This is a genomic window from Bowmanella dokdonensis, assembly GCF_017254865.1.
In the GTDB taxonomy this organism is placed as follows: domain Bacteria; phylum Pseudomonadota; class Gammaproteobacteria; order Enterobacterales; family Alteromonadaceae; genus Bowmanella; species Bowmanella dokdonensis.
In genome coordinates this window covers 112,663-167,739 of sequence record NZ_JAFKCV010000002.1, presented here as the reverse complement: position 1 = coordinate 167,739, position 55,077 = coordinate 112,663, and the positions used below count along the sequence as shown (strand labels likewise).

At 54.8% G+C, this 55,077-nt stretch carries 49 protein-coding genes and 1 riboswitch (1 of these 50 only partly in view); of the genes, 27 read left to right on the top strand and 22 right to left on the bottom strand.

Features of this window, described 5'->3' with window-relative positions; translation table 11 throughout:
* The first annotated feature begins 93 nt into the window (after window positions 1-93).
* Both pyrD and J0A66_RS03950 read left to right on the top strand, forming a co-directional pair.
* Entirely contained in the window at window positions 94-1,101 is a 1,008-nt protein-coding gene (gene pyrD, locus J0A66_RS03955; protein WP_206572832.1) for a quinone-dependent dihydroorotate dehydrogenase, read from the top strand.
* A gap of 129 nt (window positions 1,102-1,230) precedes the next feature.
* Window positions 1,231-1,758, top strand: a complete 528-nt coding sequence (locus J0A66_RS03950; protein ID WP_206572494.1) for a cell division protein ZapC domain-containing protein — start codon at window positions 1,231-1,233, stop codon at window positions 1,756-1,758.
* A gap of 17 nt (window positions 1,759-1,775) precedes the next feature.
* On the opposite strand, the gene modC is transcribed toward J0A66_RS03950, so the two are convergent.
* Genes modC through modA form a run of 3 tightly spaced genes read right to left on the bottom strand, consistent with a single transcriptional unit; the run spans window position 1,776 to window position 4,340 of the window.
* Window positions 1,776-2,873 carry a molybdenum ABC transporter ATP-binding protein gene (modC, locus tag J0A66_RS03945; protein ID WP_206572493.1) on the bottom strand — a complete coding sequence of 366 codons (1,098 nt, stop codon included), beginning with the start codon at window positions 2,871-2,873 and terminating at the stop codon, window positions 1,776-1,778.
* A complete protein-coding gene (gene modB, locus J0A66_RS03940) occupies window positions 2,863-3,558 on the bottom strand; it encodes a molybdate ABC transporter permease subunit (RefSeq protein ID WP_206572492.1) in 696 nt (231 codons plus the stop codon). The genes modC and modB overlap by 11 nt, the downstream gene beginning before the upstream one ends.
* A complete protein-coding gene (gene modA / locus J0A66_RS03935) occupies window positions 3,558-4,340 on the bottom strand; it encodes a molybdate ABC transporter substrate-binding protein (protein ID WP_338143867.1) in 783 nt (260 codons plus the stop codon). The genes modB and modA overlap by 1 nt, the downstream gene beginning before the upstream one ends.
* Window positions 4,341-4,512: 172 nt before the next feature.
* Between modA and rlmKL the strand changes: the two genes are divergently transcribed.
* The 5 genes from rlmKL (at window position 4,513) to rmf (ending at window position 10,928) form a co-directional block, all read left to right on the top strand.
* Window positions 4,513-6,618, top strand: a complete 2,106-nt coding sequence (gene rlmKL, locus J0A66_RS03930; protein ID WP_206572490.1) for a bifunctional 23S rRNA (guanine(2069)-N(7))-methyltransferase RlmK/23S rRNA (guanine(2445)-N(2))-methyltransferase RlmL — start codon at window positions 4,513-4,515, stop codon at window positions 6,616-6,618.
* Window positions 6,608-6,844, top strand: a complete 237-nt coding sequence (locus tag J0A66_RS03925; RefSeq protein WP_206572489.1) for a glutaredoxin family protein — start codon at window positions 6,608-6,610, stop codon at window positions 6,842-6,844. The genes rlmKL and J0A66_RS03925 overlap by 11 nt, the downstream gene beginning before the upstream one ends.
* Entirely contained in the window at window positions 6,841-8,751 is a 1,911-nt protein-coding gene (uup, locus tag J0A66_RS03920) for an ATP-binding cassette ATPase Uup (protein WP_206572488.1), read from the top strand. The genes J0A66_RS03925 and uup overlap by 4 nt, the downstream gene beginning before the upstream one ends.
* A 13-nt stretch (window positions 8,752-8,764) precedes the next feature.
* Window positions 8,765-10,447 carry a DUF3466 family protein gene (locus tag J0A66_RS03915; protein ID WP_206572487.1) on the top strand — a complete coding sequence of 561 codons (1,683 nt, stop codon included), beginning with the start codon at window positions 8,765-8,767 and terminating at the stop codon, window positions 10,445-10,447.
* Window positions 10,448-10,751: 304 nt separating this feature from the next.
* Window positions 10,752-10,928, top strand: a complete 177-nt coding sequence (gene rmf, locus J0A66_RS03910) for a ribosome modulation factor (RefSeq protein ID WP_206572486.1) — start codon at window positions 10,752-10,754, stop codon at window positions 10,926-10,928.
* Window positions 10,929-10,988: 60 nt separating this feature from the next.
* Here rmf and fabA read toward each other — a convergent pair whose 3' ends face one another.
* The 10 genes from fabA to J0A66_RS03860 form a co-directional block, all read right to left on the bottom strand.
* The gene (gene fabA / locus J0A66_RS03905) at window positions 10,989-11,507 is read right to left on the bottom strand and encodes a 3-hydroxyacyl-[acyl-carrier-protein] dehydratase FabA (RefSeq protein WP_206572485.1); all 519 of its coding nucleotides are present in this window, start codon (window positions 11,505-11,507) and stop codon (window positions 10,989-10,991) included.
* Between the two features lie 191 nt (window positions 11,508-11,698).
* The gene (moaE, locus tag J0A66_RS03900; RefSeq protein WP_206572484.1) at window positions 11,699-12,163 is read right to left on the bottom strand and encodes a molybdopterin synthase catalytic subunit MoaE; all 465 of its coding nucleotides are present in this window, start codon (window positions 12,161-12,163) and stop codon (window positions 11,699-11,701) included.
* Window positions 12,164-12,406 (bottom strand): MoaD/ThiS family protein, encoded by a 243-nt coding sequence (locus J0A66_RS03895; RefSeq protein ID WP_206572483.1) that lies wholly within the window; start codon window positions 12,404-12,406, stop codon window positions 12,164-12,166.
* Window positions 12,403-12,894 (bottom strand): cyclic pyranopterin monophosphate synthase MoaC, encoded by a 492-nt coding sequence (gene moaC, locus J0A66_RS03890; protein ID WP_206572482.1) that lies wholly within the window; start codon window positions 12,892-12,894, stop codon window positions 12,403-12,405. The genes J0A66_RS03895 and moaC overlap by 4 nt, the downstream gene beginning before the upstream one ends.
* A complete protein-coding gene (gene moaB, locus J0A66_RS03885; RefSeq protein ID WP_206572481.1) occupies window positions 12,891-13,430 on the bottom strand; it encodes a molybdenum cofactor biosynthesis protein B in 540 nt (179 codons plus the stop codon). The genes moaC and moaB overlap by 4 nt, the downstream gene beginning before the upstream one ends.
* Window positions 13,431-13,449: 19 nt before the next feature.
* Window positions 13,450-13,986, bottom strand: a complete 537-nt coding sequence (gene mobA, locus J0A66_RS03880; protein ID WP_206572480.1) for a molybdenum cofactor guanylyltransferase — start codon at window positions 13,984-13,986, stop codon at window positions 13,450-13,452.
* Window position 13,987: 1 nt separating this feature from the next.
* On the bottom strand, window positions 13,988-14,956 hold the full coding sequence (gene moaA, locus J0A66_RS03875; RefSeq protein WP_206572479.1) for a GTP 3',8-cyclase MoaA: 969 nt from the start codon (window positions 14,954-14,956) through the stop codon (window positions 13,988-13,990).
* A riboswitch (molybdenum cofactor riboswitch) is annotated at window positions 14,950-15,100 on the bottom strand. Its footprint overlaps the gene before it by 7 nt.
* Window positions 15,101-15,171: 71 nt before the next feature.
* A complete protein-coding gene (locus J0A66_RS03870; RefSeq protein WP_206572478.1) occupies window positions 15,172-16,650 on the bottom strand; it encodes a NarK family nitrate/nitrite MFS transporter in 1,479 nt (492 codons plus the stop codon).
* A 239-nt stretch (window positions 16,651-16,889) separates the two neighbouring features.
* Complete coding sequence (locus tag J0A66_RS03865) at window positions 16,890-18,068, bottom strand: alginate export family protein (RefSeq protein WP_206572477.1); 1,179 nt, start codon at window positions 18,066-18,068, stop codon at window positions 16,890-16,892.
* Window positions 18,069-18,312: 244 nt separating this feature from the next.
* Window positions 18,313-19,587, bottom strand: a complete 1,275-nt coding sequence (locus J0A66_RS03860; protein ID WP_206572476.1) for an MFS transporter — start codon at window positions 19,585-19,587, stop codon at window positions 18,313-18,315.
* Window positions 19,588-19,756: 169 nt separating this feature from the next.
* Between J0A66_RS03860 and J0A66_RS03855 the strand changes: the two genes are divergently transcribed.
* From J0A66_RS03855 to hemN, 3 genes are all read left to right on the top strand, one after another.
* The gene (locus tag J0A66_RS03855; protein ID WP_206572475.1) at window positions 19,757-21,481 is read left to right on the top strand and encodes a bifunctional protein-serine/threonine kinase/phosphatase; all 1,725 of its coding nucleotides are present in this window, start codon (window positions 19,757-19,759) and stop codon (window positions 21,479-21,481) included.
* Window positions 21,482-21,826: 345 nt separating this feature from the next.
* On the top strand, window positions 21,827-23,440 hold the full coding sequence (locus J0A66_RS03850; RefSeq protein WP_206572474.1) for an MFS transporter: 1,614 nt from the start codon (window positions 21,827-21,829) through the stop codon (window positions 23,438-23,440).
* 130 nt (window positions 23,441-23,570) lie between these two features.
* The gene (hemN, locus tag J0A66_RS03845; RefSeq protein ID WP_206572473.1) at window positions 23,571-24,932 is read left to right on the top strand and encodes an oxygen-independent coproporphyrinogen III oxidase; all 1,362 of its coding nucleotides are present in this window, start codon (window positions 23,571-23,573) and stop codon (window positions 24,930-24,932) included.
* A gap of 180 nt (window positions 24,933-25,112) precedes the next feature.
* Here hemN and moeA read toward each other — a convergent pair whose 3' ends face one another.
* Both moeA and narL read right to left on the bottom strand, forming a co-directional pair.
* Window positions 25,113-26,342 carry a molybdopterin molybdotransferase MoeA gene (moeA, locus tag J0A66_RS03840; protein ID WP_206572472.1) on the bottom strand — a complete coding sequence of 410 codons (1,230 nt, stop codon included), beginning with the start codon at window positions 26,340-26,342 and terminating at the stop codon, window positions 25,113-25,115.
* The gene (narL, locus tag J0A66_RS03835) at window positions 26,339-26,986 is read right to left on the bottom strand and encodes a two-component system response regulator NarL (RefSeq protein ID WP_338143866.1); all 648 of its coding nucleotides are present in this window, start codon (window positions 26,984-26,986) and stop codon (window positions 26,339-26,341) included. Before narL ends, moeA begins: the two co-directional genes overlap by 4 nt.
* A 239-nt stretch (window positions 26,987-27,225) precedes the next feature.
* Between narL and J0A66_RS03830 the strand changes: the two genes are divergently transcribed.
* Complete coding sequence (locus J0A66_RS03830) at window positions 27,226-27,555, top strand: DUF6506 family protein (RefSeq protein ID WP_206572470.1); 330 nt, start codon at window positions 27,226-27,228, stop codon at window positions 27,553-27,555.
* A 204-nt stretch (window positions 27,556-27,759) separates the two neighbouring features.
* Here the strand turns inward: J0A66_RS03830 and J0A66_RS03825 are convergent, their stop codons facing one another.
* Window positions 27,760-29,622 (bottom strand): ATP-binding protein, encoded by a 1,863-nt coding sequence (locus J0A66_RS03825; RefSeq protein ID WP_206572469.1) that lies wholly within the window; start codon window positions 29,620-29,622, stop codon window positions 27,760-27,762.
* 260 nt (window positions 29,623-29,882) lie between these two features.
* On the opposite strand from J0A66_RS03825, the gene J0A66_RS03820 reads away from it, so the two are divergent.
* From J0A66_RS03820 to J0A66_RS03755, 14 genes are all read left to right on the top strand, one after another.
* Window positions 29,883-33,671 carry a nitrate reductase subunit alpha gene (locus tag J0A66_RS03820; protein ID WP_206572468.1) on the top strand — a complete coding sequence of 1,263 codons (3,789 nt, stop codon included), beginning with the start codon at window positions 29,883-29,885 and terminating at the stop codon, window positions 33,669-33,671.
* A 1-nt stretch (window position 33,672) separates the two neighbouring features.
* Window positions 33,673-35,202: a nitrate reductase subunit beta gene (narH, locus tag J0A66_RS03815; RefSeq protein ID WP_206572467.1), complete on the top strand. Its 1,530-nt coding sequence runs from the start codon at window positions 33,673-33,675 to the stop codon at window positions 35,200-35,202.
* Window positions 35,203-35,205: 3 nt separating this feature from the next.
* Entirely contained in the window at window positions 35,206-35,919 is a 714-nt protein-coding gene (gene narJ, locus J0A66_RS03810) for a nitrate reductase molybdenum cofactor assembly chaperone (RefSeq protein ID WP_206572466.1), read from the top strand.
* 20 nt (window positions 35,920-35,939) lie between these two features.
* On the top strand, window positions 35,940-36,623 hold the full coding sequence (gene narI / locus J0A66_RS03805; RefSeq protein ID WP_206572465.1) for a respiratory nitrate reductase subunit gamma: 684 nt from the start codon (window positions 35,940-35,942) through the stop codon (window positions 36,621-36,623).
* Window positions 36,624-36,708: 85 nt separating this feature from the next.
* On the top strand, window positions 36,709-37,503 hold the full coding sequence (locus J0A66_RS03800; protein ID WP_206572464.1) for a peptidylprolyl isomerase: 795 nt from the start codon (window positions 36,709-36,711) through the stop codon (window positions 37,501-37,503).
* A 163-nt stretch (window positions 37,504-37,666) separates the two neighbouring features.
* On the top strand, window positions 37,667-38,005 hold the full coding sequence (locus J0A66_RS03795) for a PM0253 family protein (RefSeq protein ID WP_206572463.1): 339 nt from the start codon (window positions 37,667-37,669) through the stop codon (window positions 38,003-38,005).
* Window positions 38,006-38,352: 347 nt separating this feature from the next.
* Entirely contained in the window at window positions 38,353-40,512 is a 2,160-nt protein-coding gene (gene nosR, locus J0A66_RS03790) for a transcriptional regulator NosR (protein WP_206572462.1), read from the top strand.
* 27 nt (window positions 40,513-40,539) lie between these two features.
* The gene (gene nosZ, locus J0A66_RS03785) at window positions 40,540-42,441 is read left to right on the top strand and encodes a TAT-dependent nitrous-oxide reductase (protein ID WP_206572461.1); all 1,902 of its coding nucleotides are present in this window, start codon (window positions 40,540-40,542) and stop codon (window positions 42,439-42,441) included.
* A gap of 49 nt (window positions 42,442-42,490) precedes the next feature.
* Entirely contained in the window at window positions 42,491-43,777 is a 1,287-nt protein-coding gene (locus J0A66_RS03780; RefSeq protein WP_241264009.1) for a nitrous oxide reductase family maturation protein NosD, read from the top strand.
* Complete coding sequence (locus tag J0A66_RS03775) at window positions 43,764-44,675, top strand: ABC transporter ATP-binding protein (RefSeq protein WP_206572460.1); 912 nt, start codon at window positions 43,764-43,766, stop codon at window positions 44,673-44,675. Before J0A66_RS03780 ends, J0A66_RS03775 begins: the two co-directional genes overlap by 14 nt.
* Window positions 44,672-45,499, top strand: a complete 828-nt coding sequence (locus J0A66_RS03770) for an ABC transporter permease subunit (RefSeq protein ID WP_206572459.1) — start codon at window positions 44,672-44,674, stop codon at window positions 45,497-45,499. Before J0A66_RS03775 ends, J0A66_RS03770 begins: the two co-directional genes overlap by 4 nt.
* 18 nt (window positions 45,500-45,517) lie before the next feature.
* Window positions 45,518-46,030, top strand: a complete 513-nt coding sequence (locus J0A66_RS03765; protein ID WP_206572458.1) for a nitrous oxide reductase accessory protein NosL — start codon at window positions 45,518-45,520, stop codon at window positions 46,028-46,030.
* A 3-nt stretch (window positions 46,031-46,033) separates the two neighbouring features.
* Complete coding sequence (gene tatA / locus J0A66_RS03760) at window positions 46,034-46,198, top strand: twin-arginine translocase TatA/TatE family subunit (protein ID WP_206572457.1); 165 nt, start codon at window positions 46,034-46,036, stop codon at window positions 46,196-46,198.
* Between the two features lie 79 nt (window positions 46,199-46,277).
* Complete coding sequence (locus tag J0A66_RS03755; RefSeq protein WP_206572456.1) at window positions 46,278-46,604, top strand: c-type cytochrome; 327 nt, start codon at window positions 46,278-46,280, stop codon at window positions 46,602-46,604.
* A gap of 258 nt (window positions 46,605-46,862) precedes the next feature.
* Here the strand turns inward: J0A66_RS03755 and J0A66_RS03750 are convergent, their stop codons facing one another.
* Window positions 46,863-48,065 carry an HPP family protein gene (locus J0A66_RS03750; protein ID WP_206572455.1) on the bottom strand — a complete coding sequence of 401 codons (1,203 nt, stop codon included), beginning with the start codon at window positions 48,063-48,065 and terminating at the stop codon, window positions 46,863-46,865.
* 344 nt (window positions 48,066-48,409) lie between these two features.
* On the opposite strand from J0A66_RS03750, the gene ytfE reads away from it, so the two are divergent.
* Complete coding sequence (gene ytfE, locus J0A66_RS03745; RefSeq protein ID WP_206572454.1) at window positions 48,410-49,093, top strand: iron-sulfur cluster repair protein YtfE; 684 nt, start codon at window positions 48,410-48,412, stop codon at window positions 49,091-49,093.
* 148 nt (window positions 49,094-49,241) lie between these two features.
* Window positions 49,242-50,399, top strand: coding sequence for a cytochrome P450 (locus J0A66_RS03740; RefSeq protein WP_206572453.1), 1,158 nt, complete (start codon window positions 49,242-49,244; stop codon window positions 50,397-50,399).
* A 28-nt stretch (window positions 50,400-50,427) separates the two neighbouring features.
* On the opposite strand, the gene J0A66_RS03735 is transcribed toward J0A66_RS03740, so the two are convergent.
* From J0A66_RS03735 to J0A66_RS03715, 5 genes are all read right to left on the bottom strand, one after another.
* Window positions 50,428-51,093 carry a TSCPD domain-containing protein gene (locus tag J0A66_RS03735; protein WP_206572452.1) on the bottom strand — a complete coding sequence of 222 codons (666 nt, stop codon included), beginning with the start codon at window positions 51,091-51,093 and terminating at the stop codon, window positions 50,428-50,430.
* Window positions 51,094-51,104: 11 nt separating this feature from the next.
* The gene (locus J0A66_RS03730; RefSeq protein ID WP_206572451.1) at window positions 51,105-53,198 is read right to left on the bottom strand and encodes an adenosylcobalamin-dependent ribonucleoside-diphosphate reductase; all 2,094 of its coding nucleotides are present in this window, start codon (window positions 53,196-53,198) and stop codon (window positions 51,105-51,107) included.
* A gap of 230 nt (window positions 53,199-53,428) precedes the next feature.
* A complete protein-coding gene (locus tag J0A66_RS23540) occupies window positions 53,429-54,571 on the bottom strand; it encodes a methyl-accepting chemotaxis protein (protein ID WP_206572450.1) in 1,143 nt (380 codons plus the stop codon).
* Window positions 54,572-54,573: 2 nt separating this feature from the next.
* The gene (locus J0A66_RS03720; protein WP_206572449.1) at window positions 54,574-54,792 is read right to left on the bottom strand and encodes a hypothetical protein; all 219 of its coding nucleotides are present in this window, start codon (window positions 54,790-54,792) and stop codon (window positions 54,574-54,576) included.
* A 43-nt stretch (window positions 54,793-54,835) separates the two neighbouring features.
* A protein-coding gene (locus tag J0A66_RS03715; protein WP_206572448.1) for a nitric-oxide reductase large subunit crosses the window boundary here: on the bottom strand, window positions 54,836-55,077 show its end. It continues 2,032 nt past the right edge of the window; the window shows 242 of its 2,274 coding nt (coding positions 2,033-2,274); the start codon falls outside the window, past its right edge — the gene reads right to left on this strand; the stop codon is at window positions 54,836-54,838.

The following is a 55,077-nucleotide window of genomic DNA, read 5'->3' as shown; positions in this document are numbered from 1 at the left end:
CGGTGGCACGGATGCCATGGAGCGGCGATGTACATGAAGTACGCTATGCCGCAGTCAGTAGGAGGCGAAATTGCAGCCATTAAAGAGGGATCCATGTATTCAGTATTACGAAATCTGTTGTTCAGTCTGGACGCCGAACGTTCCCATGATCTGAGTCTGAAATTCCTGCAGGCCAGTCAGCACAACCTGCTTAAAAGACTCTATGCCCAGAGCCTGCCGGACAAGCCGGTGGAAATATTCGGGCTGAGGTTTAAGAATCCATTGGGGCTGGCGGCCGGTCTTGACAAGAATGGCGAGTGTATTGATGCCTTCGCCGCCATGGGATTCGGTTTTATTGAAGTGGGTACTGTGACCCCCAGACCCCAGCCTGGCAACGAAAAACCCAGGCTGTTTCGTCTACCTGAGTCAGCCGCCATCATCAATCGCATGGGGTTTAACAATAAAGGGGTGGACTACCTGGTGGAGCGGGTGAGAGACGCTGAGTATCAGGGCGTGCTTGGCATTAACATCGGTAAGAACAAAACAACGGCCGAAGAAAACGCACTGGACGACTACCTGATTTGCCTGGACAAGGTTTATGCGCACGCCGGTTATGTGACCATTAATATCTCTTCGCCCAATACGCCGGGCCTGCGTAATCTGCAGTACGGTGAGGCGTTGGATTCGTTGTTACGTGGACTTAAACAGGCGCAACAACGACTGAGCGATCAGCATGGCCGCTATGTGCCGATTCTGGTCAAGATCGCGCCGGATCTGAAAGACGAGGAAATTGTCGATATTGCCCGTTCCCTAACCCAAGCCGGAATGGATGGGGTGATCGCCACAAATACCACCTTGGATCGCAGCAAAGTCACAGGCCAGCCTCATGCCGAGGAAGCCGGCGGTCTGAGCGGCTCTCCCCTGACCCAGGCCAGCCTGTTGGTGACACAGAAACTCAGCAAGGCCCTGGACGGGGCCATGCCGATTGTTGGGGTGGGGGGCATCGACTCAGCCGTGACGGCTAAAGCCAGGATCGCTGCCGGATCACCGCTGATCCAGATTTACTCGTCATTGATCTACCAAGGGCCAAAACTGATCCGGGAGATCGTTGAGGCCTTATAATGATCCTGGCCGGATCCTTCGCCGGTATGCGTATAAATTATTAATAAAAAGAGTAGCTTAATATAGTGTTAATGAGTCTGGCAGAGTAGCATAAGCTTGCTTCAGCCACTGTTTATACGCGAGGATTTCATGTTGCAGCCGGATGGCTCTTGGCGCTGGTATTTCGACACTCAACAACAGTCCCTGGCTCTGGTCATGGGCGAGATGCTGTTTGTCACTCCCTATCGCAGCAAAGTGCTGGGCAGGGTACCCGAGTCCGAGGAAGCCTTCGATCTGCAGGACCTGGAAATCTACAGCCTGGTCGGTACCCAGTTGGAGAAATCGACTCTGAGGCTCAATGATGCACAGAAAACCCAACTGGCGCTGAATGTGTGTGCCGTGCAGCGTTTTCATAAACCCATTATGCCCAAGAGCTGGTTTTTCAGCCGCCATGGGGACGCTGGTTACCATCACCAGGTCGCCTGGCTGAGCTCTGCTGAACAGCAGGCCAGGGTATGGGTGGTGGAAGATGTAAGAAGCAGTTGCCTGTGTATGAATCTGGAGCCCAGGTTTGAGCTGGGTAACGGCAAACACTTAAAGCAGTTTGAATTGATTCGGGTGGTTCCCGATTGTCTGCTACCCTGTGTGGAGCAACAGGAACGCCTGAAACGAGCCTGAGCTGGCCTGCAGATTAGCTAGCGCACAAGGGCGGCCGACTTAATCTGCACCCACACCGATTTTCCCTCACACAACCCCAGGTGCACCGCCGAGCGTCGGCTGATTCTTGCCAGTAATGCCGTGTTTCCCACCGACAGACGGACCAGTATCATGGCCCCATCGGATTCTTTTTGCAGGGCCCTGACCACCCCAGGCAGGCGGTTGAGTATGCTGCTGTCCTGGTGCTCGGCCAGCGTCAGGCTGACGTCCCGGGCCAGGATTCTCACCCGCATTGGCCCTGAATGCCAGCTTTCAGATTGGCTGAGCCACAATTCCCCGCCATCAAACGCTATTTTGACTAAGTTCCACTGCTGGTCACGTTCGACGATGCTGCCTTCAAGCAGAACCCCCGGCTCTTCACCAGTGGGTAAAGGACAATCGAGGCTGGCCAGCAATGCGCCGGCTGCGCCCTGTGCCTTGAGTTGCCCGCTCTCCAGTACCAGCAGAGTGTCGGCAAGGCGGCTGACTTCCTCCAGGGCGTGACTGACGTAGAGGATGGGTAACAGAGCGTTGGCTTTGAGTTGCTCGAGATAGGGCAGAATTTCCTGCTTGCGGGCCTGATCCAGAGCGGCCAGGGGTTCGTCCATCAATAACAATGATGGTTTGATCAAAAGGGCCCGGGCAATGGCCACCCGCTGGCGCTCACCGCCGGACAGTTGGTAAGAGCGGCGCTGTAACAGCGGCTCGATGCCCATCAGGTCCAGAATGTGGTGGTATTCTTCATCCGTCACCTGCTGCCAGGCTCTTTTACGTGCATAGTCAAGATTGCCCCGTACACTGAGATGTTCAAACAAGCTGGCTTCCTGGAAGACATAGCCCAGGGGGCGCTTATGAGTGGGTAAACGGTATCCCTTTGCCTGCCAGCATTGATCACCAAGATAAATACTGCCCTGACAGCGCGTTTCCAGGCCGGCCAGGCAGCGCAACAGGCTGGTCTTGCCCGAACCGGATCGTCCAAATATGGCCGTTACCCCCTTCAGGGGAAGGCGGGTATCCAGGCAGAGGGAAAAGCCGTCTTCGGCGAAGTCGAGTCGGATATGGATACGCATCTGATCGGCGTTGGATTCAGGCACCATATTTCATTCCCGACCAGCCGGCACGTTTCTGGACCAGCGACAAGCCCAGTAACAGAGTAAAACATAGCACCAGCATCACACCGGCCAGCCAGTGAGCCTGTTCGTACTGCAGTGCTTCCACATGGTCGTAGAGCTGTACTGAGACCACGCGCGTTTCTCCGGCGATATTTCCGCCTATCATCAACACCACACCAAACTCACCGATGGTGTGGGCAAAACCCAGTACCGCAGCGCTGAAAAAACCACGTCTGGCCTGGGGCAGGGCAATGGTGAAGAATCGGTCCCAGGGACCGGCGCGCAAGGTGGCTGCCACCTCAAGGGGACGTTGTCCCATGGACTCAAAGGCATTCTGGATTGGTTGGACGACAAAGGGCAGGGAATAGACCAGCGAGGCGACAACCAGTCCTTCAAACGTAAAAGGCAACAATCCCAGACCCAAAGCCTGGGTAACCTGACCCAGCCATCCATCCGGCCCCATGGCGATCAACAGGTAAAAACCGATCACCGTTGGCGGCAGTACCAGCGGCATGGCGACCAGAGCGCTGACCGGTGCTTTCAGACGGGACTGAGTCTGTGCCAGCCACCAGGCCAGGGGGGTGACCATCAGCAGTAACAACAGGGTGACCACTGAAGCCAGATGCAGGGTCAGCCGAATAGCCTGCCAGTCCTGATCGGTTAACAGCATCAGGGTTGCACTGCCGGTTTCTCCGGAGGCAGGGTATAGCCATGCTCCCGGATAGTCCTGCGCGCCTTCTCGCCCTGCAAAAACGCCAGCAATTGGATGGCGGCGGGATTGTTTCGTCCTGTGCTGAGCAGTACGGCATCCTGCCGGATGGGTTGATGAAGTGTTGCAGGGATTTGCCAGTACTGATCGGAGGGAATATTCCGGGCAAGCAATTGCGACAGGGCCACAAAACCCAACTCAGCATTTCCCGTGGCGACAAACTGATAGGTCTGGCCAATATTTTCACCCAACACCCATTTATGGCGGGTAAGCTGCGTTAGTTTCAGTGTGTCCAGCACCTGCATTGCGGCAAGGCCGTAGGGGGCCAGCCTCGGGTTGGCCAGAGCCAGTCGGTTGAAGTCGCCCCCGGACAGTATGTCAGCTCCTTGTACGGAGATATTGTCCAGCGCAGACCAAAGGGCAAGGGTACCCATGGCATAGGTGAAGCGTTGTCCGTTTACCGTCAGTCCCGCCTTCTCCAGTGCTGCCGGCTTTTCGCTGTCGGCAGACAGCAATACTTCAAATGGGGCCCCCTGTCTTATTTGCGCATAGAACTTTCCGGAGGATCCAAATGACAGCCCGACCCGATGGCCGGATTGCTGCTGGAAATCCTCAACAATACGTTGCATGGTCTGGCTGAAATTGGCTGCCACGGCAACCTGAGTCTGGCCGGCCAGCAGAGGTCGGGCAAACAACAGCAATATCAGGGCTGCCAGGCGCGGCAGAGGCAACAAATTGGTCACGGGCAATTGTCAGAAACCTTGAATCTTTCCAGTCAGTTATCCTGCGACAAGTGCAGGGAAAGAACAAGTCTTCCTGATTGGGTAGTGCTTTCTGGGCAAAGGCATAAATTGATCCATACAAATGGCTTAGTTTCCCTTATAATTCCGGCCTTTCATTTTACTCAGGGCCTTCATGTATTCATTTGTCGTCACCACCTCCAAGGGACTGGATGATTTGCTGATGCAGGAAATCGCCAGACTCTGCCCGGATCTGCAGCTTAGAACCAAACCCGGCCAGGTGTTGTTTGACGGCGAGTTAAGCCATGCATATCGCCTGTGTCTGTGGTCCAGGCTGGCTAACCGGGTACTGGTGACCCTGGCCGAAGGGGAATGTCAGGATGCGGAGCAGCTTTATGCCCTGGCGTCTAAAGTCAACTGGTCTGCACAGTTTGCAGTGACCGACAGTTTTGTGGTGGATTTCATCGGTACCAGCAAAGCCATCAACAACAGCCAGTTTGGGGCGCTCAAGGTTAAAGATGCCATAGTCGATCAGTTCCAGGAATTGTTTGAACGCCGGCCCAATGTCAGTAAAGACAGCCCCGATATTCGTATACAGTGCCGGTTATGGCGCGACAAACTGGGCATCTACCTGGATTTGAGCGGGGGCAGTCTGCATCAGCGTCACTACCGGCTCAGGGCCGGAAGCGCACCCGTCAAGGAACATATTGCCGCGGCCATGCTCTATCGCAGTGGCTGGACAGTAAATAGGGACAAGGTGCTGGCCGACCCCATGTGCGGCGCCGGCACTATCGTTATCGAAGCAGTCATGATGGCCAGCAATCAGGCGCCAGCTTTGAACCGGTTAAACTGGGGCTTCCACGGCTGGAAAAAGCACCAACCTGAGCTCTGGCAGCGGCTTGTTGATGAAGCCCGTCAGGCGATGTGCGAACCCGTTGAGCGCTTTTATGCCAATGATATCGATCCGGTCATGGTCAGCCTTGCCAGACAAAATGCCTCAACTGCAGGTGTACAGCAGTATATTGAATTTTCCAGCGAGGATGCCTGTGCCTGGCAATGCCCCGCCGGACCGGGTTATCTGGTCACCAACCCACCCTATGGGGAGCGGCTGGGCGAACTGACGCAGCTTCTGCCGCTGTTCAGCGCCTGGGGAGAACAGCTCAAACGGCATTTCGCCGGCTGGCAGCTGTCTATCCTGACGTCCAACCGTGATCTGCTCAGGCAGATGAAACTGATGGCCGGTAAGGACTATAAGTTGATGAACGGCAAGCTCGAATGTCAGTTGGTCAACTTTTCCATGGATGAGAAAAATTGTGAAATCCGCCAGCAAACGGCAGCCGGACAGGATTTTGCCAATCGCCTGGCCAAGAATCTGGTCAAGCTCAAGAGCTGGATTAGGGATCTGGACAGTGACTGTTACCGTTTGTATGACGCCGATTTGCCCGAGTACAACCTGGCCGTGGATCGTTATGCCGACTGGGTGGTGGTGCAGGAATACGCTGCGCCTAAAAATATTCCTGAAAGTAAAACCCGCAAGCGCCTGATGGAGGCGCTGATGCATATTCCTGCCGTGCTGGGTGTCGAGCATGACAAGGTTATCCTTAAGGTACGGCAGCAGCAGAAGGGTAAAGATCAGTACGAGAAACTCTCCACACAGAGAGAATACCTGGAGGTATACGAAAACGGCGCCCGTTTCTGGGTCAACCTGAAGGACTATCTGGATACGGGGCTGTTTCTCGATCACCGTAAGACCCGCCAGATGGTCCGGCAGTGGGCGAAGGGCGCGGAGGTGCTGAATCTGTTTGCCTATACCGGCACGGTTTCGGTTCATGCCGCCCTGGGCGGTGCCAAATCGGTGACCACAGTGGATATGTCCAAGACCTATCTGGAATGGGCCAAACGCAATTTTGACCTGAATGACCTGAACAACCCCTACCAGTACCGCTTTGTGCAGGACAATTGCCTGGAGTGGCTCAAAGGACATTCGGGAAAATATGATCTGATGTTTATCGATCCGCCGTCATTTTCCAATTCCAAGCGCATGGAAGGAACCTGGGATGTCCAGCGGGATCATATTGCCCTGCTGGCCGATGCAAAAGTCTGCCTGAGAAGAGGCGGACGCATTCTGTTCTCAAACAACCTTCGCCAGTTCAAACTGGATGAAGACGGAATGGCTGCGCTGCATCTGAAGGCTGAAAATATCAGCAGCCAGACCCTGCCTGAGGATTTCAAACGCAACCCCAAAATCCATCATTGCTGGGTGATTACCCATGCAGACTAATTGGATTTTGTATGGCACCGAAGGCTGCCATCTATGCGAAGAGGCGTTTGAGCTGTTTAAGCAATCCGCGCCAGACAAGCTAGGCCGATTGGAAAAGGTGGATATCGCCTATGACAATAGCCTGTTTGAACAGTACAAGTTTTCTATTCCGGTACTCAAAGACAGTCAGGGCAGAGAACTGTACTGGCCTTTTGATGCCCAGAGCCTGAACGAGTTTTTATCTTGAGCCTGTTGCAACTGAAAAATGCCCAACTGGCATTTGGCACCCATAAACTGCTGGATAAAGCCGAACTGGTGATCCAGTCCAATGAACGTCTGTGTCTGGTTGGCCGTAACGGCTGTGGCAAATCCACTCTGCTTAAAGTGATAGCCGGTGAGTCGCAACTGGATGACGGCCAGCGCCTGTTAAGTGGCGGTATTGTCATTGCCCGCCTAGAGCAGGACCCGCCCATGCAGCATGAGCAGTCCATTTTCGATTTTGTCGCCGAAGGGCTGGCCGAGTCCGGCGAATTGCTAAAGGCCTATGCCCATCAGATAGCCGAGGTGGAAAGAGACCCCAGCGAAGCAAATCTGAAAAAGCTCGAGCGCCTGCAATCAGAGCTTGAGCACCTGGATGCCTGGCGGTTGGAACAGCGGATTGAGCAGGTACTGCAGCATCTGGAATTGCCGGCCAATGATTCACTGGCCTCCCTGTCCGGCGGCTGGCGACGCAAGGCGGCGCTGGCCAAGGCATTGGTCAGTGATCCGGATATTCTGCTGCTGGACGAACCCACCAACCACCTCGACATACAAAGTATACAGTGGCTGGAAAACGTCCTGCTGGATTTTAAGGGTACGGTGGTGTTTGTCAGCCATGATCGGGCTTTTATCCGCCATATCGCCACCCGCATTCTTGATCTGGATCGCGGCCAGTTGACCAGCTATCCCGGAAACTACGCAACGTATCTGCAAAAAAAAGCCGAAGATCTCCTGGTTGAGGAAACCCAGAATGCCCTTTTTGACAAGCGGTTATCAGAAGAGGAGACCTGGATCAGGCAAGGTATCAAGGCCAGACGCACCCGTAATGAAGGCAGGGTCAGAGCACTGAAAGCGCTGCGCCAGGAACGGGCCCAGCGTCAAAGCAGACAGGGCTCCGCCAGAGTCAGTCTGGCCGACAGCCAGTCTTCCGGTAAGATGGTGTTTGAGACCCAAGGGCTTGATTACCGTATCGGTGACCAACAGATAGTGCAGGGGCTCGATCTCAGCGTTTTTCGCGGTGACAAGCTGGCGCTTATCGGGCCCAATGGCTGTGGTAAAAGCACGCTGATCAAACTCCTGCTTGGTGATCTCACTCCTGATGCCGGAACAGTCCGCCGCGGCACCAACCTGGAACTGGCCTATTTCGATCAGCACCGTCAGGCGCTGGATCCAGACAGCACAGTGATCGATGCGGTGGCCGATGGCAAGAAAGACATTACCATCAACGGACGCACCCGCCATGCCATCAGTTACTTGCAAGACTATCTGTTTACGCCGGACAGAATTCTGGCACCGGTGCACTCCTTGTCAGGAGGTGAGCGTAACCGCCTGCTACTCGCCAAGTTGCTGGCCAAGCCAAGCAACCTGTTGATCCTCGACGAACCCACCAACGACCTGGATGTTGAAACCCTGGAATTGCTGGAAGAAACCCTTACCCAATACCCGGGAACGGTCATCCTGGTTAGCCATGACCGGGAGTTTGTCGACAACGTGGTGACTTCCAGCCTGTACTTCGAAGGCCAGGGCAAGATACGTGAATTTGTCGGCGGCTATGCCGATATCCAGGCCTGGTACGGTCAGCGTCAAAGTGAACAAGAAAAAGCCCGTGTAACGGAAACTAAATCTGCAGGGCAAAGTCAAACCGGCAAAGCTTCTTTGCGTAAGGCGAAGAAGCTATCATACAAGCTGCAACTGGAGCTTGATGAGCTACCCGCCAAGATCGAAGCACTGGAGCAGAAGATCTCGGCCCTGGAAGAAGTCGTGAACGGTCCGGACTTTTTCAAACAGGAAGCCAAACAAACCACCGCTATGCTGGAACAGCTTGCCCACACACAGGAAGAGCTGGAGCAGGCTTTTGCCAGGTGGGAAGAACTAGACAGCATGACCGAGCAGTAAAACAGGATATCCAATGATAACAACAAGGTTACTTCCACTCTCCACCCTCAGCCTCTCCCTATTTGTCTCCGGTCTGACGGCGGCCACCTATCAGGTGGTGGAACTGGGTTCCAAGGACGAGGGGGTCTATAGCTATGCCAATGCCATCAGTGAACAAGGTCAGGTGGCTGTCACGGTGCAGAGTCCCTTTAATCCAGTCATCGATTTGGAGCTACTGAATCTGGAAGAGAATGAGACCCTGCAAGGGCTATTGGATGATCCGGAAGCGGTGATGAACGGCAATATCAGCAGTACTGATCTGGCCATTATTTATAACTATCTGAAAAGCGACAGCCTGCGTAACAATCCCCTTTTCCAGAAGATTGGCAATTATGAGGGACATCTGGCCGATAGCCAGGGCAGCGATCCTGTGGTGGCTTTCGATGTAGTCGAGCCGAGTCTGGGTGAATTAACAGGGAGTACAGATCTTTACCTGTTTGACGTGAATGCTAACGGTATTTCTGTAGGCTCAGCCAGCGCACCATACCGCAAAATAGACTATGTGAACGAGGCTGAGGATAATATTACCTTTGTAGTCAGGGACTTCAGCCGGCGTGGCTTTGTCAAACTGGACAACCAGGTGGTGGAACTTGAGCCCACTGACAGTTCACTGGGTGGACGCAGTGATGCAAGGGCCATTTCAGATAATCTGCTGGTGGCGGGCTTTATGACCATCGAAGCCGGCACCACAGTGGAAGACGCGGTTGAACGTTGTGAAGATGAAGAAATCCGCGGAGATATTCCCGAAGAGGTTTGCAAAAACAACGCCGTCACTAATCTTACCGGGAACGCCAGTCTGGACTCTTTTTACAAGAGTCGCGCAGCTATTTGGGCGCTGGACAGCGAAGGTAATATACTCGAAACTCGTACTTTTGGTCTGTTGTTTGAACCGGCCAGCGACGACACCAACCTGTATGGATCTTATGCGTTGGATATTAACGACCAAGGCGTGGCAGTAGGTCAGGCCAGTCACAGATACCGGGACACGGATTCCGTCACTTCTTTTGCAGCGGTTTTTCATGGTGAGGACCAGGTCAGTGGTTTTATTGACGATCAGGAATACATTGGCAGTACTGCCCTTGGCATCAATAATCACAACCAAGTGGTAGGCCATGCCACCAAGACAATCAACGGTTATCGGCGCAGCAAATTCTATGTCTATGATTTTGATGAACAAAGCCTGACATTTCCTGCCGACTTTTTCCCCGGTTCCGCCAGCGTGGCCAGAGCCATCAATGACAACGGCCTGGTAGTGGGCGAGGGGGAAGTGGAGACTGTTATCGGTAACTCGGTCCGTCGTCGGCATGCCTTTATTTATGACCACAATGAGCAAAGCTTCCAGGACCTGAATGACCTGGTGGCCTGTAACAGCCCCTATACCCTGGTGCAGGGCAACGACATTAACAATGCGGGGGAGATTGCCGCCACGGCAGTGGTCACCCGTGCGCGACTTGACATTACCGGCGAGCCGATACTGGATGAGGCGGGTAACCAGATTATGGAAGATGCAGTAGTCGCAGTAAAACTGGTGCCTGTCCCTGGGGGCGAAATAGACAATTGCGAACTTGAAGAACCAAAAACCGAGCGGCAGGGAGCTGGTTTGGGCTGGTTTATGCTGGCTTTACTGGGATTTGCCGGTATCCGTCGCAAAAACTGATACTTTTACACCTTTGGCTGACAAGGCAGGGCGGGTAACTTCCCTGCTTTTTTTATTTTTTACTCTCTTGGCTATACCTACAGGTACAGTGAAAAGCCTGCCAATACTGGATTATTCCAATTGGCTGAAAAATATTGCATAAATATGACAAATTGATGTAAGGAAAATATAACGCCATTTCAGTTGGTTAAAAAATGTCAATTATTGACTTTCCCAAGTGTCGTTGAACCAATTCACTAAATCCTCTATCACATATAGGTGGTCGCAAGATCACGCCTTCAATCATTATGGATGAGGTATTTAGATGAAAAGACAAAAAAGAGATAAACTCTCTCGGGCCCACGCAAAGGGCTATCAAGCAGGCATCTCGGGTCGTTCCAAAGAAAATTGTCCTTATCAGTCCACCGACATTCGCTCTCAATGGCTAGGGGGATGGAGAGCCGCACAGGAAGATCGAAGTATCGGGCTGGCAAATCGCTAAATCATCAACAACAAAGCCCCAGTAAAGGGGCTTTCGACTGTCTGGGGCCGGTAAAAACGATTAGAAGTTGCTGGTGTCCTGAAACAGACCCACTTTAAGATCCTTTGCCTCGTATATGGGGCGACCATCTACCTCGACTATTCCATCAGCCATCCCCATAAACAGCTTACGCTTGATAACCCGTTTCATGGTAATCCGGTAAGTTACCTTTTGGGCCGTGGGCAGTATCTGGCCGGTAAACTTCACTTCACCCACGCCCAAAGCGCGACCTTTGCCCGGGCCACCGGACCAACCCAGGAAAAAACCGACCAACTGCCACATGGCATCCAGGCCCAGGCAGCCAGGCATAACCGGGTCGCCGGGGAAATGACAGTCGAAGAACCAGAGGTCAGGACTGATATCCAGCTCAGCCACGATCTGGCCCTTGCCGTGCTCCCCGCCGTCCTCGGTAATACTCACAATTCTGTCCATCATCAGCATATTCGGTGCGGGCAACTGGCTGTTGCCCGGTCCGAAGAGTTCGCCGCGGCTGCAGGCCAGCAGGTCTTCTTTACTAAAACTGTTTTTGTCTAAGGTCATAATCCACTTGGTTTATTAAAATCAGCGAACTAATTTAGCGAACACTCGTACGCTAAACAACTCTGAACAGTCGGTTTATCCGAGAACTGCCTGTTAATCCTTCAGATTGCAGGCCTAAGCCCAATAACAGAGCATACTCTTTTGCAACCTTCGCCGGATGATACTTTTGTGAACACAGGTACGGCAGGTGTTCAGCGGGTTGCCCACCACCTGGCTTTATCCTGATCGGTTTGTCTGGCTTCAACCCACCGGTCGCCTGAAGGGGTACCTTCCTTTTTCCAGAAAGGGGCCCGGGCTTTTAGGTTGTCCATAATAAACTCGCAGGCACAAAAGGCATCTCCCCGATGCCTGGCACTGACGCCCACAAAGACGATCTGGTCGCCCAGTGTGAGATTCCCCACTCTGTGGATCAGACGAATACGACCCAGATTCCAGCGCTGGCGGGCATCCTGAATGATGCCTCGCAGGCTCTTATCCGTCATGGCAGGATAGTGTTCGAGAAACAGGGACTCGACGGTGGCATCTTGGTTGAAATCCCGCACCAGTCCCACAAAGGTCACTACTGCCCCATCCTGTCTGTTTCCGGCACACAACTGCAGGTACTCTTCGGCCAGGGAAAAGTTCTCCACTCGAACCTGGATGTAATCCTTGTGCATTCAGCCTCCGGTAACCGGTGGGAAAAACGCCACCTCATCATTGGGCCCCAGGCCATGTCGATCGTCCGCCAGGGTCTGGTTGACCGCCACCAGCGCCTTACCCGGCGCCAGGTATTCCTGCCAAAGTGTGCCCTTTTCCTGTAAGGCCAGACGCAAGTCGGCAACATGATGATAAGGGCCGTCAATCTGCAGTTCGCTGCAGCCGAGTAACTCTCGTAGCTGGGCAAATAACAGTACTTTCATACTTTGGTTTCTCCGTCAGCTGACCAGTGGCCGCTTTTGCCACCCTCTTTTTCCAACACCTTGATGCCATCGATGACCATGTCGGGGTCAACGGCCTTACACATATCAAATAACGTCAGGGCAGCCACAGAAACCGCCGTCAGGGCTTCCATTTCCACTCCTGTCTGCGCCGACACCTTACACAGGCTGTCGATGCGGATTCGGCTGTCAGAACGCTCTGCGGTGAGTTGCACCTCAACCTTTGACAGCATCAGGGGATGACACAAAGGAATCAGCTCGCTACAGCGTTTGGCGGCCTGGATCCCGGCGATTCTTGCCACGGCGAACACATCACCCTTGGCATGCCGGCCAAGGCTTATCATCTCAAGAGTAGCGGGCTGCATCCTGACGTATCCTCTGGCCCGGGCCAGACGACCGCTGCAAGCTTTGTCTGTCACATCCACCATGTTGGCTTCGCCGCGTTTATTCAGATGGGTGAGTCCAGTCATCTGCCTGCCTCACAAACGTGTGCCTGACCGAGGTGGGGTACGAAGTTGCAAGGGCCCTGGCGTCTGTCCAACTGGGGACGAACCAGCGCATACCAGGCTAGTTTGCAGGCGTTGGGTGAACCGGGCATGGCGAATATCAGGGTCTGATTGGCCAGCCCGGCCAGGGCTCGGGATTGCAGGGCGGCACTGCCGATCTCCTGATAGGAGAGCTGACGGAACAGTTCACCAAAACCCTCAATCTGTTTGTCCAGCAAGGGTGTCAACGCCTCCGGCAGACAATCATCGGCGTTAAATCCCGTGCCGCCGCTAATCAGCACTACCTGCGTCAGGGGATCGGCTATCCAGTGGCTCAGTTGCGCTCGCAGCCGGTACCTGTCCGGCTTGCAGATGATCTTTTCCAACGGCTTGTGGCCCGCTGCCTGCAGAGCCTCGAGGAAAAAATCTCCGGCGCTGTCATTGCTGTTATCCCGGTATCCTGAAATAGTCAGTACCGCGATATTCAACGGTATGAAATTAAGTTTTTCTTTATCTTTCATCATGGTGTCCACAAAAGGCTCAACCTGTCATGGCCTGCTGCCAATCGGTTGGAGTATTGAGGTTACAGAGCTGCTCCGGCATGGGGCAGGGTAATGAGTGACTGTTAAGGTACCCCAGCATCTGATGTACTGAGCCCTGTCCTTTTTTTCCCAACAGTCGGTTCAGGTAACTTACCACCTTTTGGCTCACTGGCAGGTACAGCGGCAGATGTGACTCTTCATAGTGGCAGGGCAGGGTCAGTTTGCGTCCGGTGCGCACCAGCAGATTCAGCATGCCGGGTTGCATAAAAGGCATGTCCACGGGAAGTATCAGTAGTTCATCTGAGTATTTCAGTCTGGCCAGGGCGCTGTGGATCCCCCCAAGGGGACCGGCCTCGGGAACAAGATCCCGAATGAAACCAAACTGGTTGCGACTGACCATGACGGTGTCACAGCCGCATTGGAGCAAGAGCTGTCTGGCATGATCCAGTAAGGTACCGCCCAGATAGGGAAGCAGGGCTTTATCCTGCCCCATACGGCTGGACTTTCCTCCAGCCAGTACCAGCCCGGTTAACATTTCAACCTCCCAGCATCGCCAGTTGCTGGGTGGCACCGGTATAACCTTTATCCAGCCAGTGACTGGCCTGCTTATCCGCCAGTAATGACCGGAGTCGCGCCTGCAGGGCGTCTCCCTGTCCTTGGCTGAGAAGATGCTTCAGGGGCAGACCTTTGTCGGCAAACAGGCACAGATGCAGATTACCTTTTGCAGAGACCCGCAGCCGGTTGCAACTGGTACAAAAGTTCCGGCTGTAAGGCATAATCAGACCGATACGCCCGGCATAACCCGGATGGGAAAATTCCTGGGCCGGGCCGGCAGTTCTGTCACGAACCACCGGGATCCAGCCTTCGGCCAACAGCCTGTTCTTGATTGGCTGGCCACTCAGATGGTTGGCATTGAAAAATGCCTGGTTGTCCCCGGTCTGCATCAGCTCAATCAGGCGCAGGGTCACAGGATTGTCCTTCAGCCAGCTAAGTGCCTGGTTAAGCATGCCCTCTGAGTAAGGTTTAAGCAGCACTGAGTTGACTTTGACGCTGATCCGCCTGGATAGGGCCTTGTCGATGCCGCTTAGCACGGTACTGAGCTTGTCATGTCCTGTAATGGCTTGAAACTGTCTGGGATCCAGGCTGTCCAGGCTGACATTCAGTCTCGTCAGGCCGGCGTCTATCCAGCTGTCGATCATCTGTGGCAGCTTAAATCCGTTAGTGGTTAAGGCCACCTGGCGGATGCCGTCGGTGGCGGCGCAGCGCTCGATTATCTGGCTAAGATCTTTACGCAGTGAAGGCTCACCGCCGGTCAGGCGGATCTTGCTGGTTCCCAGGGCTGCAAAGGCCTGAACCAGATGGGTGATTTCCTCCAGGCTGAGGAAATCCCGGTCACCGTCACACTGGTAACCCTCCGGCAGGCAGTAAGTGCAGCGAAAGTTGCAGACTTCGGTGATGGACAGACGTAAATAGTGAAAACGTCGTCCGAAATTGTCTTGTAACATCGGTACCTCAACCTTTCCAAAATCGGGAGGCTGAAGGGTTTCCCCGTCAGCCCTGGCAAACCTTGTTGCGATTTGCGGCCAGGGCCGCCTGCCCATTCATAGCTCTATGGGTTTAGCGGCAAAGGCTCGGTAGCTATCCAATACTCTACATTAGCCCGGCAGGTTAACCATTCCCCAAAGGGGATAGACGAACTATCCCCATGGGAGTGCAGTCACTATGCCTTTGAGTGGGAGACATCGATAAGCTCTACGCTGCCGTCCTCACGCACTTCGGCAATCTGTCCCCTGGGTTCGTCCATAAAGAACAGGGTAACGAAGCCGAGCATGGCGGTGCCGGCAATCACGTAGAAGAAGGTGCTGTAGTCCACAAAGGACAACACAGTAAGGAAGGTGACCGCGCCCACATTGCCATAGGCCCCCGTCATGCCGGCGATCTGACCGGTCAGGCGGCGTTTGATCAAGGGCACCACCGCAAACACCGCTCCTTCACCAGATTGAACGAAGAAGGAACAGGCCATGGCCACCACGACTGCCAGCCAAAGGGGCCACTGGCCGTCTACCATGCCCATCAGCCAGTATCCGGCAGCCAGCCCGGCGGTGAGAAACAGCAAGGTGGACTTGCGGCCAAACTTGTCGGATATCCAGCCACCGGCCGGACGCGACATCAGGTTCATAAAGGCGTAAGCACCGGCCACCAACCCCGCCAGTACCGGATCCAGGCTGAAGGTTTCGGCAAAGAACAACGGCAGCATGGAGACCACAGCCAGTTCTGAACCGAAGTTGGTGAAATAGAGGATGTCCAGCACTGCCACCTGCTTGAAGCGGTATTGATGCAGCTCAGGCACCGGTTTGGTGAATATATCTTTATTGACCTCCCAGACCTTGAACACTTCGAGCAGATACAAGGCCGCCAACGACACGTAAATCAGGTATACCACTGTCTGGGTCAGCATATCGATGCCGGCGGGGGAGAGTTTCCAGGCCAGCAGGGCCAGGGCCGCATACATGGGCAGTTTCATCACCAGCAACAGGAAGAAGTCAGGAACCGAAGTCACCTCCATCGCCCCCAGGTTTTTGGGCCTGAAGTAGGTGGAACCTTTGGGAGTGTTGGATACGTTGTTATAGTAGACAAAGGCAAACACCAGGCTGATGACCCCTGTCAGGCCAATGGCATAGCGCCAGCCGTCCTCACCGCCAAACACTATGGCGATAGTGGGCAGGGTAAACGCGGCGGCGGCCGAGCCGAAGTTGCCCCAGCCACCGTAAATACCCTCAGCCGTTCCCAGTTCATGGTGTGGGAACCATTCAGATACCATACGGATGCCTATAACAAAGCCGGCGCCGATAAAGCCCAGCAAGAAACGGGCAATGGCGGCCTGCACAAAATTGTCTGCCAGAGCAAACATAAAGCAGGGGATAGCACAGACTGCCAGCAGGGTTGAGTACACCAGTCGCGGACCATATTTATCGGTCAGCATGCCAATCAGCACCCGGGCTGGGATGGTCAGGGCCACATTGAGGATCAGCAGCGTTTTGATCTCTTCCGTGGACAGGCCCAGGGACGCCTTTACTGCCTGCAGTAACGGCGCAAAGTTGAACCAGACCATAAAGGTAATAAAAAAGGCCATCCAGCTCAGGTGCAGGACTTTCATCTTTCCGCTAAAGGAAAACAGCTTGAACTTCTCGTGTGTCATGGGGATCTCCACCATTGATAAAGTGAATCTGGTTTGATTCTGTGCCCCTGGTGGCTAAAAAGATTGATGCAGGTCAAAGTCCGATACAGCCTAACTCCAATGCTCAAGCGGACTATCTCAAAAGGGGTAGAGGGAAATAAAAAGCCCCGCAGCGGGCGGGGCTGGAGCACCGGAGAGTCATGATCAAACCGCTCGGAGCTCCAAGGGCACAAGGCAATGTCAGTCTGGTGCAGGGAGAATCAAATTTTCAGGCTCAGCATCAGCCAGATCTTACTGGTATCGGTGGCAAGTTCCTCTGCCTCGTACCAGGCTCCTTTGACCAGCAGTCCCAGCTTGGATGTCAGGGCATAGCCGGCACTGAGATCCCATTCACTGCCGTAATCCAGGTTTTGCCTATCACTGTCAAAGCTGTGGTAGGTCAGATCAACCTTTACCCCGGCTAGATCGGTGCCCAGCCCCAGATACCTGTCCTGAATACCCTGAGCGGGTGTACTGAGGAATTTGTCGGCAAAGCCTTGAAATTTATGCAGGGTGGCAAGAGGAGTAATAAAGGATCCGTTTTCATCTGCTCCGAGTACTTCCTGGCCCAGCTTCCAGCGAACTGACGAGTGTTTGCCGCCAATTTCCACCAGGCTGTAGCTGGCCTGATAATCGCGGGGATTGTCGCCATACTCCTGCTGCCAGGCGAGGCTGGCGGTGATGCTCACTACTCCTACCTGCCCCTGGTAGCGCAGCCCCTGAGTCTGATTTGACAAGGTGGCGGCGTTATCAAAGTCCATCCAGTAGCCGAAGGCGGTAAGCTTGTGTCCGTCGGCAATTTGGCCCGAGGCATTCAGCAAATGGATATTGCCATGCAGATCGCTGCCAGCGCTGTCCTCACCAAAGATGCGGTTCACATTGAACAGGTAGCTGTAGTCCAGCCCTACTCTGTCACTGGCCTGATAGCTAATCCGGTAGCCATCATAAGTTTGCTCATTCTGCCGCCAACCCACGCCACCGACGAAGCGCTGATCGTCCAGGTTGATGCGTTGGCGCCCAAGGTGCAGGCTTAAGTTGTCCTGTTTATAACTTAAGTAAGCCTGGTTCAGCTCGGTACCGGTGGGATCCGCCACCACCGGGCGGTCAGTATTGCCATTGACTGTCGAGTTATAGCGCTCGGCGCCGAGGCTGCTGACATTGTCCAGCTCCAGGGTTGCGGTCAGATGACGATAAGGCGCGCTCTGATAATTGAAACGGCTTCGCAGGGTATTGGCCCAGGCCTGTTCATCCAGACCGTCCTGATCGACCATCTCCAGACGGTAACGAAAATCCACAGCCGCTTTTCCAGAACCAATGGCATCAGAAAGGCTATCGGCGGCCTGGAGGGGCGAGAAAGTAAAGGCGGCCAGCATGGCCAGTGTCAGTGGGGAGCGTTGCATAATGATTCCCTTGATGATTGAACTGGCCTCACTATGGGAATTATCAGGCGGCATTTTCTTGATATAAATCAAACTCTGCAGCCCAGTACCTATAAGGGCCTGAGCCGGCAAAAAAGAGGTATGGGATGCCGCTTTGGTGCATTCTTAAACAGGCTGGCGGTTATTGATAACGTTACAATAATCAACGCAAAAATGGCGCAGAAGAAGCCTTTGAATATGTCACAGAGTCAATGGCGGGGCAGGATTAATCCCGTTCTAGAAAGTTGTCTTCCATGGCATGGTGCAATCGTTTCTGAAACCTTTCAGCCTGGATAGCCAGATACATGGCCACCATGCAGGCAGCGAGCACACCATACAGCAACATAAAACAGATACTGTAGAAGCCGCTCCAGTCAACCAGCCAACCAAACAAGAGGGGTAGGGTGCAGCCGCCCATGGCCCCCATAGCCGCGACCAGTCCGCCAGCAGATCCCATCTGAGTGGGATAGTGATCCTGGATCAGCTTATAGACGCTGGCACGCCCCAGTCCCTGTGCAATACCGATAACAAACAGCAGCGTGGTAAACACCCACAGGTTGATGCCCAGGCGCAGATGAACGTCTTTGTCGATGCCGTGAATGGTCATGGTGGTGGGCGGATAACTAAGGAAGAACAGGCAAACCAGACAGATCCAGAACACTGCCCAGTTGATACGCCTCCCTCCGAAGCGATCCGCCAGCCAGCCGCCTAAGGGCCTGACCAACGAGGAACTGGCAACAAAGAGCAGGGTGAAGGCCATGGCCTGGTGGGTGGAGAGCTTATAGGCATTCATATAATAGTGGGGAAGCCACATCAGCAAGGCCAGAAACGAACCAAATACGAAATAGTAATAAAGCCCCAGTCGCCAGATATGCAGGCGGCTCAGCTGTTGGGTCAGTTGGGTGATACAGCCTTGATGGCCAATCCTGTCGCCGCTTTCCCTGCTGGCCGGAGCAATAAACCAGAACAGCACCAGCACCGCCGCCAGGCCGATACAATACAGGGGACCAATATGTTGCCAGTCGCCGTAGTCAACCAGATAAGGGATCAACAGCAGATTAATAGCCGCTCCCGCATTGCCTGCGCCGAAAATCCCCATGCTGGTGCCCTGCAACTGTCGGGAAAAGAAGGTAGTGACATAGCGGATACCAAAGGTGAAGGAACTGCCGGACAATCCCAGCCACAGCCCCAGCAACAAATAGTCCTGGAAGCTGTCGGCCATCTGTAGAAGCCATAAGGGGGGCAACGTCAGCAGCATTTGTCCCGCCCAGAGCCCTTTTACGGAAAAACGATCCGCCAGCAAGCCAGCCGGAATGCGGGTCAGCGCCCCGGTCAGCATCGGCGTGGACAGCAGCAGGCCCAGTTCTGTCAGGCTTAGATGCAGGCTTTCCGTTAAGGGGCGGGTCATGGCCGCATACATGGTCCAGACCGAAAAGTTAGCCGCAAAGGTCAGAGTGGCAAGCACCAGGGCCAGAGTGCCCCGGTCCGAAATCCAACGCATGATACAACCCGAAGATAAACCTTTGTCCAGTGTATCCCAGAATCGGGGATTCCCAAGCGTTGCAGTAGCAAGGTTTGATTCGTATCAAACTGACGCCTGTTGACAGCGCCTAGTGGTTTACCCCTTATGCCAAAGCATGCTAAATCTGCACAGAGCGTGCGGGGGAACAATGACACAACGCCTCAGCCTGGAAACGGGCAGTAACAGTCAGGCCGGTATCAAAGCGGTAAATGAAGATGCCGTGGGCATAGCCGTGCCCGAACAGGAATATCTGCAACAGGTCAAAGGCACAGTGCTGGCTCTGGCCGATGGTGTCTCTGCCGCGGAAGCCGGAGGTGAGGCCAGCCGGACTGCGGTGGAACGCTTTGCCCAGGAATATTTCCAGACCCCGGACACCTGGTCAGTCAGTCACAGCGGCGAGCAGGTATTGTCCGCCCTCAATCTGCGCCTGTTCAGGAAAAGTCATCAATTCTCAGACGAACACAAGGGCTATCTCACGACTTTTACCGCTTTGGTATTCAAGGGACGACAGGGGCATTTTTTCCATGTGGGAGACAGCAGGTTGTATTTGTATCGGGCCGGACAACTGAGCCAGTTAACCCGAGATCATCTGGCTCAACTGGGCAGTGGTCACGCCTTCCTGTCCAGGGCGTTGGGCATGGATAATCTGCTGCATGTGGATTACGGCAGCCTGGAACTCAAAGTGGGAGATGTTTTTTTGCTGACCACTGATGGAGTCCATGAGCCACTGGGAGATGACGGACTCAGCCAGTTGCTAAGCCAGCAGCAGTCAGCCGAGCAAACTTGCCGGCAACTGGTGGAACAGGCGCTGGCCAGCGGCAGTCAGGACAATCTCAGTTGCCTGCTGGCCAGGATCAAGGCGCTGCCCCATCAGGAAGTGGATGAGTTCAATGCCGAGCTGACACGGTTGCCATTCCCGCCGCCCCTTAAAGCCGGGATGCAACTGGATGGTTATCGTATCCTGGAAGAGTGCTATGCCTCCAACCGCAGCCAACTCTATCTAGTTGAGGACATTGAAAGTAACGAACAGTGGGTAATGAAAACCCCCTCGCCCAATTTCAATGACGATGAACATTATATCGACGGCTTTATCCGGGAGCAGTGGATCGGCAGCCGGATACGCCACCCTAATGTTGTGCGGATAGCCGCACTTAAGCGTCCCCGCACGGCGCTGTACTATCTGATGGAAAAAGTGCCGGGCCAGGACCTGGAAAAGTGGCGGTTGCAGCACGCCGATGCGGGACCCAAGCGTAAGATAAAAATCATCCGCCAGATAGCCGAAGGGCTTAAAGCCTTTCACGGCAATGATGCGGTGCATCAGGACCTCAAACCCGGCAACGTGCTGGTGGATGACCAGGATCATGTGACGCTGGTGGATTTCGGTTCGGTCTTTGTGGCGGGGATTGCCGAGTTGTACCGGCCCATCGAACAAGCGGATGCCCTGGGCACCGCCAGCTATTCAGACCCCAACTATCTGTATGGTCACAACCCCGGCCTGCAGGGAGATGTCTACAGCCTGGCTACCCTGTGCTATGAACTCTTCACCGGCCATCTGCCTTATGGGGAGGCCATTGAAAACTGCCACGGCGCGGCAGACTGTGACCGTCTGCGATATGTGCCGGCCGCGTCTCATAACCCCGTTATTCCCATCTGGTTTGACCGGGCGCTGGAAAAAGGCGTCAGTTTCGATCTGACTCAGCGCTATCATACGGTGGATGCGCTGATGGCCGACCTGAACCGGCCTAATCCGGAGCTGCTAAGGGAAGATCCTGCCCCCAGGGAGGCGGGTAAACTGATGTTCTGGAAACTGCTCAGCGGCTTTTGGTTTCTGACTTTGCTGGTGGTGATCTATCTGTTCAGCCTGGTTGAGTAACCACAATGGCCCATTGTTCCGTCCGGCAGCGTGATATGAAATATATCCCTATATTTCACCGCTTCGCTGTTCCGATGGGTTCCATTCCCATTGGTCAGTCGCTTTTTCAGCCCCACTAAACTGCACTCCGTCTTCCTTGCGGGGCAAAAAAATGGACGCCAGCAGAGGGCCAATATAAAAGATCAACACGCCCTGGGCAGACCGGTGGAGACCTCCCGGAGTATCACTAAAGAGATAGCAGTCTTATCCCAATGACTTGTGCCCATACCCCCAGATGCGAATTGCCGTAAGGGAGCCGCCAACGGATAGTGTTGTCAGGCTTTTCTATCAAACGAGGATAAGGTTATGGCCAATTTAGACCGTTGGGATCCGGAAGATCAGGGATTCTGGGAGTCCAGGGGCAAATCCATTGCCCGGCAAAATCTGTGGATCTCCATTCCCAGTTTGTTGTGCGGGTTTGCCGTGTGGCTTTACTGGGGGATCCTGACCGTACAGATGATGAATGCGGGCTATCCGTTCAGTGCGGATGAACTTTTTACCCTGACAGCCATCGCCGGTCTGTCCGGTGCCACCTTACGTATTCCCAGCAGCTTTTTTATCCGCTTCTGCGGCGGCCGCAACACCATTTTCTTTACCACCAGTTTGCTGATGATTCCGGCATTCTTTACCGGTGTCGCCCTGCAAAATCCTGACACGCCCCTTTGGCAGTATCAGTTGCTGGCCCTGTTATCCGGCATAGGTGGCGGTAACTTTGCCTCTTCCATGTCCAATATCAGCTTCTTCTTTCCCAAGAACCAGCAGGGTCTGGCCCTGGGGCTGAATGCCGGGCTGGGCAATTTCGGTGTCACCACCATGCAGGTGCTGATTCCGTTGTTTATGACCTTTGGCGCATTTGGTGTTCTGGGTGGCGACCCCGTTTCCCTGGTGACCTCCTCCGGTACCCTGATCGGTAAGATCCCGGCGGGCAGCGATACCTGGATCCAGAACGGCGGTTTTGTCTGGCTGTTGTTCCTGGTCCCCCTGGCCTTTGCTTCCTGGTTCGGTATGCATAATATCCGCACCGCCGAGGTTACCCCGGATTTGCCCAATCCCGTGAGTGCCATGTTGATGATCAGTGCCATGTTGCTGATTGGTCTGTTTACCGCCGTGGCCGGTCTGTGGCTGATTCTGCCCGAAGCCGCCAATGGCTCTGGCTGGGAGATCCCCAAGGAGATCGTGCTGGTGTTGGTGATCAACCTCACCGTGTTTCTGCTTAAACTGCTGCCTGGTGCCATCGGCAAAAGTCTGACCCGGCAGTATCAGATCTTCCGGAATCACCATACCTGGGTGATGAGTATTATCTACACCATGACCTTCGGCTCCTTTATCGGCTTTGCCGCCGCCTTTCCGCTGGCCATCAAAGTCATATTCGGGTTCCAGCACATTATGGTGGATGGGGTGATGACCCACAATACCCCCAACCCGGCCGGCCCCAGCGCGCTGATGTATGCCTGGATGGCACCTTTTATCGGTGCGCTCATTCGTCCTGTAGGCGGCTGGATTGCCGATAAATGGGGTGGGGCGTTGGTCACCCAACTGTGTGCCCTGGTCATGGTACTGTCCTCACTTGGTGCCGCCTACTATATGTATCTGGCTTATCAGTCCGCCACGCCACAGGAATTCTTCTGGCCATTCTTCATCCTGTTCCTGGTGCTGTTCGCTGCCACTGGAATAGGCAACGGCTCGACCTTCCGTACCATTGCCATGGTCTTTCCCAAGGAACAGGCTGGTCCGGTGCTGGGCTGGACCTCTGCAGTCGCCGCCTATGGTGCCTTCTATATTCCCAAGGTATTCGGCGAGCAAATCAAGGCCACCACACCAGAGGTAGCACTGATCGGTTTTGCCATCTTCTATGCAGTGTGCATGGTACTCAACTGGTTCTTCTACCTGCGCAAGAACGGCCAGTTCTATAACCCTTGATAAGCTACACATATCAGGCCCGGTTTACCGGGCCTGATAGCTGCTTAAACATCCTAGCCTTGTGATGGATCAAGTTTCGAATTGCCATTAGTCGCTACTATCGTCCTGACATCAAAAGATTGAGAGTTCCATGACCAAGCCAGCCTGGACACCGGACCTGATTGCCAAGTACAACATCAATGGTCCCCGTTATACCTCTTACCCAACCGCCCTGGCACTGAACAGCGGGTTCGACCGTGACAGGATTGCCCCGGCCATCGCGCAGGCGCCCAGCCGGATGAGTCTGTATATTCATATCCCTTTTTGCCACAAGCTTTGTTACTACTGCGGCTGCAACAAGGTCATCACGCGCCATCAGCATAAAGCCGATGAGTATCTGCAGGCACTGGCCCAGGAAATGGCCCTGTATCAGCCTTTGATGGCAGACAAGACCATCGGCCAGATCCATCTGGGCGGCGGTACTCCCACTTTTCTGACAGAAACGCAACTGACCTGTCTGATGGAACTGCTAAAGGCGCATTTCCGCATTGATTCCGGTGCTGAGATCAGCATCGAAATCGATCCCCGCAGTTGCAGTGACGACAAGCTGCGACACCTTCATAGGCTGGGATTCAACCGCGTCAGCTTCGGTGTGCAGGACCTGGATGAGAAGGTCCAGATTGCTATTAACCGGGTGCAGGAGACGGCGTTGATTCGTCATCAGGTTGCATTGTGCAGGGAACTGGGGTTTGAGTCCGTCAATCTGGATCTGGTCTACGGGCTGCCGTTTCAGCATCCCGACAGCTTTGCCCAGACCCTGGAGCAAATAGTGGAACTGAACCCTGACCGGCTGTCACTTTTCAGCTATGCCCATTTGCCCAGTCGCTTCGCCGCCCAGCGTAAAATAGCCGATGACAGCCTGCCGGATGCGACCACCAAGCTGAACCTGCTGACCCTGGCCATTGAACGCTTTGTTGAAGCGAACTATCAGTTCATCGGCATGGATCACTTCGCCAAAGCTACTGATACCCTGGCCATAGCCCAGCAGCAGGGCAGGTTACAACGCAACTTCCAAGGCTACACCACCGCTGGCCAGGATGCCCTGGTAGGGCTTGGTGTCTCCTCCATCAGCCAGGTAGATGGGGTACTATGGCAGAACCACAAGGCGCTGCCCGACTATTATCAGGCTCTGATGTCCGCCCGCGTACCTGTGGAAAAGGGCTTTATTCTAAGATCGGATGATCGCTTGCGGGCGGCCTTGATTTCACAGCTGATCTGTCATTTTTCCCTGGATATCGACTTATTTTGCCGACAGTGGAAGATACAGGACTTTTGGGGATATTTCTGCGAGGCGGGGGACAGACTGACACCCTTTGTCGATGATGGTCTCGTTAATATTGAGGATAACCAGATTCGGGTCACTGAGTTGGGACGTTTCTGGGTGCGCAGCATTTGTGCCTGTTTCGATGCCTATCTGAGCCAGGACCAGCAGCGCTACTCCAAAGTGGTCTGAATTAACCACGACAGACAACCTCGGCCTTATGGGAATGATTTTCTCGCGCAGAGCCCGCCAAGCCGCCAAGGAAAATCAACGTCCCCCCGCTTTTCCCTCTCCACGTCCCTGCGGCCTCTGCGCGATAACATCGGATTTTCCTCTGTTTTTTCTGTGGTGAATAATCAAAGATTAACGGGATTACACCGGCAGGCTGTCAAATAGCTGGATGGACACAGATTCACCGACCTTGACCGGACCTCGTTGCTGTTCAAGCAGAATATAGCAGTTGGCGCGGGCAATGGAGGTCATCACCCCAGAGCTTTGATTGCCGGTACTTTTGACCAGCAGCTCGCCCTTTTCATCCCGCCAGCAGATGCCGCGCTGAAAATCCATCCGTCCCGGGCGTTTTTTTAGATCTTCACCGGCTATGGCTGTCAGGGTCATGGAACTGGCAGACTGCTCGCCGGACAAACGCTGAAGCGCTGGCAGCACCAGTTGTTCAAAGGTAACCCAGGCCGAGACGGGATTACCGGGAAGACCAAAGAAGGCGCACTGGCCTAAACGGCCAAAAGCAAAAGGTTTGCCGGGCTTGATGGCCAGTTTCCAGAATCCGATCTGGCCCTTTTCGGCCAGTATTTCGCGGGTAAAATCGGCCTCACCGACCGATACCCCTCCGGAACTGATCAAGCCGTGGCATTGAGAGGCTGCCTTGTCCAGCGAATCCCGAAGTGCCTGTTTGTCATCCGGAACAACTCCCAGGTCCAGTACCTGAATGCCCAACTGCTGCAGTGCTGCGCGCAGGGCAGGGCGATTACTGTCATAGATTTGTCCTTTATCCAGTGCCCGTCCTGGCAGTACCAGTTCATCCCCGGATGAGAACAAAGCGACGTTGAGCGGTTCGAATACACAAATCTCAGCGATGCCCAGTGAAGCCAAAAGACCGATATCCACAGGCGTCAGTTTTTTTCCAGCCGGCAATACGGTTTCACCCTGGCGGATGTCTTCGCCGGCCCTGCGAATATTCTCACCCGGCTTGGGTTGATGGTTGCACAGGATCTGCTGATTACGGACTTCCACCTGTTCCTGCATCACCACGGCATCGGCACCGGGGGGAATCATGGCCCCTGTCATGATACGTACCGTTTGGCCGCTTAGCACCCGGCCTTCAAATGGCGTGCCAGCAAAACTGATACCAATCAGTTGCAGAGGGCCACCGGCAGCTTCGTCGGCGTGCAGGGCGTAGCCATCCATAGCCGAATTGTCATAGGGAGGAATATTAAAACCGGCTAATACCGGTTCGGCCAGCACCCTGCCACAGGCCTGTTCAATAGTAACCTTCTGCTTATCCACTACTGTAGACAGTTCCGATAACATCTGTTCCAGAGCTTGCTCCAGAGGCAACAGGCCCGGCTGGCTATCACAATTCATTCGTTCTTACCCTGTTGATTAACCATCCAAACGGCGGCTTCCACCCGGGAGCGCAGATCCAATTTCTTCAGCAGGTGCTTAACATGGACTTTTACCGTACCGTCGGAAATATCCAGTTCGCGGGCGATCAATTTGTTGCTCAGGCCTTTGGCAATCAGCTTGAGGATCTCCAGTTCACGGCTGGTCAGACTGGCTATGGCCCGGTTGGTCTGCCGCTGGGGTCGGCGCAGGGCGGTAGCGAGGATCTCGGTCAGCTTAGGACTCATCACCATCTTGCCTAGCACTGCCTCGCGCAATCTGGCGATGATATCCTCAGGCTCCATATCTTTGAGGAGATAGCCGTCGGCACCCAAACGTATCGCTTCCACCACATCTTCGTCACTGTCAGATACGGTCAGCATGATAATTCTGGCATCCACTCCCTGATCACGCATGGCTTTGAGGGTCTGCAGCCCATCCATACCCTGCATATTCAGATCCAGACTGATAAGGTCAGGTTCCAGTTCCACTGCCAGGCGAATGGCATCCTCACCGTTGCTCGCTTCTCCGATCACTTCTAGATCGTCTTCCAGTTCAATCAGTTGGGTCAGGCCCTTACGCAACAGGGGGTGGTCGTCCACCATCAAAATGGTGGCGGGACTCATGGATGGCATAGTGATCTCCAAAAGGATTGGAATTATTTTAGGTACAGGTTAACGGCAAGTGGGAGGGATGCCAACCGACCAGACGAGTTAGGTGGGTACCTACAAAGAGGTAGGAGACTAAATTTTGCCTCTGAAACCAGGCCGTCAGTCCCCGGTGCGGGCGCAATCAAACAAAACAGATTGAAATTTAATTCAGTGGGCAGGAGGATAGACCTTTACCCATTACAACGAGCATGCCTATGTCTGTCCAGCGTTACGGTTTTATTGTCAAGGCACCGGGATACCAGCCTGAATATCACAAGTCCGACATCCAATCCGAGTCATTCCAGACCCATATCCGTTGTGTGTCGGACCTCAATCAGGCGATAGAGCAGGCCCGGACCCTGAAGGGCGAAGGCATCGAGCTGATAGAGTTATGCGGTGGTTTCAGCGAACTGGAGGCTAAAACGCTGATTGAAACCCTGGACAGCGAAATCCCGGTGGGCCATATAATGTTTGCAGAGGGGGAGCGCCAGAAGTTACATAAGCTGCTGGCAAGGAAGGGCTCTGTTTCGGCGCAGAAGGTGTAACGGGTTCAAATGCAGCTACAAGATGCCAACCCCCTTTTGGTTAAATTTTCAGGGGACTGAGCTGGTGCTCTACTAGAGCATTGGCTTCCACCAGGGACTGGCGTTGAGCGAAGCGGGCCTTTACGGACAAATGGTTACACAACGCGACCAGATGCCGAAATTGTAATGTGAGGCCAGGGTTGCCGTCCCTGAGCTGATGAAGGCCTAATGCAGTTCTACTGCAAGATGGTCTTTCTGGCGCTTGGCATAATATTCGGGCTCGAATTCGAAACTCACTTCAGTGCCACCCTGGGGGTGACGGCGAATGGCCAGCTCGCCGCCAAGGTTGCGGCTGCGTTCCTGCATAATGGCCAGACCGTAGTGGTTCAGCTTGCTGGGATCCTCGCCAATTCCCACCCCGTTGTCACGAATGGTCAGACGTACCCGGGATGGCTCCTCTTGTTCCCGTTCCAGGCTGACCTGGACTTTATCGCCCTGGGAATGGTGCAGCGCGTTCTGTGCCGCCTCCCGGGTGATCTGCAAAAGATGAATCTCTTCGTTGGGGCTAAACGGGAGGTTCTCCACATTAAATGCCAGTTCAAAGCGAATCTGGTCTGAACGTTCCTGCAATTGCCGCAGGCTTTGCTCCATGGCGCTGTACAAGCCCCGGCCATCCATTTTCAGCCGGAAGGTGGTCAGCAGTTCTCTTAATTCCCGGTAAGCGGAGCTCAGGCCGGTCTTCAACTCGTCGATAACCGGCGGCAACTGTTCAATGCCGTCCGGTTTTTGCAGGGTCTTTTCCAGCCGCGCTACCTGAATTTTCAGGTAGGAGAGGGCCTGGGCCAAAGAATCATGCAGTTCACGGGCTATGACCGTACGCTCATGCATCAGGGCCAGACGATGACTCTGTTCCTGCTGGTCGCGAAGGCTCAGGCTGACAGCCAGTTGTTCTGCCACAGAATTAAGCAGGCGCATTTGCCAGGTCTCCAACTGCTGTCCGGGTATTAACTGACAGACCAGCACACCATAGTTGTCCTTGCCCCGGGTCAGGGGAAACCGCAGCTTGTCCTCAATCCGGACGGTACCTTCCACACAGCCGGAACATTCCTGGGCCACACAATTGGCCGGCAGGATCTTGTCGCAGGTCATCAGGTGCTCGTAGGGTGTGTTACCGGACCCGGTCATTACGCAGAGGTCCAGATCCGGCAGCCCGATAATCTCAGACAAACGCTTCAGTAACGGCTCAAACTCAGCCGGCCCGTCAGTACCGTTTTGCATGCTCTTGCTGATGTGGTAGAGCAGTTCGATGGACTGATTGCTCTGCTCCAGACGCAGGGTCTTGTCACGGACTTTCTTTTCCATCTGCGCATGGGAACGACTGAGGGCATCGGACATATGGTTAAGGGTATGACCCAGCAGGGCCAGTTCGTCATTGCCTGTGTCATTGGCCTTACCGGTAAAATCACCGCGACCAATCTGGCGGGCTATCTGGGTCAACTGGGCAAGGGGCTGCTTTATCTGATGATTGATAATAAACATGGCGACAATGATCAGCAGAGCCGTGGCCAGCAGGGCCAATCCCTGGATCAGGCGAATGGAGGCCACGTTTTTCTCGGCATGGTACTGATGCAGATTAACCAGTTGATCTATCTTTTCCACCAGGGCTGCCACCTGGGTCTGCAGGGCGGGAATAGTCTGCGGCCTGTCGATGGCGGTAACGATGGCGGGCTGGATATGAGCCTGCCAGTCGCCGAGTATCTGTTGATAGAGCATGTGGTGGTCACTGTCCACATCCTCCATGGCAGGGCGCCGGATCACAGGTTGTTGCAGTTTGGCAGTAAAACTCTCCATCAGGTTCGCTAGTTTGTCACCTTTGCTCCCGTCTTCCTGCTCAGGCAACAGCAGGGTATTCAGGATTTGATAACTCTGCATACGCAGGGAACCGGAAAGATTGACCGCATAGGCATCGGACTCGGCACTGTCGCTGATAAATACCGAACTGGCCATACTGACCACGGCCAGCAGGCTGATGGCAAACATCAGCAGGCCAATCTTGAATACCACTGAACGACTGAGTCGACTGAACATACTACCCCTGCGATGCGATGGTGGTACTCCCAATAATAAGGGGAGTAGGGTTGCTGTGCCCCGGCAACCACCAGGCTGTCTTGAATGGCCTGATTTTACTGATTTTTGCCCAAAAAACCACCTACCCATTAATGGGTAGGTGGTCTAAAAACCGCGTCAGGCAAGGGATTGCGGCGGACTGTTGGATCCAGTTAACTAACCTCACCAAGCCGTCTTTTCGGCGCCACGACCAGTAGACAATCCATTATAAGGAGTCCGGCATGAGTCAGTTTCTGGACAGATTACAGTACTTTAAGCGTATCAAGGGCGATTTCGCCGGGGGCCATGGGGTCACCACAGACGAAGATCGCAGTTGGGAGGACGGTTACCGCCGTCGCTGGCAGCATGACAAGATTGTGCGCTCCACCCATGGTGTCAACTGCACCGGTTCCTGCAGCTGGAAGATCTATGTGAAAGACGGTCTGGTCACCTGGGAAACCCAGCAGACCGACTATCCCCGTACCCGGCCTGACTTGCCCAACCACGAACCCCGCGGCTGTCCGCGGGGCGCAAGCTATTCCTGGTACATCTACAGCGCGAATCGCCTCAAATACCCCAAGATCCGCAAGCGTCTGGTTAAATTATGGCGTCAGGCCAAATTGCAGCACCGCGACCCGGTGCTGGCCTGGGCCAGCATTGTCGAGGATCCGGTTAAAGCCAAGGAATACAAACAGCAGCGTGGCCTGGGCGGCTTCGTGCGGGCCCGCTGGGATGAAGTGAACGAGATCATCGCCGCGGCCAACGTCTACACCACCAAGACTTACGGTCCGGATCGGGTCACCGGCTTTTCGCCGATTCCCGCCATGTCTATGGTTTCTTATGCCGCCGGTGCCCGCTACCTGTCCCTCATTGGCGGTAACTGCCTGAGCTTCTATGACTGGTATTGCGACCTGCCGCCGGCTTCTCCCCAGGTATGGGGAGAGCAGACGGACGTGCCTGAATCGGCAGACTGGTACAACTCGAACTATATCATCTGCTGGGGCTCCAACGTGCCCCAGACCAGGACACCCGATGCCCACTTCCTTACCGAAGTACGCTATAAGGGCACCAAGGTGATCGGCATTACCCCGGACTATTCCGAAGTGGCCAAGCTCACTGATCAGTGGCTGGCCCCCAAGCAGGGCACCGATGCCGCCCTGGCCATGGCCTTTGGTCATGTGATCCTCAAGGAATTCTACGTCGACAAGCAGGTGGACTACTTCATCGACTATGTGCGTCGCTATACCGACATGCCCATGCTGGTGATGCTGGATGACGACGGCAAGGGTACCTATACCCAGGGTCGTTTCCTGCGCGCCTCCGACCTTGTCGACAACCTGGGCCAGGAAAACAATCCTGAGTGGAAAACCATTGCCATCAATGACACCGATGGTCGGCTGGTGTCGCCCACCGGCGCCATCGGTTATCGCTGGGGCGAAGCGGAAGCTGGCATCGGCAAGGGCAAGTGGAACCTGACCCAGCGCGACGGCAAAGATGGTGAGCAGGTGCACCTTAAGCTCAGCCTCAAGGACGGCCATGACCAACTGGCTACGGTTAACTTCCCCTATTTTGGCGGTAAGGAGCATGAGTACGGCTACTTCCAGCATACCAGTCACGATGCGGTGATCCCGCGCAAGGTGCCGGTGCACAAAGTGACTCTGGCAGATGGCAGCGAGGCATTGGTGGCCACCGTGTTTGATCTGACCCTGGCCAATTACGGGGTGGATAACGGCTATCAGGATCCTAACTGCGCCAAAAGCTTTGAGCAGGACCTGCCCTATACCCCGGCCTGGCAGGAAGCCATCACAGGCGTGCGTCCTGAAGATGTGATCAAGGTGGCGCGGGAATTTGCCGACAATGCGGCCAAGACCAAAGGTCGTTCGATGATCATCGTCGGTGCTGGCATGAACCACTGGTACAACATGGACATGAACTACCGGGGCCTGATCAACATGCTGATCCTGTGCGGGGCTGTCGGGCAAAGCGGGGGCGGCTGGGCTCACTATGTGGGGCAGGAGAAGCTGCGTCCCCAAACCGGTTGGACGCCCCTGGCATTCGGCCTGGACTGGGTGCGCCCGCCACGCCATATGAACGGTACCACCTTTTTCTACAATCATTCCAGTCAGTGGCGCTACGAAAAACTGCATATGCAGGAAGTGATTTCGCCCCTGGCCAACAAAGACAAGTGGACCGGCTCCATCATCGACTACAACACCCGTGCCGAGCGCATGGGCTGGTTGCCGTCGGCGCCGCAACTGGGTATGAACCCATTGCAGCTGTGTAAAGATGCCGAGGCGGCGGGCATGGATCCCAAGGACTATGCAGTCCAGCAACTGAAAAATGGCGATCTGGAATTTGCCTGTCTGGATCCGGACAACCCGAAGAACTTCCCGCGCAACATGTTTATCTGGCGCTCCAACCTGTTGGGATCGTCCGGCAAAGGCCACGAATATATGCTGCATCATTTGCTTGGCACCAAACACGGCCTGATGGGTAAGGATCTTGGCGAAGAAGGCGGCGAAAAGCCGGAAGACGTCAAATGGGTGGACCAGGGCGCAGAAGGCAAGGTGGACCTGTTTGTCACCCTGGATTTTCGTATGTCCACCACCTGCCTGTATTCCGATATCGTGCTGCCCACGGCCACCTGGTACGAGAAAGACGACCTGAATACCTCGGATATGCATCCCTTTATCCATCCCCTGTCCAGGGCGGTGGATCCTGTGTGGGAGTCCCGCAGTGACTGGGATATCTTCAAAGGCATTGCCAAATCCTTCTCGGCCCTGGCCGAAGGCCACCTGGGCGTGGAAAAAGATCTGGTCACCCAGCCCATGCAGCATGACAGCCCCGGCGAACTGGCCCAGCCTTTTGGCAGTCAGGCCTGGTGGAAAGGGGAGTGCGACCTGATCCCCGGTAAGACTGCGCCCAACATGATGGTGGTGGAGCGGGATTACCCCAACACCTATGCCCGCTTTACCTCACTGGGCCCCTTGCTGGACAAGTTGGGTAACGGCGGCAAAGGCATTAACTGGAATACCCAGGAGGAAGTGGATTTTCTTGGCGATCTGAATCAGCGCCATATCAAGCCTGGTGCCAATCAGGGCCGGCCGAAGATTGAGACGGCCATCGATGCAGCCGAAGTCATCCTGTCCCTGGCCCCTGAGACCAACGGTCAGGTAGCGGTTAAGGCCTGGGATGCGCTGTCGCAGATCACCGGCCTGGATCACCGCCACCTGGCGCTGCCTAAGGAAGAAGAGAAGATCCGCTTTCGCGATATCGTCGCCCAGCCGCGCAAGATCATCAGCTCACCCACCTGGTCGGGGCTGGAGGATGAGCATGTGTCCTACAACGCCGGTTACACCAATGTGCATGAGCTGATCCCCTGGCGCACCATTACCGGTCGTCAGCAGTTTTATCAGGATCATGAATGGATGCGGGACTTTGGCGAGATGCACTGTTTGTACAAGCCGCCGGTTAACTTAAAGACCATCCGCCCGCTGTTGAACAAAAAGGGCAACGGCAACAAGGAACTGGTACTGAACTGGATCACCCCGCACCAGAAATGGGGTATCCACAGTACCTACTCGGACAACCTGCTGATGCTGACCCTGTCCCGGGGTGGCCCCATCGTCTGGCTGGCCGAACCGGATGCCAAGGCAGCCGGTATCGAGGACAACGATTGGATAGAGGTGTTTAACATCAACGGCGCCATCGCCGCCCGTGCGGTGGTCTCCCAGCGGGTGCCCGAAGGCATGAGCATGATGTACCACGCCCAGGAGCGGATCGTAAATGTACCCGGCGCTGAAACCACCGGTACCCGTGGCGGCATCCATAACTCGGTGACCCGGGCGGTGCTCAAGCCCACCCATATGATCGGGGGCTATGCCCAGCAGGCTTACGGTTTTAATTACTACGGCACTGTTGGCTGTAACCGGGATGAATTTGTCATTGTACGCAAGATGAGCAAGGTGGACTGGCTGGACGACGACAGCGTCGACGCCCTGGACGCCCAACTGAACGAGCAGGAGAAGTAACATGAAGGTCAGAGCGCAAATCGGTATGGTGCTGAACCTGGACAAATGCATCGGCTGTCATACCTGTTCGGTCACCTGTAAGAATGTGTGGACCTCCCGCGAGGGCATGGAGTACGCCTGGTTTAACAACGTGGAGACCAAGCCGGGCATCGGCTATCCCAAGGAGTGGGAGAACCAGGACAAATGGAACGGCGGCTGGATCCGCAGCAAAAACGGCAAGCTGGAGCCCCGTCAGGGGGCTAAACGCCGGATCCTGGCGAATATTTTTGCCAACCCGGATCTGCCGGAAATCGACGACTACTACGAACCCTTTGATTTTGACTATCAGCACCTGCACCGGGCAGGGGAGAGCAAGCACCAGCCGGTGGCCCGTCCCCGTTCATTGATCACCGGACAGCGGATGGAAAAGATCGAATGGGGTCCCAATTGGGAAGAGATCCTCGGTACCGAGTTCTCCAAGCGACGCAAGGACAAGAACTTCGACCAGATCCAGGCCGATATTTACGGTCAGTTCGAAAAGACCTTTATGATGTATCTGCCAAGGCTGTGTGAGCATTGCCTGAACCCGGCTTGTGTGGCGTCCTGCCCAAGCGGTGCTATCTATAAGCGCGAAGAAGACGGCATTGTTCTCATCGATCAGGACAAATGCCGGGGCTGGCGTATGTGTGTGTCCGGTTGTCCGTACAAGAAGATCTATTACAACTGGAAGACAGGCAAGTCAGAGAAATGTATCTTCTGTTATCCCCGTATCGAAGCCGGTCAGCCCACTGTCTGTTCGGAAACCTGTGTCGGCCGCATTCGCTACCTGGGCGTGATGCTCTACGATGCGGACAAGATTGCCGATGCCGCCTCGGTGCCCAATGACAAAGATCTGTATCAGGCCCAGTGCGATATCTTCCTGGATCCCTTTAATCCGGATGTGCAGGCCGCAGCCCGTGCCGAGGGCATTCCTCAGGCCTGGCTGGAGGCTGCTCAGCAGTCTCCCGTTTACAAAATGGCCATGGAATGGAAGGTGGCCCTGCCGCTGCATCCTGAGTACCGCACCCTGCCCATGGTCTGGTATGTGCCGCCCCTGTCGCCTATACAGACCGCCATTGAAGCCGGTCATGTGGGCCAGAACGGCGTGATCCCGGATCTCAAGTCCTTAAGGATCCCGGTCAAGTATCTGGCCAACCTGCTCACCGCCGGTGAAGAGAAGCCTGTAATTCGGGCCCTGGAGCGGATGCTGGCCATGCGCGCCTTTAAACGCTCCCAGCAGGTGGACGGGGTTGAGGACGATGAAGTCATCGCCCAGGTGGGACTGGAAGCTTGGCAGGTGGAGGAAATGTACCGGGTCATGGCCCTGGCCAATTACGAAGACAGGTTTGTGATTCCCACCAGCCACACCCGTTATGCAGAAGATGCCTACGACATGAAAAGCGGCTGCGGTTTCAGCTTTGGTAATGGCTGCAGCAGCAACTCAGGCGTGAATCTGTTTGGTGGCAAGAGCCAGACAGTGCGTCAGGTGATCCCGGTGGAGATTAAGGAGTAAGCCATGAAGATACTAACCCTGATTTCCAGGCTGCTGGACTATCCCACCAACGAACTCTCTGCAGTCCGTCACTCGATGCTGGATTTGATTGCCGACTCCAGTTTGCCGCTGGACCAGCAGAAGGCCCTGGCAGATTTTGTCAATCGCCGATTAGAAGGGGATTTGCTCGACTGGCAGGAAGAATATGACGGTCTGTTTGAGCGTGGTCGTTCCTTATCCCTGCTGGTATATGAGCATATCCACGGTGAGTCGCGGGATCGCGGCCAGGCCATGGTGGACCTGCTGGCGCAGTACCGGGCTGCCGGGCTGGAAATCGCCGCCCATGAGCTGCCGGATCATCTGCCCCTGCTGCTGGAATTTATCTCCACCCAAGGGGAGGAAGCCGCCGGCTGGCTGTCCGATATCGCGCCGGTGCTGGGACTGCTCGCTGCCCGGTTGGAAAAGCGCCGCTCAGACTATGCCGACCTGTTTAAGGCATTACTGGCCCTTAGCGATGCGGCGGTGGATCTTGCCGATATCCAGCGCCAGATAGCGGATGAGAAACCGGATCACACCCCCAAGGCCCTGGATAAAGTTTGGGAAGAAGAGGCGGTGACCTTTGGCGGCGATGCCATCAACGGCGGTTGTCCCAGCCAGGTGCAACGCCCCAGCGAATCCCAGAGGCGTGACCAGCAGGTGCCCATCGGCTTTGTCGATGCGGTGAAAAAGACGGCCTGAACTGAATTTAGGAGTTGACCATGTCATTTATCAATCATCTGTTATTTGGGGTTTATCCCTACATTGCCCTGGCCGTGTTCGTGCTGGGCAGCCTGATCCGCTATGACCGCGAGCCCTACAGCTGGAAAACCGGCTCCAGCCAGATGCTGGAGAGCAAGCAACTGAGAAAGGGCAGTTTTGCCTTCCATATCGGCATTCTTGCCATCCTGGCCGGTCACTTCGTCGGCCTGCTGACGCCTCACCAAGTCTGGGATGTGCTGGGCATCAGCGCCGGCACCAAACAGGTTGTTGCGATGGCGGCAGGTGGCTTTTTCGGCCTGATCTGCTTGTACGGCATGACTATCCTGCTTAAGCGCCGGCTCACCAATGTGCGGGTGCGGGCCACCAGTACCCGTATGGACATCACTATCCTGGTGCTGCTGTATGCCCAACTGATTCTGGGCCTGTTGAGCATTCCGTTCTCTCTGGGTCACCTGGATGGGTCGGAGATGCTCAAGCTGATGGCCTGGGCACAGAATACCGTGACCTTTGATGCCGTTGCCGCCTCCACCGCCATTGCCGATGTGGGCATTATCTACAAGCTGCATGTGCTGCTGGGTATGACGTTATTTGTGCTGTTTCCCTTCAGTCGCCTGGTGCATATCTGGAGCGTACCGGTCAAATACATGCGTCGTAACTACCAGGTGGTCAGGCAAAAAGGCTGACATGCCGTCTGGCTGTTAAGACAAACTCAGGCCGGCTGAATACTTACTCTCTAGCCGGTCTGACATCCCAGATTCAGGAGTGACCATGATTATCAGCGATATTCCCGCCGTTAAGGTGAACAACCGGCCCATCGACGCCGAGCAGATCAGTGCGGAAATTCAGTATCATCCGGCCGGTACTCGTCGTGAAGCCACGGTCAAGGCGGCCCGCGCCCTGATTATTAATGAGGTGGTGCGCCAGCGCGCGGTCTCAGTTGGCCTTTGGCCAACCGACAAGCTGCTGGAAAGCCATCAGGAAGAACCCCTGATTGAGCAGTTGATTGCCCGTGATGCGCATCTGCCCAAAGCCAGTGAAGAGGATTGCCGTCAGTTTTTTGGGGCCAACCAGCAACGCTTTGCCAGTGCACCGCTTTTGGAGGTGCGTCATATTCTGCTGGCTGCCGACCCCAAGGATGCCGATGAACGGGCCAACAGTCGCGAGCTGGCTGACCAACTGCTCATCTTATTGCAGCAAAATCAGCAGGACTTTGCTGAACTGGCCCGCAGCCATTCCCAGTGTCCGTCGGCCAAAGTTGGCGGCAATCTGGGGCAGATCAGCAAGGGGCAGACGGTGCCCGAGTTTGAGCGTCAGTTGTTTGCTGCGCCCAAGGGGCTGATGAATACGCCGGTTGAGACCCGTTATGGCTTTCATCTGGTGGAGATCGTCAGGCGGGTCGAGGGACATCCGCTGCCTTATGAGCAGGTGAGGGGGGATATTCGCCGTTATCTGGATGCCAAGGTCAGACGCAAGACCATCGCCCAGTACCTGACCTGTCTGCTCAGCGAGGCCGATATCCAGGGTTTTGACTTTGGCCTGGAAGGCTCACCGTTAATGCAATAAGAAGTGGTCAGTATGCAGTTGTCAGTTAACAGAACAGCTACGCATTAAAGTGCGGCGTGAGGCCTAAATATCTTGACTTAACCACTTATAAGATAAGTGTTTTTTGACAACTGACAACTGACAACTGACAACTGACAACTGACAACTGACAACTGACAACTGCATGTCTGCCAATCCTTTTACCGCCAAATGGTCCGCCAAAGGCCATACCCTGTGTCTGGGCCACTGGATAATTCACTACCAGGGCCTGCCGGTGGTGCTGCCTGACAAACAGGCAGAGCACGACATGGATACCTACGGCAATTTCAGCTACCTGTTTCCGGATGAAGACGACTTTATCGAAGGTACTCAGGAGGACGACTGGATAGAGCAGAATATTGACTGGCTGGCGGAGATTTTCGAACAACATGCCATTCCCCTGGATGAAGCCCATCTGCGCTGGTTCTACCAGGCGGTGAATGCCGCCGACTGGCGCTGCGGCAGTTGCGGCGGCTGCATATAGGCATAACAGGGTTCCCACACTTCCTGACTGGCATCTATCTTGTTTGTTTTCGGACTGCTGTTCTCGGTGGAGAGGCGAACAGGTTTGGTACACCTAATCGGGGGCTAGCGAAAACTGGGCTATTTTCACTATCAGGTAGTAGGTCCGAATAGTTCACAGGCAGTGTATTGTCTAGTCTCCCCTATCGAAAAGATGTGAAGCGCTCCCTCAACCTGTCATTTGCCGCTACTACCTTTACCCGGTCCGCTACCCCTGGTGAGGTATATCGGGTCACTCCCCAGGGTGCGACAATCATTTGGTGTTCAGTGTCCCACTGATCCAACTGGTTTGTGATAAGAGTGTATTGAATGGCCCAATATTTGGAGAGAGTTTTCTCGCCGCTTTGTCTCTTGATTGCCTTGTGCTGGCTGGCTTTACCCGTATGGGGGGAAGCTAGCGGCCGGACTCTGGACCTGCAAAGACTGGAAAGGGTGATTCCCGGGCAACTGAGCCTGGGAGAGCCGCAGGGCGAGTTTGCCGTTCGATCCGTTTCTACGGACAAAGGGTTAGTGGGCTTTGTCTTTGAGACCATTAATGTGGTGGACATACCGGCTTATTCAGGCAAACCCATTAACATACAGGTGACGCTCGACACGGAAGGCAGGATCCTGGATGCCCATGTGCTGGAGCACCATGAACCCATACTGCTGATTGGTATTCCCGAACAGAAGTTGCACGACTTTACTGACAAATATCCTGGAGTCCTGGCGGACCAACGGGTGGTGGTCGGCAACAGCCGGGATCCCAAAGCGGTGACGGTGGATGCGGTGACCGGTGCGACAGTGACAGTAATGGTCGTAAACGAAGTCATCATGCGGGCCGCTCACCAGGTGGCGGTGTCCCTGGGATTAATCGATCCCCGGGTACAAGAACAGCAGGCCCCGGCAACCGTCAGAACCGATACCTTCGAACCCGCTAACTGGAGTGAACTGACCGGGGACGGACGTATCCGCCGTCTGCACCTGACCCGGGAGGATGTGGACAAAGCCTTTTCCGGTACCGGGGCCGCCGATGTAGACAAAGCCTCAGCCGGGCAGACAGAAGATACCTTCATTGATCTGTACCTGGGTTATCTTAATTCGCCGGTCATAGGTCGTAACCTGCTGGGTGAGAATCAGTACCGTTTTTTGATGGAGGAACTCAAACCCGGTGAGCATGCGGTTGCCGTCATGGGCCGGGGACAGTACTCCTACAAAGGCTCAGGCTATGTACGGGGCGGTATTTTTGACCGGGTACAACTGCGCCAGTTCGGCGACATCATCAGCTTCAGGGACCTGGATCATCAGCGACTCTATGATCTGGCCCCGCCGGATGCGCCGGATTTTGACGAGATGTCTGTGTTCATTGTCCGCGACCACTATCAGTTTGATCCCGGCTCCAGCTTCAGCCTGGAGCTTTTAATACGTCGCCAGACCGGACCGGTGGACGGGGTGTTCACCAGTTTTGAATTGTCCTATCAGTTGCCTGAGCCTTTGCTGGATCGTCCTGAGCCAACGGCTGAAGAACTGGCTGCCCTGGAAGAAGCCAGCCGGCCTATGTGGGTGAACATCTGGTATCAGCAAAGCTTTCAGATTGGCGTGATTGTCGCCGCCCTGGTGTTACTGCTGGTGATCCTGTTCCTGCAGGACAATCTGACCCGCCGCCCCAGATTTTTACACTGGCTGCGCCGGGTCTACCTGATCTTCACCGTCGTCTTTATCGGCTGGTATGCACTGGGTCAGTTGTCCGTGGTCAATGTGCTGACATTTGTGCATGCCCTGATGGAGGATTTCAGTTGGGAATTGTTCCTCATGGATCCGGTTATCTTCATCCTCTGGACCTTTACCGCGGCCGTTATCCTGCTATGGGGAAGGGGGGTGTATTGTGGCTGGCTGTGCCCGTTTGGGGCCATGCAGGAACTGATCAACGAAGCGTCCCGCAAGTTAAAAGTCCCCCAGTTTGAGCTACCGTTTTCAGTACATGAGAGGTTGTGGGCAATCAAGTACATCATCTTGCTGGTGCTGTTCGGCATCTCGCTGGAGTCGTTGGCGACTGCCGAGCGCTATGCGGAAGTGGAGCCGTTCAAGACGGCGGTCACCCTGAAATTTGATCGCCAGTGGTGGTTTGTGCTGTATGCCGCCATCCTGCTGGTGGTGAGTATTTTTACCCGCAAGGTGTTCTGCCGCTACATCTGTCCTCTGGGGGCGGCCCTGGCCATCCCCACTAAACTAAAACGTTTTGACTGGCTTAAGCGACGCAAGGAGTGCGGCGATCCCTGTAAGCTTTGCGCCATTGAATGTGAAATCCAGGCCATTCATCCCGACGGTCGCATTGATCATAACGAGTGTCACTATTGCCTGGATTGCCAGATGACCTATCACAATGACCGGAAATGCCCGCCTCTGGTGAAAAAACGTAAGCAGCGTGAACGCCAGGGCAAATCCGGCCCGGCCATTGGTGAGATACCGGTAGTCCAACTAGAACCCTAAGCAAGCATGCTATCCAAGGAGAAAATCATGAAGAACAAAGACGACAGTAAAGGTATCAGCCGCCGCGCCTTCCTCGGGGCAACGGCAATGACCGGGGCCGGCGCTGCCATGCTCGGCACTGTGGGCCTGGGCTCGGCAGTAATGAGTCGTGAGAGCTGGGCCGCAGCCGTCAAGGACGCCAAGCAGAAAATCCATGTGGAGCCAGGGGAACTGGACGAGTACTACGGTTTCTGGAGCGGCGGGCACCAGGGCGAGGTGAGGGTGATGGGCATTCCCTCCATGCGCGAACTGATGCGGATCCCGGTTTTCAATATCGACTCTGCCACCGGCTGGGGCATTACCAACGAAAGTAAAGCCATCATGGGAGAGAGCGCCAAGTTCCTCAACGGCGACTGCCACCATCCGCATATCTCCATGACCGACGGTAAGTACGACGGCAAATACCTGTTTATCAACGACAAGGCCAACAGCCGGGTGGCGCGGATTCGCCTGGATATCATGAAATGCGACAAGATGGTCACAGTACCCAATGTGCAGGCCATCCACGGGTTAAGGTTGCAGAAGGTGCCCCATACCAAGTATGTGTTCGCCAATGCCGAGTTCGTCATTCCCCATCCTAATGACGGCAGGCAGTTCGATCTGCAGCATGAAAACAGTTACACCATGTTCAACGCCATTGATGCCGAAACCATGGAAGTGGCGTTTCAGGTCATGGTGGACGGCAACCTGGATAACTGCGATGCGGATTATACGGGCAAGTACGCCGCCGCCACCTGTTACAACTCGGAGAAGGCATATGATCTGGGCGGCATGATGCGCAACGAGCGGGACTGGGTGGTTGTATTCAACATCCCGGCCATCGAAAAAGCCGTCAAGGCGGGCAAGCATGTCACGCTGGGAGACAGCAAAGTACCTGTGGTTGACGGACGTAAAAAGGGCGGGAAGGACAGTGCTTTCACCCGTTATATCCCGGTACCGAAAAACCCCCACGGCCTGAACACGTCCCCGGACGGCAAGTATTTTATCGCCAATGGCAAGTTGTCCCCCACCGTGACCATGATTGCCATCGACCGACTTGATGATCTGTTTGCCGATAAACTAAAGGATCCCCGCGAAACGGTGGCCGCCGAGCCAGAGCTGGGCCTGGGGCCCTTGCATACCACCTTCGACGGCAGGGGCAACGCCTACACGACGTTGTTCATCGACAGCCAGGTGGCCAAATGGAATATGGCCGATGCGGTAAAAGCCTATCAGGGTGAAGATGTATCCTATATCAGGCAGAAACTGGATGTACATTACCAGCCGGGCCATAACCATGCTTCCTTAACAGAAACTCGCGATGCCGACGGCAAATGGCTGGTGGTGCTATGCAAGTTTTCCAAGGACAGGTTCCTGCTAACGGGTCCGCTCCATCCGGAAAACGATCAGTTGATCGACATTTCCGGCGAAGAAATGAAACTGGTCCACGACGGCCCCACCTACGCCGAGCCCCATGATTGTATCCTGGCTCATCGTACCCAGATCAAACCTAAAAAGATCTGGGACAGAAACGATCCGTTCTTCGCCCCCACGGTGGAAATGGCCAAAAAAGACGGCATTAAGCTGGAAGCGGACAACAAGGTGATCCGGGACGGTAACAAGGTCAGAGTGTATATGACCTCCATGGCCCCCACTTACGGCATCACCGAGTTCAAGGTTAAGCAGGGCGATGAGGTGACAGTGGTGGTCACCAATATCGACCAGATAGAAGATGTTTCCCACGGCTTCTGCATGACCAACCATGGTGTCAGCATGGAAATCAGCCCTCAGCAGACCGCCTCTGTCACCTTTGTGGCCGACAAGCCCGGAATGCACTGGTACTACTGCAACTGGTTCTGCCATGCGCTGCATATGGAAATGGTTGGACGCATGTTGGTGGAGCCGGCCTGATGGCCCTCGGCCGGGCGGTTTTGTCTGCCCGGCCCCTTTGGAGCAGTCAATGCGTGTAAGTGGCTGGGCCGGGATGGCCCTGTTAGGCTGCCTGGTTTGCAACCCTGCAGCTTCGATGCAACCCGTGTCCGACCTTCCGTTGGAATCCCTGGGTAACGAGCGGTGGCTATTGCCCGCCGGGCAGTATCAGGGAAACTTTGTTATTGAGCAGCCCATGCAGTTGCACTGTGAAGAGGGGGCTAGATTCGACGCCGGGGGTAAGGGACACGGTTTGCTGATTCGGGCCGCGAAAGTGCGGGTGGAGGGCTGTAGCTTTGCAAACTGGGGAAGGAGCCTGACTGAAATGAACTCGGGAGTTTTCGTTTCTGCAGCCTCCCACCAGGCAAGCCTGCTCAACAACCACCTCGAAGGGCCAGGATTCGGCATCTGGGTGGATGGGGCATCTGACATCCTTATTCAGGGCAATGACATCACCGGCGATGCTGCCCTGCGTTCACAGGACAGGGGCAACGGTATCCATCTTTACGCCGTAACAGGAGCCAGGGTAATAGACAACAGGGTGCGTCTGACGAGGGACGGTATCTATATCGATACCTCCAACCGGAACCACCTGCAGGGCAACGTGCTCGAAGAGCTGCGTTACGGCATCCACTATATGTTTTCCAACGACAACCGGGTGATAGGTAACCTGACCCGCGGCACCCGCACAGGCTATGCCCTGATGCAGAGCCGCAAGCTGGAGGTGCTGAACAACCGTTCCGTGGAAGATCAGAACTACGGCATCCTGATGAACTACATCACCTATTCCACCATCAGCGGCAATCAGGTGGTGGCCGTTAAAAGCGGCAGTACCGGCGACAGCATGATCAGCGGTGCTGAAGGTAAAGCGTTGTTTATCTACAATTCCGTATTCAACCGCATTGAGAACAATCTGTTTGCCCATAGTGCCCTGGGGATCCACCTGACCGCCGGTTCTGAAGATAACCAGATAACCGGCAACGCATTTGTGAACAATCAGCACCAGGTCAAGTATGTGGCTACCCGCACCCAGGAATGGTCGGACGCGTCACGGGGCAATTATTGGAGCGACTATCTGGGCTGGGACAGAAACAGCGACGGCCTGGGTGATATTCCTTATGAGCCAAACGATAATGTGGATCGCCTGCTGTGGCTGTATCCACAAATGCGACTGTTATTGCACAGCCCGGCTATCGAATTGCTACGCTGGGTCCAACAGGCCTTTCCGGTAGTTAAATTTCCGGGGGTCAGGGACAGTTATCCCCTGATGGAAAAACCAGTTTGGCCAGAAAGAGCGAGTGTGTATGAAACTGATTGAACTGAGTAGTATTAATCAGTACTACGGTCAGATGCAGGTGCTGTCCAATATCAGCCTGAGCCTGGAGGAAGGGGAGGTGCTGGGGTTGTTCGGCCACAACGGGGCCGGTAAGACCACCTGTATGAAGCTGGTGCTGGGCTTGCTCAAACCCACTGAGGGGAGCGTGTCGGTGTTCGGCGGGTTGCCTACCGAAGCCCAGCGGCGACGCGCTCTGGGCTATCTGCCGGAGAATGTGACTTTCTACCCGCAACTGACGGGCCTGGAAACCCTGCGGCACTTTGCCCGAATCAAGGGAGCCAGCCTTTCCCAGGTAGAAGAGCTGCTGGACAAAGTGGGCCTGGCCCATGCCAGCCAACGACGGGTAAAGACCTACTCCAAGGGGATGAGGCAACGTCTTGGACTTGCCCAGGCGCTGCTGGGTCAGCCCAGGCTTTTGTTGCTTGATGAACCCACAGTGGGCCTGGACCCGATCGCGACCCAGGAACTCTATCAACTGATCGATTCCCTCCGATGTCAGGGCACCGGCATCATCCTGTGCTCCCATGTTCTGCCGGGGGTGGAAGCCTATATCGACAGAGCGGCCATACTGTCTCACGGCCAACTACAGGCAGTGGGGACCCTGGCCCAACTGGCCGAGCAGGTGGGATTGCCCGCCTGGATCCGGGTGAAAATAACCGAGCCGCAAAAATGGCATGATCACCTATCGGGGCTGGGACACCAGGTGCGCCTGCTGCCAGGACGGGAACTGGAGGTGGCCGCGCCAAACGGAGACAAGATCAGCTTGCTTCGGACCCTGTTGCACGAAGGTGTTTCAGACGTGGAAATCCACCGTCCTACCCTGGACGACCTGTACCGCCATTACGTCATCTGCGCAGCCAATACAGGGGGAAGCCTGTGAATATCTGGCATATTGCCCGAAAAGAGATCAGCGACGGGCTGAGAAACAGATGGCTACTGGCCATCAGTCTGTTGTTTGCCATCCTGGCCGCCGGCATAGCCTGGTTTGGCTCGGCCACTGCCGGACAGGTGGGATTCAGCTCCATCGCCGCCACTATTGCCAGCCTGGCCAGTCTGGCAACCTTCCTTGTGCCCCTTATTGCTCTGCTGCTGGCTTATGACAGCATTGTGGGCGAGGATGAAGGGGGGACCCTGTTACTGCTTCTCACCTATCCTTTGGGACGGGGACAATTGTTGTTGGGCAAGTTCGCCGGCCATGGAGTTATCCTTGCTCTTGCCACCCTGTTAGGCTTTGGCAGTGCAGCTCTGGCCATAGGACTGCTGGTGCCGGATGTGGATTTGCAGGTCCTGCTGGTATCATTTGTACGTTTTATTCTTTCGGCGACGCTGTTGGGTTGGGTGTTTCTGGCCATGGCCTATGTGCTCAGCGCCCTGGCCAGGGAAAAATCCACAGCCGCCGGGCTTGCGCTGGGCGTATGGTTTGTTTTCGTTCTGGTATTTGATCTGGCGTTACTGGCGCTGCTGGTGTTTAGCCAGGGAAAGCTCAGCCCCGCACTGTTGCCTTACCTGCTGCTGTTCAATCCCACAGACATTTTCCGGCAGTTGAATATTATGGGGCTGGATGAGAACGCCTCCCTTGAGGGGGTGATGTCTCTCGCCAGTGAGCTGCCCCTGGGCAATGCGGGGCTCTGGTTGAGCTTAATGATCTGGTTGGGGGTTATGCTCGCGGCGGCCCACTTTAGCCTTAAGGCACGGAAAATCTAAATTGAAGGAGAGTTTGCAATGAAGCGGTTCGTTATAGCCATCTTATTGCTTGGCCTGACAGCATGTGAAGAGGCGCAGGAAAGAGAAGACTTCCGGGCGCCTGTGGCGTTTCATGCCCAAGACGAGTGCCATGTGTGCGGTATGAGCATCACCAGCTTTCCCGGCCCCAAAGGCCAGGCGATCGAAGGACAACGGATACGGAAATTCTGCTCGTCGGCCGAAATGCTCGGCTGGTACCTGCAACCGGAACAACAGGCCAGGCCCGTCCGACTGTATGTGCATGACATGTCACTAAGTGAGTGGGATCTGCCCGACGATGAGCACCTTATTGACGCCAGTAAAGCCTATTTTGTCAGGGCGCCCCACCTGCCGGGAGCGATGGGCACTCCCATGGCGAGTTTCTCGGCCCTGGAGGACGCTCAGGAGTTTGCCCGGCGCAACGAAGGGCAGATACTGCGCCTGGAAGACATCAGCGCAGAGGTTTTGCAACAGGAGCACAATGGCTTCCAACCATCAAACCATCAGGAGTAACCTATGGGTATCAGTATCTGGCAACTGGCAATAGTGCTGCTGATAGTATTAATGCTGTTCGGCAGTAAGCGACTGCGAAACCTTGGCGGCGATTTAGGAGCTGCTATAAAGGGTTTTCGGACAGCCAGCAAAGACGAAGACAATTCTCTGGAAGACAAAGGAAGATAAATTGTGGTTAAGGGGAACGGCATCGGGTTTGGAGCAAGATTGCCGAAAGATTTTTGTTCAGCAACAGGAGAAAAGTAAGATGAAAAATGTGTTAGTGATGACCGGTTTAACGCTGGGCCTGATAAGCGGATCTGCGCTGGGTGCAGGAGATCCCGAAGCCGGAAAGTCGAAATCCGGCATGTGTGTGGCTTGCCATGGTACCGACGGGAATAGCCTGGCCCCCATGTATCCCAATCTGGCCGGCCAGCATGCGCAATACCTTGAAACAGCTATCAAAGCTTACCGTGATGGGCAGCGCACGGGCGGCACAGCGCCAATGATGATCCCTATGGCGGCAAACCTGAGCGATCAGGATGCAGCCGACCTGGCTGCCTATTTCAGCCAGCAAAAGCTGAAGCAGAAATAACCCTTGTCTGCGGATATCTGTGATCGGGAACTACTGCTGCTGGAACGTTTTCGGCAGCAGTGTATCCAGGAATTGAAGCTGGCTTATCAGCAGGCAGGAATGCTAGGACTTTGTGCAGAGGGCCGCTTCGAGGCGGCCATCAGCGCCATAGAATCACTGAACTGTGCAATACTTTTGACAGACCAGGGACCTGACAATAATCAGGGGACTGGGAGCGACTAAGACTGAGGAGCTGTGCGCCTTTTTGTCAGGCAGTGGTTATGCGTAACTTATTGGCTGGGGATGGACACTGCTGAGATACAAAGCGCCGATCAAATCCGACTGGGTGATCATGCCCACCAGCCGGTTGTCGGCATTCACTACCGGAATATGGTGCAATCCCTGGTCCGCAAGCTGCGGAATCAGGCTGACGATATGATCGCTTTCCTTCACAGTCCTGACCTGCCGGACCATAATATCCTCTACTTTGCTGCGTCTTGCCTTGCCATACTGCCGGCCCAGTAACAGTCGGTTAAGCTGGCGAAGAAAACCCCAGTAGTGGGGAACCCTGACCTCCTTGACGAAATCTGTCAGTGACAAGACCCCCTGCAACTCCCGATGGGCATCCACCACGGGCAACAGGCGGATCTTGTGCTTCCTCAGCAATTGCCAGGCAGTCGGCAGGGGAGTCTCTGCGGCCACACAAATCAGATCCCTGGACATGATATCGCTGCATAGCAGGGCACCAATCTTGCGCTGGGCGGCATGCAGTTGGGCCTGATGATAGATCTGCTCCAGGTCCTGTTCACTGACGTCCAGTACGCTCTGGTAGTGATTAAGGGCATAGAGGAGATCATCTGGTTGTAAGCCCAGTCGTTTAAGCGGACTCGGATCCTGATGCAGGTGTACCGGGTCCTGTCTGACCGGCTCCCTGGATAACAAACTGGCTCCCAGCAATCTGTTTAACAACACAGCCATCAGCAGCATGCACAGCACATTCAGCGCCACCGGATAAAGCAGGAAATCATAGCCTAGATGCTGCTCAGACGAGGCCAATACCGGCACCAGAGCGGTGGCGCCACCCGGTGGATGCATACATTCAAACACATACATAGCCAGCAGTGTCAGGGCAATGGTGACTGCGGCCATCAAGGCCAGGTCGTCAATAATATGTGAGCAGGCCAGGCCGATGGCAGCTGAAATAAGATGCCCTGCGGCGAACGACCAGGGCTTGGCCAGGGGACTGTTGGGCAAACCGAACAGCAGGACAGCCGAGGCTCCCATGGACGCCAGCAGAAAGACAGTGCTGGTGTTATCGGCCAGGGTCAGACTGGTGGAAGTCACTGCCAATAAGGCGACAAAAGCGGCTCCGGCCACCTTGAGCCGCTGGCTCACAGGGATACTGGATAGCCGCTGGCTGTCTGACTTGGTGATTCCAAGCCGTACCAGCACAGTCAGCAGCAATTTTCTGATGTTTGGCACTGGCGCTCCCAGGATAAAAATCGCGATTCTATCCCGTTGCACCAGTATGGTGCCATGACTGATTTAGTCTGATTCGTTAGATCTTATGGCTTTGTCATCGTCATGCACCAGATCAGGGCGTTTGCTCTGAGAATCTGAGCAAATAGGGTGCAACCCCCACCGGCATCCGGCCCGCTGGGACAATAATGGAGGTATATTGTACCCAGTGGGTTCTTTATACCCTGAAAGGCGAGGGTTGTACTTACCCTGCCTGGAAAAAGTTAATAATAAACAATGACATAAGTTTGGCCTGCCGGTTGCACAGTCATTAGGAACAACGAGCTAATCTGAACACAGGAGAAATTATGCAGTTGCTGTCTCAATCATTGGGCTCCCTGGCCACTCAACTGCCCGGCGCGACCCGGGTCTTCCACCAATTCAAGCTGGACTTCTGCTGCGGCGGCCAGCACACCCTGGCCGAGGCACTGAAAAAGAAAGGGTTGGAGCCTGGGCCCATTCTGGCGGAGCTGAACCGGCTGGCCGAACAACCCCAGCTTGGAAAGAACTGGCAGGAGGCAGGTACTCAGGAGCTGATTAGCCATATCCTGGCCCGTTTCCATGACAAGCATCGTATCCAGTTGCCCGAGCTTATTCGCCTGGCCAGAAGAGTCGAACATGTGCATGGCGACCTGCCGGATTGTCCGACCGGTCTTGCCGATCATCTTGAAGCCATGCAGATGGAACTGGAAAGCCATATGCAAAAAGAGGAGCAGATCCTGTTTCCGATGCTGGCTCAGGGCATGTTTCCTACAGGGCCCGTGTCGGTGATGCAGGAGGAGCACCTGGACCACGGTGAAGCTCTGGAGAGAATGCTGGCCCTGGCCCATGACCTTGAGCTTCCGCCCGGCGCCTGCAATACCTGGACAGCCTTGTATCTTGGCTTGCGTGAACTCAAAGAAGATCTGATGGAGCATATCCATCTGGAAAACAATATTCTGTTTGTGGACAGGGCAAGCGGCGAGGGCAGTTGCTGCGGTTCCTGCCACTAACAGGTTCTATGGCCCAATAGGGTGGCCGGCTTCACCGGCCGCCTGATCTCCCCATCATACAGCCAGTGCTTAGCCCTGCGGGAAGGCAGACCGATGCTCTGTACCGGCTAAGACTGCTGTAAGTGCCAGTTCTGTCTCAGGAGTTGCGATGCCTCCCACTATCCCCCAATGGCAGCCGTTAAGCAAAAACGCGCAGCAGGATCAATTGGCCAGTTATGACGCCCAGCGTCGACAGTGCCCGGTGGCTCACAGTGAAACCCTCCATTACAGCGTGCTGAGCCATGATCTGGCATCAGAGGTGCTGAGCGATTATCGGTGTTTCAGCAATCAGGCCGGCGGCCATTTATCGGTTCCAAATGGCATGGACCCACCTTTACACGGGGTGTTCAGACCAGTGATTGAGCCATACTTCTCGGCCGAGGCCATGGCTCGGTTTCGCCCGTTGTGTGCGGATATCTGCCAACAGCTGGTGTCAGAACTCAAAAAGGGGCAGGAGATTGATGTCATCGGCCAGATCGCCGAGCCGTTTTCACTGCAAATACAATGTGCCTTTATGGGTTGGCCTGACAGCTTGCAGACGCCGCTCAGGGACTGGCTTAAAGCCAATCAGCAGGCAATTCAGGTCCAGGACAGAACCCGCCTGACACAGCTTGCGAATGCGTTTGATGCTTATATCCAGGAACAGCTCACATTGCGTCGCCAGCGCAATTATAAGCCTGGGGTATACGATACCACCTGGAAATTGTTGCAGGATCATGTACAGGTGAACGGCGAACGTCGTCTCTTAAGTGATACTGAGCTGGTCAGTATTATCCGCAACTGGACAGTGGGGGAGTTGGGAACCATTGCCGCCAGTGTCGGCATCATTTGCTGTTTTCTGGCCCGGCACCCGGCTCTTCAGCAAACACTGCGTGAACAACCGGCTCTGCTCGGCAATGGCATTGATGAAATACTGCGGATTGATCCGCCGCTGATTGCCAACCGGCGAAAAACCACCATGCCGGTTATGCTGGGAGGTTTCGCCATCCCTGAAGGGGCGCAAATCACTCTGCTATGGGCGGCAGCTAACCGTGATCAGCACGTATTTGGACAAGATAATGGCTATGCGCCAGAACAGAATAAGGCTGATAATCTGCTTTATGGCGCGGGTATACATCAGTGCCCTGGGGCGCCACTGGCTCGTATGGAGCTGGTAATGCTCACCGAACAGTTACTGTCACAGACCAGCAAGTGGCAATTAGGCAGGACAAAACGGGCAGTTTATCCTGCCGGGGGATATCAGCGTCTGTATCTGCGTTTTGACTGATCTGTCTGTACTTTTTCTTTGCACGAGTTCAACCGCATTTAGAATCGCCACAGTTGAGGCAAGTCAGGCAGCCATCTTTAAAGATGGCCGCTTTGTGCTGACATTTTTTACATAGCTGCGCGGAGGCCGGAAAGGCACCCTGTTGTGGCATCTGGTTTGCGAGTTCCTCGCGCTTGCTGTCCAAAAAGGCTTGTTGGTGGGGATCCGGTTCGCTGGGCGGAATCAGCCCGATCTTGATCAGATGCTGTTCAATAACATCACCGATCTCAGCAATCAACGAGCCCACATAGCGGCCATGGTTCCAGTAACCGCCTTTGGGATCAAACACTGAACGCAATTCTTCGACAATAAATGTGCAGTCGCCGCCCTTACGGAATACTGCCGACATAATACGGGTAAGCGCCACGATCCACTGAAAGTGTTCCATGCTTTTGCAGTTGATGAAGATCTCAAAGGGACGACGGGACTCGTGATCCGTTCCAGGGTTTAAGACGATGTCGTTAATGGTGATAAAGAGTGAATGTTCCGACACATGAGACGGGGTTTTGAGTTTGTAGGTGGTGCCGGTGAGCATTTCCGGGCGTGCCAGTTGTTCATGCATCTGTTCGATGGATGGCTGAAGATCCGGCTCAGCCCCTGACTGGTCACTGAGGACTTTGAAAGAGACAATCTTTGTATCGATTTGCGTGGTCATTGGGATATCCGTTAAAACTTACCGTAGTAGCCTTCTTTGAGGGCATCGAAGAGGTTCGCCGCCGTGTGGGTTTCGCCGTCATATTCGAGTTTTTCATTGCCTTTGGCGCGGATCACACGACCATCCTCAAGGGTAAATTCATAGGTGGTGTTTTCCAGGTCCTGTTCTTTGACCAACACCCCCTGAAATACTTCTGGGTTAAACCTGAAGGTGGTGCAGCCTTTCAGGCCCTGTTCATAGGCATACAGGTAAATGTCTTTAAATTGTTCGAAATCAAACTCTGTGGGGACATTAATGGTCTTGGATATGGACGAGTCTATCCAGCGCTGGGCTGCGGCCTGCACATCCACATGCTCGCGTACCGGGATCTGATCTGCGCTGACAAAATATTCCGGCAGTTGGTTGTCAGGATCATCGCTGTACGGCATGGCATTGGGATTGACCAGGGCGCGGTAGGCCAGTAATTCGTATGAATAGACATCGACACTTTCCTTACTCTTTTTGCCTGGTCGAATCAGATTGCGACTGTAGTGATGGGCAAAGCTGGGCTCGATGCCATTGCTGGCATTGTTGGCCAGCGACAACGAAATTGTGCCGGTGGGGGCGATGGAGCTGTGATGGGTAAAACGTGCACCGACTTCGCAAAGTTCTTCCACCAACTGTGGATCGATTTCGGCAATCTGCTGCATGTAACGGCTGTACCGGGCGTGTAAGATCCGTCCGGGCAGGGTATCGCCTGCTTTGACACCGTCTTTGCCCAGTTGGGGATTAACCGTCAGCATTTTTGGGGTGATAGTAAATTCCTGCTCCATAATGGGAGCTGGACCTTTTTCTCTGGCCAGTGACAGGGCTTCGCGCCAGCCGGTCAGGGCCAGTTCCTGGCTCACCTGTTCGGTAAAGGCCACCGAGGCCGGGCTGCCATACTTGATCCCAAGCATGGTCAGAACCGAGCCCAACCCCAAAAAACCCATGCCATGACGGCGCTTGTGTTCGATCTCATGACGTTGCTGAGGTAATGGCAGGTGATTAATGTCCACCACGTTATCGAGCATGCGGGTAAAGATCGCCACCACTTGCTTAAATTTCTGCCAGTCGAATGCGGCCTTATCAGTGAACGGCTGTTCAATAAAGGCGGTGAGATTCACCGATCCCAGCAGGCAGGCGCCATAGGGCGGCAACGGCTGCTCTCCACAAGGATTGGTTGCCCGGATATGTTCGCAAAACCAGTTATTATTCATCTGGTTCACTTTGTCGATCAGGATAAAGCCGGGCTCGGCGAAGTCGTAGGTGGAGGACATGATCAGGTCCCACAGCCGCCGTGCCGGCAGCGTCTGATAAATGCGACAGGCCACCTCGCCCCGTTCGTTCTCCGCATAGTCCTCGCTGACGGGCCAGTGCGCCCAGACCAGCTCGTCTTGGGGAATGAGTCCGCTGTCCAGTTCGGCTTTTCTCAGCGGAAAAATCAGCTGCCAGGGCTGGTCATGCTTCACACTGTGAATAAAATCTTCGGTGATCAGCAACGACAGATTGAACTGGCGCAGACGGCCATCTTCCCGCTTGGCCTTGATAAACTCCAGCACATCGGGATGGCGGATATCCATAGTGCCCATTTGGGCGCCACGCCGGCCACCTGCAGAGGAGACGGTAAAGCACATTTTGTCGTAGACATCCATAAAGGACAGCGGCCCTGAGGTATGGGCACCGGCCCCGGTTACAAACGCGCCGCTGGGTCTGAGGGTGGAAAAGTCATAGCCGATGCCGCACCCGGCCTTCAAAGTCAGGCCTGCCTGATGCAACTTACCCAGAATATCGTCCATGGAGTCATAGATGGTGCCGGAAACCGTACAGTTGATGGTGGAGGTAGCGGGCTTGTATTGCTGTGCCCCGGCATTGGAGGTAATTCTTCCGGCGGGAATGGCGCCATTTTCCAGCGCCCAGATAAACTTTTTCTGCCACTTTTGTGGGTCCTTTTCGTTTTCCGCCAGTGCCTTGGCGACGCGTTCATAAGTGGCCCGGATATCTTTATCGACGGGTTTACCTTCGCTACATTTAAGGCGGTATTTTTTATCCCAGATATCCAGTGAGGTGCCTTGTAATTCCAGCATGGGGTTCTCCTAAGCCGACCAGGTGCCGACAAGTTGTCGATAAACGAATTATAACTATATATTGTGGTCTGGATATTAAACATGACCCATATATAGTGTTTGATCTGGATCAATGATGAGAAGGAACAACGGGAACGGACCAGATGGGATTGCTGAGCTTTCTACGGCGTTATCTGAAAGTTTTTTACTGTTCGTCACGCCGGCCCCTTCATTTCTGGCAGCAAGAAGCATCAGGCAGCACTCCCCAGCAGCTTTCCCTGGGGTAGGTGTTCCTTAAGAAGCCTTTGCGTCATGCTTCTTATCAGCGAAGACACCACCTGGCCGGCTTGTGACATGCTGAGCTGGCAGGTCCGGGCGGTTTTTGCGTCCCCTTCAATCGTCGCTTTGACTGCCAGCAGGGCAAATTCATGCAGTTGTTGGTGCGGTGGGTCGAGTTGCCTGAACTCGGCCATGCCCGCAAACACCTGCCCGAACATGGGGTTGTAGTACCAACGTCCGATACCACACTCCTCCTTGCCTGCCACCCGTTCAATGTCCGCTGCCAGATGGCCCGCTACCATACGCTGGACCATGACCATCAGCTGAAACTCCTCAATATTGCCCAGTTCGATCTCCGCCAGCAGCGCACTCTTGACCAGGCTGTTGCGGCTGTTCTGCATGTCCGTCAACTGACTCTCCATATGGCGGATATGCTGCTCCACACTCAGCAGGTTTTCCCGGGTCAGCGTCATGTCCTGCTGACTCCTGGCGTGGGTGGCCTCGACTTTGGCATCGATTTCGGCCAGCTTACGCGCAATTTCTCCTGTCAGCAGGCCGGTTCTCTGCGCCAGGGTCCTGACTTCATTGGCGACCACCGTGAAGCCCCGACCATGGTTCCCGGCCCGGGCCGCTTCGATATTGGCATTGAGAGACAACAGGTTGGTGGTTTGGGCTACCTCGTTCACATTGTCCGAAATATGCCGGATCTGTCCGGTATCCTGTTTCAGGGCCTGGATATCGCTGTCCATCTGATGGGCCCGTTCCAGCACCATGGCCAGGCTCTGACTGATTTCTCCCATGGAGTGCTGAACATGCAGTGAACGCTTGCCCAGATGGGTGAGATTGTCCCGCTCGGCGGCCAGGAACTGTTGCAGTTGCGAGAAACTCTGCCGGTAGCCGTCCAGCGAGATGGCAAAGTCCGACAGCATGGCTGACTGCTCCTGATACGCGCTGGCGTAGCGGCTGAGCCGGTCATTCTTTGACTGACACAGACTTAACCTGTCCTCCAGCATCCTGTTGGTTCGTTGCTGTTCGGCAAGCAGAGTCCGGGTCTGGTTCAACTGTCGCTGCGTATCGGCACTGATACCTGCTTTGAGACTGGCCAGTAATCCCATTACTACACCTCCAGATGTTGTTCATGCCGGCCCACACACCGAAGCACATAGGCAATTTTCAGCAGGGTGGCGGCGAAGATCAGGCTGATATGGGCGCCTATCTGCGTGGCCATGCTGAAATCATCAGGGGCCAGATAACCTACCCAGATGGTCAGCAGCATGATGGCTACTGACAGGACGAGCAGGATCTCGGCAATTCGGGTTAAGAAAGGAAACTTCATCTTTACCTCTCAAAGGCGGGCCTTGGCCCGCCTGTTTGAATGACTAATGCTCTTCCACTATTTCGGCAGGGATCCGGCTTGAGGCGTCATCCAGACCCAACAAGCCCCGAACCACCTGCCAACTGACAGCCAGGGCGCCGACGATAAAGATCACATCGCCGAGAGTCCGGACCCAACGCAAGGTTTCCAACAGCGGCATCTGCATAAAGGCTTCACTGCGGGCGTACCAGAATCCCTCTGAAACGCTGGCGTAGAACTGCAATACACCAATGGGCAGCAAGCTGG

Excerpts from the sequence above, each read along its gene's own strand:
- pyrD (WP_206572832.1), top strand. The coding sequence starts at position 94 with ATGTATTCAGTATTACGAAATCTGTTGTTCAGTCTGGACGCCGAACGT.
- J0A66_RS03950 (WP_206572494.1), top strand. The coding sequence starts at position 1,231 with ATGTTGCAGCCGGATGGCTCTTGGCGCTGGTATTTCGACACTCAACAA.
- modC (WP_206572493.1), bottom strand. The coding sequence starts at position 2,873 with ATGGTGCCTGAATCCAACGCCGATCAGATGCGTATCCATATCCGACTC.
- modB (WP_206572492.1), bottom strand. The coding sequence starts at position 3,558 with ATGCTGTTAACCGATCAGGACTGGCAGGCTATTCGGCTGACCCTGCAT.
- rlmKL (WP_206572490.1), top strand. The coding sequence starts at position 4,513 with ATGTATTCATTTGTCGTCACCACCTCCAAGGGACTGGATGATTTGCTG.
- J0A66_RS03925 (WP_206572489.1), top strand. The coding sequence starts at position 6,608 with ATGCAGACTAATTGGATTTTGTATGGCACCGAAGGCTGCCATCTATGC.
- J0A66_RS03915 (WP_206572487.1), top strand. The coding sequence starts at position 8,765 with ATGATAACAACAAGGTTACTTCCACTCTCCACCCTCAGCCTCTCCCTA.
- rmf (WP_206572486.1), top strand. The coding sequence starts at position 10,752 with ATGAAAAGACAAAAAAGAGATAAACTCTCTCGGGCCCACGCAAAGGGC.
- fabA (WP_206572485.1), bottom strand. The coding sequence starts at position 11,507 with ATGACCTTAGACAAAAACAGTTTTAGTAAAGAAGACCTGCTGGCCTGC.
- moaE (WP_206572484.1), bottom strand. The coding sequence starts at position 12,163 with ATGCACAAGGATTACATCCAGGTTCGAGTGGAGAACTTTTCCCTGGCC.
- J0A66_RS03895 (WP_206572483.1), bottom strand. The coding sequence starts at position 12,406 with ATGAAAGTACTGTTATTTGCCCAGCTACGAGAGTTACTCGGCTGCAGC.
- moaC (WP_206572482.1), bottom strand. The coding sequence starts at position 12,894 with ATGACTGGACTCACCCATCTGAATAAACGCGGCGAAGCCAACATGGTG.
- moaB (WP_206572481.1), bottom strand. The coding sequence starts at position 13,430 with ATGAAAGATAAAGAAAAACTTAATTTCATACCGTTGAATATCGCGGTA.
- mobA (WP_206572480.1), bottom strand. The coding sequence starts at position 13,986 with ATGTTAACCGGGCTGGTACTGGCTGGAGGAAAGTCCAGCCGTATGGGG.
- moaA (WP_206572479.1), bottom strand. The coding sequence starts at position 14,956 with ATGTTACAAGACAATTTCGGACGACGTTTTCACTATTTACGTCTGTCC.
- J0A66_RS03870 (WP_206572478.1), bottom strand. The coding sequence starts at position 16,650 with ATGACACACGAGAAGTTCAAGCTGTTTTCCTTTAGCGGAAAGATGAAA.
- J0A66_RS03865 (WP_206572477.1), bottom strand. The coding sequence starts at position 18,068 with ATGCAACGCTCCCCACTGACACTGGCCATGCTGGCCGCCTTTACTTTC.
- J0A66_RS03860 (WP_206572476.1), bottom strand. The coding sequence starts at position 19,587 with ATGCGTTGGATTTCGGACCGGGGCACTCTGGCCCTGGTGCTTGCCACT.
- J0A66_RS03855 (WP_206572475.1), top strand. The coding sequence starts at position 19,757 with ATGACACAACGCCTCAGCCTGGAAACGGGCAGTAACAGTCAGGCCGGT.
- J0A66_RS03850 (WP_206572474.1), top strand. The coding sequence starts at position 21,827 with ATGGCCAATTTAGACCGTTGGGATCCGGAAGATCAGGGATTCTGGGAG.
- hemN (WP_206572473.1), top strand. The coding sequence starts at position 23,571 with ATGACCAAGCCAGCCTGGACACCGGACCTGATTGCCAAGTACAACATC.
- moeA (WP_206572472.1), bottom strand. The coding sequence starts at position 26,342 with ATGAATTGTGATAGCCAGCCGGGCCTGTTGCCTCTGGAGCAAGCTCTG.
- narL (WP_338143866.1), bottom strand. The coding sequence starts at position 26,986 with ATGAGTCCCGCCACCATTTTGATGGTGGACGACCACCCCCTGTTGCGT.
- J0A66_RS03830 (WP_206572470.1), top strand. The coding sequence starts at position 27,226 with ATGTCTGTCCAGCGTTACGGTTTTATTGTCAAGGCACCGGGATACCAG.
- J0A66_RS03825 (WP_206572469.1), bottom strand. The coding sequence starts at position 29,622 with ATGTTCAGTCGACTCAGTCGTTCAGTGGTATTCAAGATTGGCCTGCTG.
- J0A66_RS03820 (WP_206572468.1), top strand. The coding sequence starts at position 29,883 with ATGAGTCAGTTTCTGGACAGATTACAGTACTTTAAGCGTATCAAGGGC.
- narH (WP_206572467.1), top strand. The coding sequence starts at position 33,673 with ATGAAGGTCAGAGCGCAAATCGGTATGGTGCTGAACCTGGACAAATGC.
- narJ (WP_206572466.1), top strand. The coding sequence starts at position 35,206 with ATGAAGATACTAACCCTGATTTCCAGGCTGCTGGACTATCCCACCAAC.
- narI (WP_206572465.1), top strand. The coding sequence starts at position 35,940 with ATGTCATTTATCAATCATCTGTTATTTGGGGTTTATCCCTACATTGCC.
- J0A66_RS03800 (WP_206572464.1), top strand. The coding sequence starts at position 36,709 with ATGATTATCAGCGATATTCCCGCCGTTAAGGTGAACAACCGGCCCATC.
- J0A66_RS03795 (WP_206572463.1), top strand. The coding sequence starts at position 37,667 with ATGTCTGCCAATCCTTTTACCGCCAAATGGTCCGCCAAAGGCCATACC.
- nosR (WP_206572462.1), top strand. The coding sequence starts at position 38,353 with ATGGCCCAATATTTGGAGAGAGTTTTCTCGCCGCTTTGTCTCTTGATT.
- nosZ (WP_206572461.1), top strand. The coding sequence starts at position 40,540 with ATGAAGAACAAAGACGACAGTAAAGGTATCAGCCGCCGCGCCTTCCTC.
- J0A66_RS03780 (WP_241264009.1), top strand. The coding sequence starts at position 42,491 with ATGCGTGTAAGTGGCTGGGCCGGGATGGCCCTGTTAGGCTGCCTGGTT.
- J0A66_RS03775 (WP_206572460.1), top strand. The coding sequence starts at position 43,764 with ATGAAACTGATTGAACTGAGTAGTATTAATCAGTACTACGGTCAGATG.
- J0A66_RS03765 (WP_206572458.1), top strand. The coding sequence starts at position 45,518 with ATGAAGCGGTTCGTTATAGCCATCTTATTGCTTGGCCTGACAGCATGT.
- tatA (WP_206572457.1), top strand. The coding sequence starts at position 46,034 with ATGGGTATCAGTATCTGGCAACTGGCAATAGTGCTGCTGATAGTATTA.
- J0A66_RS03755 (WP_206572456.1), top strand. The coding sequence starts at position 46,278 with ATGAAAAATGTGTTAGTGATGACCGGTTTAACGCTGGGCCTGATAAGC.
- ytfE (WP_206572454.1), top strand. The coding sequence starts at position 48,410 with ATGCAGTTGCTGTCTCAATCATTGGGCTCCCTGGCCACTCAACTGCCC.
- J0A66_RS03740 (WP_206572453.1), top strand. The coding sequence starts at position 49,242 with ATGCCTCCCACTATCCCCCAATGGCAGCCGTTAAGCAAAAACGCGCAG.
- J0A66_RS03735 (WP_206572452.1), bottom strand. The coding sequence starts at position 51,093 with ATGACCACGCAAATCGATACAAAGATTGTCTCTTTCAAAGTCCTCAGT.
- J0A66_RS03730 (WP_206572451.1), bottom strand. The coding sequence starts at position 53,198 with ATGCTGGAATTACAAGGCACCTCACTGGATATCTGGGATAAAAAATAC.
- J0A66_RS23540 (WP_206572450.1), bottom strand. The coding sequence starts at position 54,571 with ATGGGATTACTGGCCAGTCTCAAAGCAGGTATCAGTGCCGATACGCAG.
- J0A66_RS03720 (WP_206572449.1), bottom strand. The coding sequence starts at position 54,792 with ATGAAGTTTCCTTTCTTAACCCGAATTGCCGAGATCCTGCTCGTCCTG.